This window comes from Thalassospira sp. CA1 (assembly GCF_059052855.1).
In genome coordinates, this window is sequence record NZ_JBZCIA010000011.1 from 1 (window position 1) to 57,671 (window position 57,671).

52 protein-coding genes and 1 pseudogene (1 of these 53 running past the window's edge) are annotated in these 57,671 nt (G+C 54.7%); 18 read left to right on the plus strand and 35 right to left on the minus strand.

The features are described from left to right. Positions 1-756 precede the first annotated feature (756 nt). Positions 757-1,929, plus strand: a complete 1,173-nt coding sequence (locus AC5Q5A_RS16605) for a M23 family metallopeptidase (RefSeq protein ID WP_210513914.1) — start codon at positions 757-759, stop codon at positions 1,927-1,929. A 179-nt stretch (positions 1,930-2,108) separates the two neighbouring features. Here AC5Q5A_RS16605 and AC5Q5A_RS16610 read toward each other — a convergent pair whose 3' ends face one another. Continuing rightward, positions 2,109-3,905 (minus strand): ABC transporter transmembrane domain-containing protein, encoded by a 1,797-nt coding sequence (locus AC5Q5A_RS16610; protein ID WP_120224613.1) that lies wholly within the window; start codon positions 3,903-3,905, stop codon positions 2,109-2,111. 49 nt (positions 3,906-3,954) lie between these two features. Next, entirely contained in the window at positions 3,955-4,293 is a 339-nt protein-coding gene (gene cyaY, locus AC5Q5A_RS16615) for an iron donor protein CyaY (protein WP_063088989.1), read from the minus strand. 267 nt (positions 4,294-4,560) lie between these two features. Here cyaY and rpmE point away from each other — a divergent pair, with 267 nt between their 5' ends. Continuing rightward, on the plus strand, positions 4,561-4,785 hold the full coding sequence (gene rpmE / locus AC5Q5A_RS16620; protein ID WP_008891651.1) for a 50S ribosomal protein L31: 225 nt from the start codon (positions 4,561-4,563) through the stop codon (positions 4,783-4,785). 256 nt (positions 4,786-5,041) lie between these two features. Next, entirely contained in the window at positions 5,042-6,865 is a 1,824-nt protein-coding gene (locus AC5Q5A_RS16625) for an adenylate/guanylate cyclase domain-containing protein (RefSeq protein WP_493895950.1), read from the plus strand. Positions 6,866-6,978: 113 nt separating this feature from the next. On the opposite strand, the gene AC5Q5A_RS16630 is transcribed toward AC5Q5A_RS16625, so the two are convergent. Together AC5Q5A_RS16630 and AC5Q5A_RS16635 are read right to left on the minus strand one after the other, a co-directional pair. After that, positions 6,979-7,425, minus strand: coding sequence for a DUF1465 family protein (locus AC5Q5A_RS16630; protein ID WP_475351029.1), 447 nt, complete (start codon positions 7,423-7,425; stop codon positions 6,979-6,981). A 490-nt stretch (positions 7,426-7,915) separates the two neighbouring features. Continuing rightward, complete coding sequence (locus AC5Q5A_RS16635; protein WP_493895951.1) at positions 7,916-8,110, minus strand: DUF1192 family protein; 195 nt, start codon at positions 8,108-8,110, stop codon at positions 7,916-7,918. 89 nt (positions 8,111-8,199) lie between these two features. On the opposite strand from AC5Q5A_RS16635, the gene AC5Q5A_RS16640 reads away from it, so the two are divergent. The 3 genes from AC5Q5A_RS16640 to AC5Q5A_RS16650 all read left to right on the plus strand — a co-directional run bounded on the left by AC5Q5A_RS16640 (position 8,200) and on the right by AC5Q5A_RS16650 (position 11,164). Next, positions 8,200-9,207, plus strand: coding sequence for an NAD(P)H-quinone oxidoreductase (locus AC5Q5A_RS16640; RefSeq protein ID WP_493895952.1), 1,008 nt, complete (start codon positions 8,200-8,202; stop codon positions 9,205-9,207). A 300-nt stretch (positions 9,208-9,507) separates the two neighbouring features. After that, positions 9,508-10,188 carry a DUF1013 domain-containing protein gene (locus AC5Q5A_RS16645; RefSeq protein WP_008891656.1) on the plus strand — a complete coding sequence of 227 codons (681 nt, stop codon included), beginning with the start codon at positions 9,508-9,510 and terminating at the stop codon, positions 10,186-10,188. Between the two features lie 166 nt (positions 10,189-10,354). Next, positions 10,355-11,164 (plus strand): DeoR/GlpR family DNA-binding transcription regulator, encoded by an 810-nt coding sequence (locus tag AC5Q5A_RS16650; protein WP_493895953.1) that lies wholly within the window; start codon positions 10,355-10,357, stop codon positions 11,162-11,164. Positions 11,165-11,169: 5 nt separating this feature from the next. Here the strand turns inward: AC5Q5A_RS16650 and AC5Q5A_RS16655 are convergent, their stop codons facing one another. Both AC5Q5A_RS16655 and AC5Q5A_RS16660 read right to left on the minus strand, forming a co-directional pair. After that, entirely contained in the window at positions 11,170-11,841 is a 672-nt protein-coding gene (locus AC5Q5A_RS16655) for a LysR family transcriptional regulator substrate-binding protein (protein ID WP_493896037.1), read from the minus strand. A 51-nt stretch (positions 11,842-11,892) separates the two neighbouring features. Further along, positions 11,893-12,072: pseudogene (locus AC5Q5A_RS16660) on the minus strand (helix-turn-helix domain-containing protein); the annotation flags it as partial. 100 nt (positions 12,073-12,172) lie between these two features. Here AC5Q5A_RS16660 and AC5Q5A_RS16665 point away from each other — a divergent pair. Next, a complete protein-coding gene (locus tag AC5Q5A_RS16665) occupies positions 12,173-12,745 on the plus strand; it encodes a GNAT family N-acetyltransferase (RefSeq protein WP_493895954.1) in 573 nt (190 codons plus the stop codon). A gap of 97 nt (positions 12,746-12,842) precedes the next feature. Here AC5Q5A_RS16665 and AC5Q5A_RS16670 read toward each other — a convergent pair whose 3' ends face one another. Then, a complete protein-coding gene (locus tag AC5Q5A_RS16670) occupies positions 12,843-14,738 on the minus strand; it encodes a propionyl-CoA synthetase (RefSeq protein WP_493895955.1) in 1,896 nt (631 codons plus the stop codon). A gap of 395 nt (positions 14,739-15,133) precedes the next feature. Then, complete coding sequence (locus tag AC5Q5A_RS16675; RefSeq protein ID WP_008891661.1) at positions 15,134-15,298, minus strand: YdcH family protein; 165 nt, start codon at positions 15,296-15,298, stop codon at positions 15,134-15,136. A gap of 115 nt (positions 15,299-15,413) precedes the next feature. Between AC5Q5A_RS16675 and AC5Q5A_RS16680 the strand changes: the two genes are divergently transcribed. Beyond that, positions 15,414-16,031, plus strand: a complete 618-nt coding sequence (locus tag AC5Q5A_RS16680) for a UbiX family flavin prenyltransferase (RefSeq protein ID WP_064779464.1) — start codon at positions 15,414-15,416, stop codon at positions 16,029-16,031. Between the two features lie 12 nt (positions 16,032-16,043). Here AC5Q5A_RS16680 and AC5Q5A_RS16685 read toward each other — a convergent pair whose 3' ends face one another. Together AC5Q5A_RS16685 and AC5Q5A_RS16690 are read right to left on the minus strand one after the other, a co-directional pair. Continuing rightward, positions 16,044-16,508 (minus strand): TIGR02444 family protein, encoded by a 465-nt coding sequence (locus AC5Q5A_RS16685; RefSeq protein WP_493895956.1) that lies wholly within the window; start codon positions 16,506-16,508, stop codon positions 16,044-16,046. A gap of 28 nt (positions 16,509-16,536) precedes the next feature. Beyond that, positions 16,537-17,643, minus strand: a complete 1,107-nt coding sequence (locus AC5Q5A_RS16690; protein WP_210513932.1) for an ATP-dependent 6-phosphofructokinase — start codon at positions 17,641-17,643, stop codon at positions 16,537-16,539. A 120-nt stretch (positions 17,644-17,763) separates the two neighbouring features. Here AC5Q5A_RS16690 and AC5Q5A_RS16695 point away from each other — a divergent pair, with 120 nt between their 5' ends. Further along, on the plus strand, positions 17,764-17,970 hold the full coding sequence (locus AC5Q5A_RS16695) for a YdcH family protein (protein ID WP_008891665.1): 207 nt from the start codon (positions 17,764-17,766) through the stop codon (positions 17,968-17,970). Positions 17,971-18,018: 48 nt separating this feature from the next. Here the strand turns inward: AC5Q5A_RS16695 and AC5Q5A_RS16700 are convergent, their stop codons facing one another. Next, positions 18,019-18,831, minus strand: a complete 813-nt coding sequence (locus AC5Q5A_RS16700; RefSeq protein WP_040824468.1) for a GGDEF domain-containing protein — start codon at positions 18,829-18,831, stop codon at positions 18,019-18,021. A gap of 283 nt (positions 18,832-19,114) precedes the next feature. Here AC5Q5A_RS16700 and purE point away from each other — a divergent pair, with 283 nt between their 5' ends. The 3 genes from purE (at position 19,115) to AC5Q5A_RS16715 (ending at position 21,664) form a co-directional block, all read left to right on the plus strand. Next, on the plus strand, positions 19,115-19,615 hold the full coding sequence (purE, locus tag AC5Q5A_RS16705) for a 5-(carboxyamino)imidazole ribonucleotide mutase (RefSeq protein ID WP_008891667.1): 501 nt from the start codon (positions 19,115-19,117) through the stop codon (positions 19,613-19,615). A 103-nt stretch (positions 19,616-19,718) separates the two neighbouring features. Beyond that, complete coding sequence (locus tag AC5Q5A_RS16710) at positions 19,719-20,804, plus strand: 5-(carboxyamino)imidazole ribonucleotide synthase (RefSeq protein ID WP_493895957.1); 1,086 nt, start codon at positions 19,719-19,721, stop codon at positions 20,802-20,804. A gap of 179 nt (positions 20,805-20,983) precedes the next feature. Beyond that, the gene (locus tag AC5Q5A_RS16715; RefSeq protein ID WP_210513936.1) at positions 20,984-21,664 is read left to right on the plus strand and encodes a thermonuclease family protein; all 681 of its coding nucleotides are present in this window, start codon (positions 20,984-20,986) and stop codon (positions 21,662-21,664) included. Positions 21,665-21,778: 114 nt separating this feature from the next. Here the strand turns inward: AC5Q5A_RS16715 and AC5Q5A_RS16720 are convergent, their stop codons facing one another. Genes AC5Q5A_RS16720 through AC5Q5A_RS16735 form a run of 4 tightly spaced genes read right to left on the minus strand, consistent with a single transcriptional unit; the run spans position 21,779 to position 24,746 of the window. After that, complete coding sequence (locus AC5Q5A_RS16720; protein WP_493895958.1) at positions 21,779-22,474, minus strand: COQ9 family protein; 696 nt, start codon at positions 22,472-22,474, stop codon at positions 21,779-21,781. After that, complete coding sequence (gene def / locus AC5Q5A_RS16725; protein ID WP_475351039.1) at positions 22,475-23,059, minus strand: peptide deformylase; 585 nt, start codon at positions 23,057-23,059, stop codon at positions 22,475-22,477. A 51-nt stretch (positions 23,060-23,110) separates the two neighbouring features. Then, on the minus strand, positions 23,111-24,343 hold the full coding sequence (locus tag AC5Q5A_RS16730) for an HlyD family secretion protein (RefSeq protein WP_493895959.1): 1,233 nt from the start codon (positions 24,341-24,343) through the stop codon (positions 23,111-23,113). Then, entirely contained in the window at positions 24,336-24,746 is a 411-nt protein-coding gene (locus AC5Q5A_RS16735) for a hypothetical protein (RefSeq protein ID WP_493895960.1), read from the minus strand. Before AC5Q5A_RS16735 ends, AC5Q5A_RS16730 begins: the two co-directional genes overlap by 8 nt. Positions 24,747-25,107: 361 nt before the next feature. On the opposite strand from AC5Q5A_RS16735, the gene rpsU reads away from it, so the two are divergent. After that, positions 25,108-25,311 carry a 30S ribosomal protein S21 gene (gene rpsU, locus AC5Q5A_RS16740; RefSeq protein WP_008891676.1) on the plus strand — a complete coding sequence of 68 codons (204 nt, stop codon included), beginning with the start codon at positions 25,108-25,110 and terminating at the stop codon, positions 25,309-25,311. Between the two features lie 121 nt (positions 25,312-25,432). On the opposite strand, the gene AC5Q5A_RS16745 is transcribed toward rpsU, so the two are convergent. Then, positions 25,433-26,020, minus strand: a complete 588-nt coding sequence (locus AC5Q5A_RS16745) for a hypothetical protein (protein WP_493895961.1) — start codon at positions 26,018-26,020, stop codon at positions 25,433-25,435. Between the two features lie 63 nt (positions 26,021-26,083). Between AC5Q5A_RS16745 and AC5Q5A_RS16750 the strand changes: the two genes are divergently transcribed. Next, the gene (locus AC5Q5A_RS16750) at positions 26,084-26,662 is read left to right on the plus strand and encodes a glycine-rich domain-containing protein (RefSeq protein WP_493895962.1); all 579 of its coding nucleotides are present in this window, start codon (positions 26,084-26,086) and stop codon (positions 26,660-26,662) included. A 75-nt stretch (positions 26,663-26,737) separates the two neighbouring features. On the opposite strand, the gene AC5Q5A_RS16755 is transcribed toward AC5Q5A_RS16750, so the two are convergent. The 5 genes from AC5Q5A_RS16755 to AC5Q5A_RS16775 all read right to left on the minus strand — a co-directional run bounded on the left by AC5Q5A_RS16755 (position 26,738) and on the right by AC5Q5A_RS16775 (position 33,667). After that, positions 26,738-28,135, minus strand: coding sequence for an NAD(P)(+) transhydrogenase (Re/Si-specific) subunit beta (locus tag AC5Q5A_RS16755; RefSeq protein WP_063088968.1), 1,398 nt, complete (start codon positions 28,133-28,135; stop codon positions 26,738-26,740). A gap of 12 nt (positions 28,136-28,147) precedes the next feature. Then, positions 28,148-28,579 carry an NAD(P) transhydrogenase subunit alpha part 2 gene (locus tag AC5Q5A_RS16760; protein ID WP_008891680.1) on the minus strand — a complete coding sequence of 144 codons (432 nt, stop codon included), beginning with the start codon at positions 28,577-28,579 and terminating at the stop codon, positions 28,148-28,150. Continuing rightward, positions 28,572-29,735 (minus strand): Re/Si-specific NAD(P)(+) transhydrogenase subunit alpha, encoded by a 1,164-nt coding sequence (locus tag AC5Q5A_RS16765; RefSeq protein WP_008891681.1) that lies wholly within the window; start codon positions 29,733-29,735, stop codon positions 28,572-28,574. Before AC5Q5A_RS16765 ends, AC5Q5A_RS16760 begins: the two co-directional genes overlap by 8 nt. A gap of 778 nt (positions 29,736-30,513) precedes the next feature. Further along, positions 30,514-31,890, minus strand: coding sequence for an ABC1 kinase family protein (locus AC5Q5A_RS16770; RefSeq protein WP_493895963.1), 1,377 nt, complete (start codon positions 31,888-31,890; stop codon positions 30,514-30,516). Then, positions 31,883-33,667 (minus strand): M3 family oligoendopeptidase, encoded by a 1,785-nt coding sequence (locus AC5Q5A_RS16775; RefSeq protein WP_493895964.1) that lies wholly within the window; start codon positions 33,665-33,667, stop codon positions 31,883-31,885. Before AC5Q5A_RS16775 ends, AC5Q5A_RS16770 begins: the two co-directional genes overlap by 8 nt. Positions 33,668-34,084: 417 nt before the next feature. Here AC5Q5A_RS16775 and AC5Q5A_RS16780 point away from each other — a divergent pair, with 417 nt between their 5' ends. Both AC5Q5A_RS16780 and AC5Q5A_RS16785 read left to right on the plus strand, forming a co-directional pair. Further along, positions 34,085-35,905 carry an AMP-dependent synthetase/ligase gene (locus tag AC5Q5A_RS16780; RefSeq protein WP_493895965.1) on the plus strand — a complete coding sequence of 607 codons (1,821 nt, stop codon included), beginning with the start codon at positions 34,085-34,087 and terminating at the stop codon, positions 35,903-35,905. Between the two features lie 26 nt (positions 35,906-35,931). Further along, positions 35,932-36,354: an ATP-binding protein gene (locus AC5Q5A_RS16785; protein WP_008891685.1), complete on the plus strand. Its 423-nt coding sequence runs from the start codon at positions 35,932-35,934 to the stop codon at positions 36,352-36,354. A gap of 9 nt (positions 36,355-36,363) precedes the next feature. Here AC5Q5A_RS16785 and AC5Q5A_RS16790 read toward each other — a convergent pair whose 3' ends face one another. Then, positions 36,364-37,167, minus strand: a complete 804-nt coding sequence (locus tag AC5Q5A_RS16790; protein WP_493895966.1) for a DUF4197 domain-containing protein — start codon at positions 37,165-37,167, stop codon at positions 36,364-36,366. Between the two features lie 125 nt (positions 37,168-37,292). Next, entirely contained in the window at positions 37,293-39,884 is a 2,592-nt protein-coding gene (gene clpB / locus AC5Q5A_RS16795) for an ATP-dependent chaperone ClpB (protein ID WP_008891687.1), read from the minus strand. Between the two features lie 374 nt (positions 39,885-40,258). On the opposite strand from clpB, the gene AC5Q5A_RS16800 reads away from it, so the two are divergent. Continuing rightward, on the plus strand, positions 40,259-41,029 hold the full coding sequence (locus AC5Q5A_RS16800; RefSeq protein WP_493895967.1) for an MOSC domain-containing protein: 771 nt from the start codon (positions 40,259-40,261) through the stop codon (positions 41,027-41,029). Between the two features lie 9 nt (positions 41,030-41,038). Here the strand turns inward: AC5Q5A_RS16800 and AC5Q5A_RS16805 are convergent, their stop codons facing one another. From AC5Q5A_RS16805 to AC5Q5A_RS16855, 11 genes are all read right to left on the minus strand, one after another. Next, the gene (locus AC5Q5A_RS16805; RefSeq protein ID WP_493895968.1) at positions 41,039-42,631 is read right to left on the minus strand and encodes a type IV secretory system conjugative DNA transfer family protein; all 1,593 of its coding nucleotides are present in this window, start codon (positions 42,629-42,631) and stop codon (positions 41,039-41,041) included. 282 nt (positions 42,632-42,913) lie between these two features. Then, positions 42,914-43,690 (minus strand): DUF4167 domain-containing protein, encoded by a 777-nt coding sequence (locus AC5Q5A_RS16810; protein WP_493895969.1) that lies wholly within the window; start codon positions 43,688-43,690, stop codon positions 42,914-42,916. A gap of 292 nt (positions 43,691-43,982) precedes the next feature. Further along, positions 43,983-44,885: a peptide chain release factor N(5)-glutamine methyltransferase gene (gene prmC, locus AC5Q5A_RS16815; protein ID WP_493895970.1), complete on the minus strand. Its 903-nt coding sequence runs from the start codon at positions 44,883-44,885 to the stop codon at positions 43,983-43,985. Positions 44,886-44,887: 2 nt separating this feature from the next. Further along, positions 44,888-45,970 carry a peptide chain release factor 1 gene (prfA, locus tag AC5Q5A_RS16820; RefSeq protein ID WP_296992251.1) on the minus strand — a complete coding sequence of 361 codons (1,083 nt, stop codon included), beginning with the start codon at positions 45,968-45,970 and terminating at the stop codon, positions 44,888-44,890. After that, the gene (gene hemA, locus AC5Q5A_RS16825) at positions 45,967-47,313 is read right to left on the minus strand and encodes a glutamyl-tRNA reductase (RefSeq protein WP_008891693.1); all 1,347 of its coding nucleotides are present in this window, start codon (positions 47,311-47,313) and stop codon (positions 45,967-45,969) included. The genes prfA and hemA overlap by 4 nt, the downstream gene beginning before the upstream one ends. A 7-nt stretch (positions 47,314-47,320) precedes the next feature. Further along, positions 47,321-48,562, minus strand: a complete 1,242-nt coding sequence (gene hisS / locus AC5Q5A_RS16830; RefSeq protein WP_493895971.1) for a histidine--tRNA ligase — start codon at positions 48,560-48,562, stop codon at positions 47,321-47,323. A 128-nt stretch (positions 48,563-48,690) separates the two neighbouring features. After that, positions 48,691-49,815, minus strand: coding sequence for a flavodoxin-dependent (E)-4-hydroxy-3-methylbut-2-enyl-diphosphate synthase (gene ispG, locus AC5Q5A_RS16835; protein WP_120224587.1), 1,125 nt, complete (start codon positions 49,813-49,815; stop codon positions 48,691-48,693). A 180-nt stretch (positions 49,816-49,995) separates the two neighbouring features. Next, positions 49,996-51,198, minus strand: coding sequence for a helix-turn-helix domain-containing protein (locus tag AC5Q5A_RS16840; RefSeq protein ID WP_493895972.1), 1,203 nt, complete (start codon positions 51,196-51,198; stop codon positions 49,996-49,998). A gap of 168 nt (positions 51,199-51,366) precedes the next feature. Beyond that, positions 51,367-53,649 (minus strand): phosphoenolpyruvate--protein phosphotransferase, encoded by a 2,283-nt coding sequence (gene ptsP / locus AC5Q5A_RS16845; RefSeq protein ID WP_008891697.1) that lies wholly within the window; start codon positions 53,647-53,649, stop codon positions 51,367-51,369. A gap of 5 nt (positions 53,650-53,654) precedes the next feature. Then, positions 53,655-54,683 (minus strand): NAD(P)H-dependent flavin oxidoreductase, encoded by a 1,029-nt coding sequence (locus AC5Q5A_RS16850; protein WP_197145498.1) that lies wholly within the window; start codon positions 54,681-54,683, stop codon positions 53,655-53,657. Positions 54,684-54,822: 139 nt separating this feature from the next. Beyond that, positions 54,823-56,043: an aspartate kinase gene (locus AC5Q5A_RS16855; protein ID WP_008891699.1), complete on the minus strand. Its 1,221-nt coding sequence runs from the start codon at positions 56,041-56,043 to the stop codon at positions 54,823-54,825. A gap of 423 nt (positions 56,044-56,466) precedes the next feature. Between AC5Q5A_RS16855 and ubiG the strand changes: the two genes are divergently transcribed. Continuing rightward, a complete protein-coding gene (ubiG, locus tag AC5Q5A_RS16860; protein ID WP_197145499.1) occupies positions 56,467-57,225 on the plus strand; it encodes a bifunctional 2-polyprenyl-6-hydroxyphenol methylase/3-demethylubiquinol 3-O-methyltransferase UbiG in 759 nt (252 codons plus the stop codon). Positions 57,226-57,240: 15 nt separating this feature from the next. On the opposite strand, the gene AC5Q5A_RS16865 is transcribed toward ubiG, so the two are convergent. Further along, positions 57,241-57,671, minus strand: the 3' portion of a protein-coding gene (locus AC5Q5A_RS16865; protein WP_063088954.1) for a DUF1178 family protein. Its footprint extends 4 nt past the window's final position; only the last 431 of its 435 coding nucleotides appear in the window; its start codon lies beyond the right edge, outside the window; its stop codon occupies positions 57,241-57,243.

Consider the following 57,671-nt stretch of genomic DNA (forward strand, 5'->3'; position numbering starts at 1 on the left):
GACCGAAGCCCCGAACCGCTCAGTCCGCGTCGCCGTCTCGTTGGCGCCGCACCCCGTCGGTGGAGGCGGGTTATAGGCCCCACTCCCAAAACTGTCAAACCCTTTTTTGAGAAAAAACGTCAGAAAAAGACATTTTTGTAAAAAGGGTCAAAACTGGCCGGAACCGGGGGAATTCACCCTTCATCCCGTGGTTGAAAAACCGTGGTTAAACATGGATCAGATCGGTCGACATGCCCGTCATTCCATATAGTCGATTTGCCACATCAGAAGCCGTCGTTTGCCCATATCAAGAACAGCCAGAGAGCGACACATATATATATGTCATATCGCGCACTTGATCGGCGGCCCTGTGAACTGGATTTCATTTTGTTTTCGGCTGCCATGTTCTTGCCACTGTGGGCTGGCACATGATCGCCGCCCATCGTGACCAAGGCAGCAGGATTCCCTCAACGGTTCGTAAAGGAAATCGCGCCATTATGTCGGGACGGGTTCCACTTTTACCTGCGGCAATTCGCATTTCACATCGCCAAATCTTTTATGTATAAGGTTCTTGGCGATGTTGCCAACAAGAGCGACGGCCCGGGTGAACTGACAAATGGCTTTTAGGGGAGTTCTGCGGCAATGGCCGGAAGAGACTTGGTTTCTATTGCGAGCGTGATGGTAATTCTGGGGGGAACAACCGGATATCTGCTATCTGATCATTATTCGAACGCCTCGGATACTGCCCTGTCTGCCAGCGCTGCAGAGAGCCATGTTATGGGGGGTGACGCCGACGTCACCGAAACCGCCAGTATCCCGGATCTTGAACCACGCCGCGAGACGGTTGTCCTTGAAAAGGGATCCAACCTGATGGCGACACTGACCGCCACAGGCCTTGAGCGGACATCTGCCTATAACGCGATAGAAGCCCTGCGCGATGTTTTTAATCCGCGCAAGCTGCGTGCCGGTCAGGAATTCGACCTTGTTTATGCTGCTGACGGGCAGGACGATATCGAACTTCTGGACCAGATGAGCTTCCAGCCGGACCCGGAAACCATTGTTTCGGTTTCGCGCACTGATGACGGCTATCAGGCATCCTCGGACAAAATCGAACTGACACCTTCGCGCAATGTTGCGTCGGGCACGATCGAGCAAAGCCTGTTTCTGGCAGCGGAACGCAACGGTGTTCCGATCCCGGTTCTGATGGAACTGATCGAACTTTATTCCTATGAAGTCGACTTCCAGCGTGACATTCAGCCGGGCGACAGTTTTGAGATCATGTATCAGGAACTGAAAAACGATGCCGGTGAACGCGTACGCTATGGCGATGTGCTTTATGCCAGCATGACACTGAGCGGTCATGAGGTTCGGCTTTATTCCTATACCGACAGCAACGGCGAAACCGACTTCTATAACCAGAAGGGTGAATCTTATCGCCGCGCGCTGATGCGCACACCGATCAACGGCGCACGTCTGTCATCGGGTTATGGCAAACGCAAGCACCCGATTCTTGGCTACACCAAGATGCATAAGGGGATCGACTTCGCAGCCCCGACCGGCACACCGATCTTTGCCGCCGGTAACGGGACGATTGCCAAGATTGGCCGCAATGGCGGTTATGGAAATTACATCCAGATCCGCCACAATGATTCCTATGCCACCGCCTATGCCCATATGAATGGCTTTGCCAAAGGCCTGAAGCAGGGATCACGGGTCAAGCAGGGCGATATCATCGGCTATGTTGGCACAACCGGCCGCTCCACCGGTCCGCACCTGCATTACGAGATCCTGCAAAACAACGCACAGGTCAACCCGATCCGCGTGAAGATGCCAAGCGGCAAGACGCTTAAGGGTGAAGAGCTTGATCGCTTCCTTGCGGATTCTGATGTGTTGCGCAAACAGTATGCTGAACTGTCAATCGGCAACCGCAAGATCGCCAGCGCCGAATAAGACCCCGATTGGTCCAAAATAAAAAACCCGCCCTTGTGGCGGGTTTTTTGTTTCTTCGACACCGAGACCAATGCCTGCACTGTTAAAGCTTAGGCCCAAAGTTTTGGGTCGGGAGAATGTGGCGATAAAGAAAGCCGATAGAGAACCACTATACAGCACGCTTTGGCTTTAACCTGAGATCAAGCTGCGTCGCGTTCAAACTGCAGCTTGGCCAAGCGCCCGTAAAGCGGGGAGCTTTCGAGCAGTTCCTGATGCGTCCCGACTGCTACCAGCTTGCCATCATCAATCACAGCAATCCGGTCTGCATGCAGAACCGTTGCCAAACGATGCGCAATCACAAGCGTGGTGCGTTCTTTCATGATGGTTTCAAGTGCCTTTTGAACAACCTGTTCACTTTCGGCATCCAGCGCACTGGTGGCTTCATCCAGAAGCAGGATGGCCGGATTGCGCAGGATCGCGCGCGCAATCGCAATGCGTTGACGCTGACCGCCCGACAGGCGAACCCCCTTTTCACCCAGGAAGGTATTAAAGCCATCCGGCAACCGGTCAAGGAACTCGCTGGCGTGCGCAGCGTCAGCAGCCGCACGCACATCGGCATCACTTGCCCCCGGACGGCCATAGCGGATGTTGTCCCACGCACTGGCGGCAAAGATCACCGGATCCTGTGCGACAAGACCAATGCGTTCGCGCACGGCGACCGGATCGGCCGTCTTGATATCAATCCCGTCAACCTTGATCACACCACTTGCCGGATCATAGAAACGTAGCAACAGCTGGAACACCGTGGTCTTGCCTGCCCCCGAAGGACCAACAAGTGCAACCGTTTCGCCCGGCTTGACCGACAGGCTAAGCCCCTCAAGGGCCGAGCGGTCCGGGCGTGCTGGGTAATGGAAGGTGACGTTTTCGAAACTGACATGCCCCTGATGGGGTACTGGCAACGCGACGGGGTTTTCCGGCGCCTTGATTTCAGGTTCAGTCGACAGCAACGCAACAAGGCGTTCCGCAGCACCAGCCGCGCGTTGCAAATCACCGATCACTTCACTGATGGCGCCAACGGAACCGGCAACCACCACGGCATAGAAGACAAAGGCCGAAAGCTCCCCCGCCGAGATCGTGCCATCAAGCACATCATGACCACCAATCCACAGGATGGTGCCAACCGCACCAAACACCATGACGATAACAATCGCGGTCAGAAGGGCGCGGGCAGAAATACGCGCGACCGCTGTTCTGAAGGCCCCTTCGACATGGCCGCTAAAACGTTGGCTTTCGATTTCTTCGTGTGTGTAGGCCTGCACGGTGCGCAGCGCATTGAGCGTTTCTTCGGAAAAGGCGCTGACGTCGGCGACCCGATCTTGGGACTCGCGCGACAAACGCCGCACGCGCCGACCATAGCCGACAATCGGAATGACAACCAACGGCACAACCAACAAGACAAGGGCTGTGAGCTTGGGACTGGTGATGGCCAACATCGTCAGACCACCGACAAACATCAAGGCATTGCGAAGGGCGATCGAGACGCTTGAGCCAATGACGGCCTGAAGCAATGTGGTGTCGGTCGTCAGACGCGAAAGAACTTCACCGGTTCTTGTGACTTCAAAGAAGGCTGAGTCCAGTCGGATGATATGGCGGTAGACGGCGGAGCGGATATCGGCAACCACGCGTTCCCCGATCCAGGAAACCAGGAAGAAACGCATATAGCTTGCGCCTGCCAGCAACAGGGTTACTGCAAACAGAACGAACAATGCCCGATCCAGCAGCGAGCCGTCACCTTCGGCAAAGCCTTCGTCAACCAGCATGCGCAGGCCATTGCCAAGCGCAAGTACGGTGCCAGATGCTGTCACCAGTGCGATCAGCGCGCCGAACAGCTGCAAACGGTATTTTGTGACGAACGGGACAATGGCACGGAGCGACGAGAGGTTCCGGCTGGTTTCACGATCGGTAAGTTTTGCAGAAGAAGTCGGTGTACGCGCCAAGGCACTTTATTCCGTATGCAGTGGTAACCACGCGGCCGATATGAAGAGATCAGCCAAGATCAAGCTTGTTCCCGGTTTTGACAGCGAGATCAGCCGAAAGCTGATCATGGAGCGTGGTCGAGCCGCGGGTCGAGGTCCAGGTTTCGTTGTCTTCATCAAAGTCATAGTGGCTTGCCCCACTGACTGGCGAAGAAAGCCAGACCTGCCGGTTCGGACCATGCTTGTTGATGATGAATTGCTCGCCCGAATCGAGTTCGATGGTCAGGATGCCGGACTGCAGATCAACATCAAGGTCATCGCCCAAGGCATCATCAATAACATCAGACAGCGTTTCGATGGTTTCGTCTGCAAGCTGATGGAAGCGGGTTTCCTCAAGGGCCACAGTCATATTCTCCGTCTATCATCGGGGTCCAATGCCCCGGCAAGGCGACAATCAATTGTTGGCGCACCATACTATATAAAGAGGCCTGTGCAAGTATGCATAAGCACGGGTGCGAGAAAAGCTTGAAACATGGGTCAACCACTGTTAAACGACCGCCTGATCGCTACTGCACTCCCCTCATTTGGCGTTAATCGGATAATTACCGGTTACAGGGGTTGCGCGAGCCGATTTTTTACACTATACACCGCGCTTCAAATTCCGGAGTGATAGGCGATGAAAAAAGATATCCATCCCGATTACCATGAGATCACCGTTCAGATGACTGACGGCAGCACCTTCACCACGCAGTCGACCTGGGGCAATCCGGGCGATGTGTTGAAGCTCGACATCGATCCGAAAAGCCACCCGGCTTGGACTGGTGTTCACCGTCTTCTGGACAGCGGCGGGCAGCTTGCTAAGTTCAAAAAGCGCTTCGCTGGTTTCAATATCGGCAACTAAGCAAAGAACACGCTTCTGTGTTCTGTGGGATCAGCGCCCGTCGCATCTTCTTGATGCCGCGGGCGTTTTTCTTTGTCTAAACCCTGAATTTGCATAGCTGCCGACGGTAAAAAGCTGTGGTTGGAACAACTCTTGGCTGTTATTGAGCATATCTGATGGTGATTTCGGCATTTTTTTGCCATAATCCCATTCGTTAGGATAAGGCGGCACCGATTCTGCTGCCCTGTTCTGCTTGCACGCATGATCAGGCTCTTAGATGAATCAAGTGACAGCACGTAACCAGGTTAGCTATGAGGTCTATGTTAAAGACCGTTCAGGCCGGTGGCAGATCCACGGTCACTTTACTGGTGCGCAAAGAAAGCAGGCAGAAGAAGAAGCCAAACAGATCGAGCGCGCAAATCACGTTTCGGGCGTGAAAGTCATTCGCGAGGTTTACGACCACGCAACCAACAGCTCTGACGAATATGTGATTTACGAAACGCGCGGTCAGGGCAGATTGGAAAACACCAACCCACAGGCAAAACCAAATCGATCAGCCCCGCCCAAGGCCGATGCGCAGCGTCCTGCCCCCGCACCAATGATACCAAAGGCAGATACATCTGCCGACAAGCCCAACGATGCGGCACCTGCGAGCGAAAAGAAACCCGCAGCTGTTCGCCCGTCTGCATCAGTTGCAGAAAGCCAGACCCTTATTGGTCTTGGCCTTAAGATGATGGTCGCCTTTTGTGTTGCAATTGCGGTTGGCCTTGCCACCATGTTGCTTGCGGCCAAGGGGCTTGAATTCCTGCCGGGAATGGGGCTCAAGATCAGTCAGGGCTTTTATGACAAAGCCAACTTCCTGTCCTTCACCGTTGGTTTTTTGGCCAGCGTCGTACCGATGCTGATGGCGCTGACCAAAAAGTTCAAGGGACGTGCCCGCAGATCTTCGATGGCGTCTTTTCGTTCGACAGGGTCGAAAACGGCCCGCGCTGGCAATCGCCCGGGCGTCGCACAGGGATCTGGTTCGGATGTGCGCCGCAAGTCAGCTGCGGAAATGGCGGCCGAAATGGCCCGTGAGGATGGTGACACGGACGTAGAGGTCGCAGAAGACGCGCAGGACGACACACCGGCAGAGGCCGCACCGGAGCCGATTGACGATACGCCGGAAAAACCATTGGTCGAAACACGCGAAATGCGGGCGACGCGCGAACAGATGCGCGACTTCATCACCGGATCGATCGAAGCCATTCAGCGTAAAGTGACGTCGCTTGATGCCTATCACAAGTTTGGCGTGAACCTTTATGTCGCCGGGGCCTGTGACGCATGCAGTGAAAAACACGCACTGGATCAAAAAGACGGGCGCGTCATTTTACAGGATTGCATTTCGGCAATGGGCGCGAACAAAAGCATGGCCGAGACATTCTGCAAGAATGTCGACGACTATATTCTTGAGCCGAAATACAAGGATATGTATGGCGCGGGCCGCCAGTCGATGGACGCCTATATCAAAGATGAAAAGAGCATCACGTCATCGGTTGCCAAAGCAATCAATGACTGGAGCGACAAGCCCGCAGCAGGCCCACAAGGTGCCGGTGGCAAGAAGCTTCATGCCCTGATGTTTACCGACATCGTCAATTCCACAGCCAAAACCCAGGAATTGGGGGATCATGGCGCGCAGCAGATGGTGCATATCCATAACCAGATCGTGCGCACGGCCCTGATCAACAATTATGGCAAGGAAGTAAAGCATATGGGCGACGGCATCATGGCCGTGTTCCCATCCTCGGCGAGTTCGGTAGAAGCCGCCATTGAAATCCAGAAAAACATGGCATCCCACAATGCCAGCCAGGATTTGAAATTCCAGATCCGCATCGGCATCAATGCCGGTGAAGCCATTGCCGAGGAAAACGACCTGTTTGGCAGTGTGGTGCAGCTTGCCGCACGTGTCTGTGCGCAAGCTGGCGGTGACGAAACGCTGGTTTCGGAAAACGTCAAGAATACCTATAGCGGCAGTCGCGCAAGCTTTGTCTCGCAAGGCACACGCCAGATGAAGGGCTTTACCGACCCGATTGAGGTCTTTCAGGTTCAAGCCCGCAGCTGAGCTGCCCCTCTTCTATATCCCGTGATCACCAGAATGCGCTATGCGCGGTTATCAACCAACCGCGCCGCAACCAGTCCTGGGCAAAAACGATGTTCGGGTAAGGCTGCAGTCTATTAGCCGTTGCAGCGCGCGGCGACCTGCAATTCCATACGGGCGGTACGCATATAAAGTGAATGGGCGCGCCCCATCAGGTCGAGAAGCCCGGGCGAGAGGAAACCATATTCCTCGTGCGGATTGACTGTACAGACCCGAAGATCGACCATCAGATCATCGATATCGACAGCCTCTTCCCAGGGGATTTCCCCCGCTTCAACAGCGCGCACGGCAAGAAGCCACGCCATTGCCCGTATCAATCGCGTGGTCATGCGCATCTCTTCGACGCATTGTGCAACGGCTTCGCGACTGCCCTGTTTCTTGCTTTGGCCTCGATGGGCGGAAAGGTAATTCCGTGCCTCTATCAGCAGTGTAAAGGCTTCATCGTAGGTACGCGAAAAATGAACAACCGAGAAATTGCTTTGATACGACGCCGCCTTTGACGTCGGGGGATGCTCGTGAGTCATCCTGAATATATTGGGAAGGTTTTGAGCGGCTTCAAGACGGGAATTGCGCAAATAGAAAGACCGCCCACTTTCGGGGCGGTCTCACCTCAACCTGCTAAACTTGCCGGACTTTTTTTGGTTTTGTTTTTGTTGTGTGCGAACTTTAGCCAGCGCTTAAGAGGCGGTCAAGGCTATTCATGGCACAAATGTGACAATACGTATTAACCCGTACCTTTTTGCAGATTAATACGCACACACAGATGCGCGCTGCCTTATTTGGCAGGCCGCTAAGTCGCTAAAAATCAATCACAAAGAAAAAGAACCGCCCAAAAAAGGGCGGCTCAGTTTAACAGGGAGGCATCGAAACATCACGTTCGACAAGAGAGCCATCAGATGACCCTCTATTCCACATATAAGACGGCAAGTTTAATTTTCAATTAACCGCAGGTTTAAAAAAACCATCCTCACGTCTAGTAATCGAACATGCCGCTCCGAAGCATCCAGATGGGGGTCAGCTCTTGAACAATGCTTCTGCACCCTCGGTCACACATTTGCGGTGTTCGAGCGTCTCATCCACATGTTTAATTTCACGCTCCAGCGCGGCGCGATAGTCTTTCAGACCGGTGACCGACATTCCTTCAAGATTGCGCGGCAAGCCAAATTCACCCGATTTGAGAACAGCAAACTCTTCTTCGTCCACAATCATCCTCCATTATTCCCTGTCAGGTCAGGGGCATTGAATTTCCTTCATGTCCTAGATAGGTATAAAACGCAGTTTTCGCCAACGAGGTCCCGATGTCCAATCCAGAATTTCCCGAAAAGATGAAAGCCGTCGAGATCACGAAAGACACCGACACCCCTGCCCTTGTGCTGGGTGATGTCGCGGTGCCGGACCATGGCCCGGATGATGTCTTGGTGCGGGTTGCGGCAAGTGGGGTGAATAGACCGGACCTGATGCAAGTTGCCGGCATGTATCCGCCCCCGCCCGGTGCGTCAGAAATCCCGGGCCTTGAATTGTCGGGCGAAATTGTTGCCGTTGGATCAAACGCCACTGACTGGAAATGCGGGGATAAGGTTTGCGCACTGGTTACCGGCGGCGGCTATGCCCAATATGCCGCAGTGCCCGCGGCGCAATGCCTGCCGGTGCCCAAAGGCATGTCGATGATAGCTGCCGCCGGGGTTCCGGAAACCTTTTTCACGGTCTGGCACAACGTCTTTGACAAAGCACAGCTGAAGGCGGGCGAGACATTTCTGGTGCATGGTGGCACATCGGGGATCGGCACCACCGCCATCCAGCTTGCCAAGGCATTTGGCGCCAAGGTGATTGCCACCGCAGGATCGGATGAAAAATGTCAGGCATGCCGTGACCTGGGGGCGGATGTCGCGATCAACTACAAAACCCAGGACTTTGTCGAAGAAGTCAAAGCCGCAACCGATGGCAAAGGCGCAGATGTTATTCTGGATATGGTCGCAGGCGACTATGTTAGCCGGAATTTCAAGGCTGCTGCCTTTGAAGCGCGCATTCTGATCATTGCCTTTTTGCGCGGACCAAAAGCGGAAACCAACTTTACCCCGCTGTTGCTCAAACGTCTGACGCTGATGGGATCAACCCTGCGTGCGCAGCCAGTTGCCAACAAAGGCGCAATTGCCAATTCGTTGCGCGAAAAAGCCTGGCCGCTTCTGGAATCCGGTCAAGTTGCGCCCGTAATTTACAAGACCTTCCCGCTTGAACAGGCATCGGAGGCACATGCCACATTGAAGGGTGGCGCGCACATCGGAAAAGTGATACTGGAAGTCGACTGATCGCGTATGGACGAAGGTCTGATAAGTTTTATCTGACCGATCCAAGGCAACATTGCTATGCTTGCGGTCCTGAAAGAAATATTCTTTTCAGAACGCCGCAACAGATTGTTGCATTTACCCGCACATTGATCGAAAAGAACGCAATGGCGGATCCGATGATGCGCAGCAACCCCCGCGGTTGACCTTGCTGCATTGCCGGACCACCTAAAGAGATTATATTCTGGGGCAGACATTCCCGCGCTTTTTGGGCCTTATACCCATCGCCGGTCTCCAGAGAGAAAGAAGGAAACAGGAGGAAATATGGCACAGCCCCTCATGCCCAAAGCAACCGCTGTATGGCTTATCGACAATACCGGCTTGTCGTTCCGGCAGATTGCTGCCTTTACCGAACTTCATGAGCTTGAAATTCAGGCCATCGCAGACGGCGACGTCGGCCAGGGTATCGTTGGCCTTGATCCGGTTGCCAATGGTCAGCTGACCAAAGAAGAAATCGCGCGTTGCGAGAAAGACCCGCGCGAATTCCTGAAAATGGCGAAATCCGACCTGCCGCGCCCGCGCGCGCAGTCGAAGGGTGCACGCTATACCCCGGTTTCCAAACGCCAGGACCGCCCGAATGCGATTGCATGGCTTCTCAAACACCATCCGGAACTTTCCGATGCGCAGGTTTGCAAGCTGATCGGCACCACCAAGGACACCATCGGCAAGATCCGTGATCGTTCGCACTGGAACTCGGCCAACCTGACGCCGCGCAACCCGGTCACCATGGGCCTTTGCACCGAGCTTGACCTTGAAAAACAGGTCGTGATTGCCCGTTCGAAGAACCCGGAAAAGATCGCCAAGGATGTCGAGCCGGATCCGCTGCCCGAAGAACTCCAGATCAATCCGGAACCGGATTATCCCGGCAAGAAAAAGGACGAGAAGAAAGACGAGCCGAAAACTTCCGATTACATGGAAGCGGCCGAAAACCTCTTCAAATCCTGATCGAATTTCAAAGGCCGCCCGTTGGGCGGCCTTTTTCGTTGGGGTTTACGCCCTGCTTGCGTAAGGTTTGTTTCATAGTATTGCCGTGAAACGGTAACGCAACCGACATGGTCCCGACATACCATTCGGCTGCTTTTCAAATGAACAACACCGAAGACACGTTTCCATGCAAAAACGCCCAACCGAACGCCAGGCAGGCATTGTCGAACTTGTCCGTGCAGATGGCTTTCGCACCATCGAACAACTTGCAGAACGCTTTGACGTTACCCCGCAAACCATTCGGCGCGACGTGAATGCGCTGTGTGATGAGGGCTTGCTCCGCCGTCGCCACGGCGGTGTTGAACCCGCCCTTGAGCATGAAAACATCGCCTATCGGGCGCGCAAGGTTCTGAATGTCAATGACAAGCGCAAGATCGCGGCCCTGGTGGCGCGCGAAATTCCCAACGGGGCGTCGCTGTTCTTTTCGATTGGTACCACCCCGGAACTTGTTGCCAATGCGCTGTTGCAACATCGCGATCTTCGGATTTTCACCAATAACCTCAATGTCGCCTATGTCGCGGCCACCAATGACAGCTTTGAGGTGACCCTGATTGGCGGGCGCCTGCGCAACCGTGACCGCGATGTTCTGGGTCCCGAGGTCGAGGCGTTCTTTAACAGCTACAAGGTTGATTTCGGCATCTTTGGCGTCGGCGGGATTGATCCGGATGGCAGCCTTCTTGATTTCGATGAACAGGAAGTCCGCGCCCGATCCGCCATCCTGAAAAATGCCCGGAAATCCTATCTGGTTGCCGATCACACAAAGTTTGGACGCAACGCCGTTGTGCGCGGCGGCTCCATCCGAGATGTCAGTGCGTTCTTCACCGATTGCCCGCCCCCGGATCATATCGCTGAAATGATCACGACGGCTGGTGTCGCGCTTCACGCGCCGGAGCCGGATGCGGATTTTCCAACCTTCTTCATTTCAGACGAAGACTGACCGGTTTACGGAACAGTTTTGCGCCCGTCAGCGGCTGCTTTAAGGCTGTTGCAGACAGCCTGCAGCCCCGGTGTCAGAGTTTTGTCGCGACGCATGATGAGAGCAAGTTCGCGCACGAGTGGCGGTGATAACGGGCGGGTCTTGATGGGAAATTGGGTTCGATCTGGTCTTGCACCCATTTCGGGCAGGATCGTCGCACCGATGCCTGCCCCGACAAGTTCCCTGATCGCCTCCACACTGCCGAGTTCCATGACCGAACGGCCATTAACCCCGGATTTGCGCAACCAATCATCGACCAATGTGCGCGTCAACCCGCCGCGTTCATAAAGCACCAGCGGCATCGCTTCCAGATCGACAGGGCGAATAACATCCCCGACATCGGCATCCGCGTGAAAGATTGCGACAAACGGATCTGTCATGATCGGCGTTACCGAAAGGCTGCGCCCACTGCATGGCATGGTCACAAGGCCGATATCGAGCTTGTTATCCTCAATCGCACGAACGATATCGCCAGCATTGCCAGTGCGAACCATGATTTCGAGTTTTGGGAAGCTGCGTTGAAGCTTTTCCAGAATTGCCGGCAGGAAATAGATACAGGCCGTCGCCCCGGTTCCGATCCGCACGCGACCGGCTGCACCACTTGAAAATCCGGCCACGGCGTCCTCGGCCGCGCGCACAGATGCATCAATGTCGCTGATATGGGCCAAAAGGGCCAATCCCGCCGGTGTGGCTTCGGCACGTTTGCCAACGCGTTCAATCAATTTGACACCCATGCGGGTTTCAAGCTGACGCACCTGTTGGCTGATGGCAGGCTGACTGAGATTAAGCTTATCGGCTGCGGCAGAAAAACTTCCCAGTGCCACAACATCGGCAAAGGCGTGAAGCTGATCAAGGTTAAGTGCACGCATACCAAACCTTTCCTTATGCTGTGCATAATTTATCAAAGCTAAACTTATGATGTATTTGGGCGTAATGTCAGCTCAAACATCATCATGCCGGATAAAAAACATGCCTTCGAACACCGCAGCCCAAGACGATGCCACAGCCCTGTTACCAAACATCACCATCCGCGACGCCACGCGTGACGACATCCCGGCCATCACGGCGATTTATCGCCACCATGTTCTGCATGGCACGGCATCGTTTGAGGAAACGGCACCTGACGAGGCCGAAATAGCCAATCGGTTCGCCGCCATTCGCGATAAAGGCCTGCCCTATCTTGTTGCGATCCGCAGCAATACTATTGTGGGTTATTGCTACGCTGGCCCCTATCGCCCACGCACGGCCTATCGCCATACGGTCGAAAATTCGATCTATGTGGCCCATGATTGTGTTGGCCAGGGGGTTGGCAGCCTTCTGATGGCGGCCCTGATTAAACGGTGTGAAGAAGGCCCGTGGCGCCAAATGGTTGCCGTGATCGGGGATAGTGCGAACCAGGCGTCGATCAGCCTGCATCAACGCCATGGCTTTGAAATGGTCGGTACCTTCAAAAAGGTCGGCTACAAGTTTGACCGCTGGCTTGACTCGGTCCTGATGCAACGGCCGCTTGGCGACAACAGCCCGATCATTCCCAAAACTTGATCCTAAAAAAAGCACCCGCTTTTGAAAGCAAAAGCGGGTGCAAGGATGCTCCGTTAAGTTGGGAGCGGGAGTTTGCATCTGTGATGGACGGGTCTATCTATTTTGCATAACCGATTTCTTTGAGGACCTCGGCGATTTCGGGAAGGATTGCCGGATCATCGATCGTTGCCGGGGTGTTGTAGCTTTCACCATCGGCGATGGAACGCATGGTCTTGCGCAGGATCTTGCCCGATCGGGTCTTGGGCAGGCGTTCGACCACAGTTGCCTTCTTGAATGCCGCCACCGGTCCAATCTGATCACGGACCATGGCAACGACTTCGGCCAAGATCGCGTCATGCGGGCGGGTGACCCCAGACTTCAACACGACAAAGCCCAGCGGCAATTGCCCCTTAAGATCATCATGCACACCAATGACCGCGCATTCGGCAACATCGGGATGGCTTGAAAGGACCTCTTCCATGCCCCCGGTCGACAGGCGGTGCCCGGCAACGTTGATGATGTCATCAGTGCGCGACATGACGTAGATGTAGCCGTCTTCGTCAATAAAGCCGGCATCCCCCGTGGCATAAAAGCCTGGGAACTCTTCAAGATAGGATGACTTGAACCGGTCATCATTCTGCCAAAGGGTCGGAAGCGTCCCCGGTGGCAGCGGCAATTTGGCGGCAAGCGCACCAATCTGACCGCGTTCAAGCGGCTTTCCGGCCTCGTCCAGAACCTGCACATCCCAACCGCAGGCCGCCACTGTCGGCGAACCGTACTTGATCGGAAGCAATTCAATCCCGCGCGGGTTGGCGCAGATAGACCAGCCGGTCTCGGTCTGCCACCAGTGGTCAATCACCGGAACGCCAAGGCTGTTTTCCGCCCATTGCAGGGTATCGGGATCAGAACGTTCACCCGCCAGATACAGCGCCTTAAGGCTGCCAAGGTCGTATTTTGCCATATGAGCGGCCTTGGGGTCATCGCGTTTGATCGCACGGAATGCCGTCGGTGCCGTAAACAGCACCTTGACCTTGTGTTGGGAAATGACCCGCCAGAACGCACCGGCATCCGGCGTTCCGACCGGTTTGCCTTCATACATCACCGTCGTGCAACCAGCCAGAAGCGGCGCGTAAACGATATAGGAATGGCCAACCACCCAGCCAACGTCAGACGCTGCCCAGTAGACATCACCGGCATCAACATCATAGATGTTCTTCATCGACCAGTTGAGGGCCACCATATGCCCGCCATTGTCGCGAACAACGCCCTTGGGCTGGCCGGTCGTGCCGGACGTGTAAAGGATGTAAAGCGGATCGGTGGCATCAACCGGGACACAGTCAGACGGTGCTGCCTTGGCACATTCGACTTCCCAGTCGTAATCACGGCCATCCATCAGCAACGCATCGCTTTGTGGCCGCTGGAACAGAATGACGCTTTCGGGCTTGTGATCCGCCATGGCAATGGCTTTATCGAGCAGCGGTTTATATTCAATGACGCGCGATCCTTCGATGCCGCAGCTTGCGGTCAGGATCAATTTTGGTTTGGCGTCATTGATACGGGTCGCCAGTTCGTTGGACGCAAAACCGCCAAATACAACAGAATGGATCGCGCCGATCCGCGCACAGGCCAGCATCGCCATCGCGGCCTGCGGGATCATCGGCATATAGATGATCACCCGATCGCCCTTGGTCACACCGCGCGCATGCAGTGCTCCTGCAAGGCGGGCAACATCGTCGCGCAGATGGGAATAGGTGAATGTCTGAACCGTGTTGGTGACGGGGCTGTCATAAATCAGGGCCGCCTGATCCCCACGGCCATTTTCGATGTGACGATCCAGTGCGTTATAGCAGGTATTGACCTTGCCACCGACAAACCAGCGGTAAAACGGCGCGTTACTGTCATCGAGAACGCGATCCCATTTCTTGTACCAGGAAATGTTTTCAGCAGCTTCTGCCCAAAAGCCTTCCTTGTCGGCGATCGAACGTTCGTAGATTTCCTGATAGCGACCGGTCATTGGTGAAATACCCTCCCGCGGCGTTTGGTCTGGCGTCGAATTCGGACGCATGCGGAGCTATATGCTCGTAAATCGGCATCATAATACCGATTTAATTTGCACATACCCCTTAGACATTGGTAGCGCCCTGTAATCCTTGGTTTCTGCGGATTACAATTACTCAAAACAGACACGCGATTGATCCCCTCAGTAAGGGCGTTCGTATCTGTTTGCAGCGATATGATGAATGTGGGAAGTTGCCCGTGATTTTGAAGTGCAGACATAAAGTTGCCGCCTCAAGCGTGGGCGTTAAGATGAGGCGGCAAAAGCAAGAGTTAGGAAATCTTTGAGGTCGTCAAACCGTTCGCATGGGGGATCGCGTGTTCTTGATCACGCGTTTGGCCATGCCACAACGGCTAATGGGTTATTCGGTTTATCTCGTCCTTGATTTCAAGCTTGCGGCGTTTAATGTCTGCAACAACGGAATCGTTGGGCGCCGGGCGGCGCGTCTCGAGGTGGAGTTCCTGCTCTAGTGCAGCATGTTTGGCAGTTAGAGCTTCGATATGGCTTTGAACGCTCATTCGCCTACTCCTTATATCTGACATTGCCCACAACAAGATGGTATTAATTTCGTAACATGATTTCCAGTGTTTCGATCAGAAACGTGAACAAGAACACAGCCCGGCAAGGATTGGCATGACGCAAAAAGATCGACTTATCATTGGCATAACCGGCGCATCGGGTGTGATTTACGGCATACGTTTTTTACAGTTGCTGAAAAATACGCCAATCGAGACTCATCTGGTTCTTTCCAAAGCAGCCGAGCGCACGATCGCCTATGAGACCGATTTTAAAATCCGCGAAATCAAGGAGATGGCTGACGTTGTCCATGACAATGCCGACATCGGTGCATCGATTGCGTCGGGTTCTTTTCGCGCCCGCGGTATGATCATTGCCCCCTGCTCGATGAAGTCTCTGGCCGAGGTCGCAAGCGGAGTCGCAGATAATCTGATCGCGCGTGCCGCCGATGTGATCCTTAAGGAGCGTAAGCGTCTTGTCCTGATGGCGCGCGAAACACCGCTTCATGCCGGCCATATTCGCAATATGGCGCTTGCCACAGAAAACGGCGCAATCATTGCCCCGCCGGTCCCGGCATTCTATGCCCGGCCACAATCCCTTGATGAAATGGTGACCCAAAGCTGCGGACGCATTCTTGATCTGTTTGAGATTGATCTGCCCGAAACCGCCCGCTGGGGCGATACCGAGGCCGCCAATCCAATCCCGGTCACCGGCAAACCCAAAACACGCGAATAGAATAACCCGCCGCTAGGCGATCCCCATTATCCGGGTCAGGTCGCCAAGCACCTTGTCACAAGCCTGCTGATCCAACGCAAACCGGTTGGGGGACAAATAGGCGTGGGCTGCGGCCATTGGATCGTCACTGGGCACGGTTTCAACCGCGTCGCACAGGATGTGCTGCTCAATCCGTTCGGCCTGCAATTCGTCTGATTTGACCTTCTGGCGCAATTCCTGTGCACTGGCACGCGGATCATCGCGCAGGTATCGCCTTGTCTGGCGCAGTGGCTTGATCACGTTTTCGCGCCAGTCACGCACAGATGCCTCAAGTGCTGAAATGCTCAGCGGTGCCACCCCCTTTTGGCCCAGAAAGAACATAAAAAGCAGCATGTTCACATCAAGGTCACAGCGTTCCTGAAGATCCAGACACATCTTGGCGACGCCATCGCGACCGTACATCGCGACCGTAAAGGCCCAGACTTCTTCCTGATCCATTCCCAACCTGCTGTGTTTTTATTGGATATCAAACGGTTTTGGCCGTTCTGGCGACTTTCGGCGGATGCCCCATATAGGCGCCAAGCCCCTTGGCAGTCGAAACCATCGTGCCTTGGGTATCAACAAGCCGAGGGCCGACAATAACATCTTCCATCGCAACATCGACGACTTTGCGTTGCTGCCAGGCGCAGACACGATCAAATTTCTTTTCTGCGATCAAATCCACCGCATGCACGCCAAAGGCCGATGCAATCACACGGTCACGCGGCGATGGTGTGCCGCCGCGCTGGACATGCCCCAAAACCGTCACACGGGTTTCCCAACCGGTGCGTGCGCCAAGCTCATCGGCAAGCCAATGACCGATGCCGCCATAACGGACCTTCTGGCCATCATCGCCAAGGGTTACCGCCGATCCGTCATCACGTTTGACCGCCTCGGCAACGATCACCAGCGCATGGTTGCGGCCGCTTTTGCGGATATTGAGGCAATGCTGGCTAAGCTCATCCAGGTCATAATCCATTTCCGGGATCAGGATGACATCCGCCCCGCCCGCAACCCCAGCAAACAGGGCAATATGCCCGGCATCACGGCCCATGACCTCAAGGATCATGATCCGTTCATGGGATGCCGCGGTTGGTTGCAAACGATCAAGGGCGTCGGTTGCGACATTCACCGCCGTGGTAAAGCCGATGGAATATTCCGTCTGGGCAAGGTCGTTATCAACCGTCTTGGGGATCCCCACCAGATTGATACCGCCCATCTTGGCCAAACGATGCAGGATCGCCATGCTGCCATCGCCGCCAATGCCAATCAGCGCATCAAGGCCAAGCTTGTGATAGCCTTCAATGACTTCGCTTGATCGGTCGGCAAAGCTGCCATCAGGCATCGGATAATGGAACGGATCGCCCTTGTTCACCGTGCCAAGGATCGTACCGCCAAGGCGCAGCAACCCGTCACTATTGACCTGATCATTAAGGTCAATGGCCTGGGGCGGGTCCTGCATCAGGCCATGGGTTCCCTGACGAATACCGACAACATCCCAGCCATAGCCAAGAACCGCACGGCGGACCACCGCAAGAATAACCGCGTTCAATCCGGCGCAATCACCGCCACTGGTCAAAACTCCGATGCGCATTTGTTTCCTTCCCGATCGTGGCAAATTTGTTTTACAGGGTGGTACAAATCATATGGGTTGCCAACATGATATCTGGTATTATCACTGTCCCCTCGCATTGGTTATTAAGCTGGATCAAAAATGGACGAAATCAATCAGATCGAGATTGAAAAGAGACTTCTTTCGCTCCGCGAGGAACACCGTGATCTGGACGTCGCCATCGAACAAATGGTTCAGGCCCCCCATCATGATCAACTGCGTCTTGGCCGGATGAAAAAGCGCAAATTGGCCCTGAAGGACGAAATCCTTTATATCGAGTCGCAGCTGGTCCCAGACATTATCGCCTGATTTACCGTCGGCCACGTCAAAATCTGCCTGATGTAAAATGGGAAGTAATCAGATGCCCTGCGGAATGCGATCCAGCCGGGCCAGATACATTTCCTTGTGCGCACGCAATGCCGCATCTGTCGCCTTCAGGGCCGAGGCCGGCGTATCGCCGCTTTGCGCGTGGTAAAGCCCGAATACCGGCACAACCGGGATCGGTTTGCCCTTGTGAGTATAGGGATGTTGATCAAGCCATCTGGTGATGGCGTCAACGCGTTGCCAGACATCTTCCTCGTCAACATTGTACATCAGGGCCGCAAAGTCATTGCAGCCGAGATATCCCAGATGATGCGGCGCCATGATGAAGTCGGCCATGATGCGCCGGACATAGTTAAACAGGCCGTCTTTGCAGTCCTGCCCGTGAAGTTGCAGGATGTCGTCAAGATTGGCCAGTTCGCACATCAAAACCATGCGGCTTGTCCGATCCGCACCAACCAGTGACATTTCGTTTTCAAGGATCTGCATGAAGGCCGGCCGACTGATCGCCCCGGTAAAGGGATCGCGGCCCTCATTGCGGGCCAGATGAGCCTGTCGTTGCTTCAGTTCATTGAGATTTTCGGTCAGGCCATTGATGCGCACCATCAGACGACCAATCGCCTGTTCTACCGCAGGTGTAACCTGCTGATCCGGAATACCTAGAACGTTTGCGATATCGGGGGTGTGATAGGGTGTCTTGTCGACCGGATCCGGTATGGCGTCGGTGTCGATATCAACCTGATGGTCCTGATTTGGCGCACGACGACGGCCCGCATCCTTGCCATATGCAAGAATCCCGTAAGGGCTTGATGGATATCGTCCATCCCCGCCCCCCATAGAGGGTGTCATTGATCCTGGTCTTGTGACTTTCATGTCTGACCTTCGCGTGCTACCTGCACAGTTATATAAGGCAATGGTAAATAATAGATCAAAAACGCAATTAATTCACCAAGATTTTCAATCCTGAGTGACATTGGCTGCGATTTGCCATTACTTCATGAATTTCTTAATAAGGTCAACATCATATACAAGGCTTTTCCCGATAAGACAATCCCGCAAGCAAGCTTGCATGATAGAACTTGCTGCATATAATGCGGGCCTTCATGAAACCGCCCGAAACGGAGCCGCCACTATGAGCGATCAAACCCCGGTCATCGGCATTATCATGGGAAGCCAGTCAGACTGGGAAACCATGAAAAATGCAGCAGATGTCCTTGATGCGTTGAACGTCGCGTACGAGACCAAGATCGTCTCCGCCCATCGCACGCCTGATCGCCTGTATGACTATGCCAAAACGGCAAAGTCGCGCGGCCTTAAGGTCATTATCGCCGGTGCCGGCGGGGCGGCTCACCTTCCGGGCATGGCAGCGGCCATGACCCCGCTTCCGGTTTTGGGTGTTCCGGTTCAAAGCCGTACCCTTAAGGGCCTTGATAGCCTGCTGTCCATTGTTCAGATGCCGGGCGGCGTTCCGGTTGGAACCCTTGCCATTGGTTCTGCCGGTGCCAAGAATGCCGGTCTTATGGCGGCCGAAATCATGGCGCTTATGGATGATGGCCTTGCAGCCCGCCTTGATGACTGGCGCGCAGCCCAGACCGCATCGGTCGCAGACGAGCCGGTCGACCCGGCACCCTGATCTCCTGATCTGAAAAAGGCGCCCCCGACGGGGCGCGTTTTTGTTTGATTGCACCAGATTTGACGATTGCCCGACAGATGGGCGAGTTTTGATCGAGGAATACATGACGGATTTCGACACGCGCATCATCGCCCCGGGCAGCACCATTGGCATTATGGGCAACGGTCAGCTTGGCCGTATGGCAGCCTTTTGTGCGGCGGAGCTTGGCTATAAGGTCCATGTATTTGGCCCCGGCGCCGATAGCCCGACCGAACAGGTCTGCGCCAAGGCAACTGTTGCCGATTACAGCGACCTTGATGCGCTGCGCGCCTTTGCCGAGGATGTCGATGTTGTGACGTTTGAATTTGAAAACGTCCCGCATGACAGCGTCAAACTGCTGGCCGATATTGTGCCGGTCCGTCCGGGCTGGAAATGCCTGCACATTTCGCAAAACCGCCTGCGCGAAAAAACCTTCTGCAATGATCATGGCATTGGTACTGCACCGTTTGAGGCGGTTCGATCCCTTGCTGATCTCGAGGCCGCCGTTGCCAAGCTTGGCCGTCCATCGGTTCTGAAAACCACCGAACTGGGTTATGACGGCAAGGGTCAGGTCAAGATTGCCGCTGATACCGACCTTGCCGAAGCTTGGTCTGAAATGGGCGGGGCCGAGGCGATCCTTGAAGGCTTCATCTCGTTCGAGCGCGAGATTTCCGTGATCGTTGCCCGTGGCGTAAAAGGCGACACCGCCTGTTTCTGCCCGGTTGAGAACGTGCATACCAATCACATCCTTGATGTCACCGTTGCCCCGGCAGAAATCGCAGACGACCTTTCGAAAAAGGCCGAAGACATCGCGATCAGGCTGGTCAGCGCGATGGAATTTGTCGGGCTTCTGGCGGTTGAAATGTTTGTCACGACCGATGGTGACATTTTGGTCAATGAAGTCGCCCCGCGTCCGCACAATTCAGGTCACTGGACGATTGATGCCTGCATCACCAGTCAGTTCGAACAGTTCATCCGGGCTGTTTGCGGCCTGCCGCTGGGCGACCCGGCCCATCATTCCAAGGCCCGCATGAAGAACCTTTTGGGTGATGACATCAATGACTGGCAGGCAATTTTGACCGAGCCGAATGCCAAACTGCACCTTTACGGCAAGGCCGAAGCAAAGCCCGGCCGCAAGATGGGCCATGTGACCTGGGTTCTGCCGAAATAAGGTAAACTTGACCACCGACCAAAACAAGAAGAAGCCCCGGATGCCAAGCGTGTCCGGGGCTTTTTCGTATGTGATTCATAACGTTACACAAAGCATTACCCGACTGGCATTTTATGCCCAGTTGATTGGCATCCGGTTTGCTGTTGAAGGGGCAGGAAACTCTTTACGGATGACATGTGATGAAAAAACTTCTGATCATTCTTTCACTGACCCTTGGCCTGATCGCTGTTGAAAGCCGCACGAACCAAGCCACGGCCACACCGGGGGCCGCAGGATTCCCGGATGTGATCGAAGGCGACAAGCTGCGCTTTGGCAATCTGATTGTCGAATTGTTTGGCATTCGCGCGCCAAAACCCGGCATGATCTGCCGGGCCGGTTCGGTCGAATTCCAGTGTGGTGCAGCGGCTGCCCAGGCACTTGATCGCATCATTGAAAACTATGCGATCAAATGTCAGCAGGTCTCGGACGTTCAACTGTTCCCGATGCTGACCGAATGCCAGATGGGTCAGGTCGATCTGAACCGCCTGATCCTGCGCGCCGGGTGGGCGATGGTCGATATGGTCAGCTGCGACACCCATCCGAGCTGCACCACCTATCTGCGTGATCAGCAGTTCGCCAAGGACAACAAAAAGGGCATCTGGATGGGCACCCCGCCGTCCGAACTGGTCGCCCTTGCTGCCAAGCCGGCAAAATATGACCTTCAGGAAGCCGATGACGCCAACGCGCTTAAGACCCTGATTGAGGATGAGCTTGAACCACAGCGCCCGGAAAACCCGATCGAGATTGATCTGGCGTCTGAAATGGAAGAAGCCAACAAACCTGACATGACGCTTCTAAGCTTCCTGACCAATACCTTCTGATCAGGCCGCATCACTGCGTTCGCAAAAGTTTCCTTCCCTCAAAACTCAAAACGCCACCGGCACAATGCGCGGTGGCGTTTTTGTTTTTCATCGGGCTTTTTGACGGCCTTTGTATCAGCCACCAAACTGGCGGCGCATCCGGCCCGGTGTCGGCATGCAGCGCGCAATCTTTGCCCCCATTTTGAAGGGTGCTGCGGCAAACTTGCCAGCCTTGCCAATCTTGGCGGTGATTTTCGGGATCTGCATGACATTGCCAATCCGGCGATCCAGGAATGCCCAGCTATCGGCATGGCCTTCGGACGTGTCATCCAGCCAATAGGCAAGGGTTGATCCATAGACACCAGCCAGCAACATGCGTTTGGTGTACCAGTTATGATCGGTCGAGGTATCACCGGCCGCCACCCACATCGCATCCACCGTCCCATGGGTCAGTTTCAGACCAAGGGCGGCATTTTGCGGCAGGGTCATGAAGGCAAGGGCCGCACGCACGGTGTCCTTTTGCCCCTCGAGCAGCTCAAGACGGGTCTTGACCGCCGTTGCGATGCGGTCACGAATTTTCAGGTTCTCAAGGCCCTTTTCATCAAGGGCGGCGATCATCTTGCGATCGGTCATCTCGACATAGGTAACGATGGCCTGACGAATGCCATTGGGAAGCAACCGATCCACCTCGCCCGGTGCAAGATCAAGGTCTTCTGCCCCCGCATGAAGTGCCTGTTTGGTCCAGCCATCAAACGGCACATGTTCAAGGGCTGCCTCGACCAGTGCTTCGCGCTGGGCTTGCAGACGGGTCATGCTTTCAGTAACAGACATTCAGGCCTCCTCGTCATCAGATGCTGCGTCAGTTGTCGCCGACTGTCTAAAGTTAGTCTCGGGCGGGTTTTCGCGCAATTCCTCGTTAAAACCAAGCAACGACATATCTTCCATACGTTCGGGATACATCACCCCGATCAAATGATCATATTCGTGCTGAACCACGCGGGCATGGAAACCACCGGCGGTGCGTTCAACACTTTCGCCCTTCTCATTTAACCCGCGGTAACGGATTTTGTTCCATCGCGGCACCACCCCCTGAAGGCCCGGGATCGACAAACACCCTTCCCAGCCATCAACGATTTCATCGCCAATCGGCTCGATTTCCGGGTTGATCAGGACACTTAAGGGCACCTCGCCATCGTCGGGATCATCGCTTTTGCGAAGTGCGGGCACGTAATAGACCATGATCGCCAAGGACTGAAATACCTGTGGTGCCGCAAGGCCAACGCCCCCGGCATCCTTCATGGTGTCCTTCATATCAGCGATCAGGCGCTGAATTTCTGGATCAAGCGGGTCTTCGACACGGTCTGCAACGCGGCGCAGTACCGGGTGGCCCATCCGGGCAATTTTAAGGATCGACATGGCCCTATATCCAACCAAAAACGACCGGCTGTAAAGTCCTAATGCCCGGCCCTAGTGTCCCGCAAAGACCAGAGTCTGGATCGGCCAGATCAATGCCTGCACGCGCAACAGGACCGCATGCACCGCACCGACTGTTTGCACCATGTGCAAAAACAGCCACCGCCCTGTTCCGATATCAGGATCTTCAAGCTGATCATGGGTGTTGGTATAGGCATTGGCGACACATTTACTGCCAAGTGGCACATCACGGATCGTTTCCGGATAAAGCGGCACCATCTTGGCAAGGAAGGTGCCCGGCCTTGCGCGATCAGTGATATCAAGCAACTGGTCCGTTGGCCGGAATTGGCCGGCGGCAATGACCGGCTGCACGTCGGTCACCACCATCGGGATGATTTCAAACGGCAATGACGCACAGGTGACCTCGGTAATCACACCAGGCTTGACCACCTGTGTTGCGATCTGGGCAAAGCCCGCCTGATAGATCGTCTCCCCGTCCTTTTCCGGGATCAGGATTCCCGCCGGACGCAGAACCGGGCTAACATAATCACCAACCTGCAGGGCAAATTGCTGGATCTTTCCGGCCACACCGGCACGCACCACAGTTTTGGAAAGCTCCGCCTCTGCCGACCTTAACGCTGCTTGCGCATTGGCAAGCTGCGCCGGAAGCAGGCTTTGAAGTTTGGTTTCAATCACCGTCATGCTTGCAAGGGCGGCGTTCAGCCCGCCTTGCCGGGTTGTCAGCGATACTTCCAGGCGTTCGACCTCGCGGCGTGATACCGCATTGTTCCCGCGCGACAAAAGATCGGCTTTGACTTCAAGCTCGTCACGCACCTGATTATAGGCCCCACGTGCCTGTTCAACATTGCCCTCGGCGACGGCAAGGTCGGCACGGGTGACATCCATCTGGGCGCGGATTTCGGCAATGCGTTGCTCGGCCATGGCGACGGCTTCGCGTTCAACCCGGTTATCAATGCGAAACAGCGGATCACCGCCCGCGACGACCTGATCGTTATCGACATAAATCTCGACCACGCGCCCGCCCTTTTCCGGCAGGATCGTCACGGTTCTGAAAAATGACGACACATTCATGGTCGATGGATGGAAATAGAAAATAGTCGCAATAAGCGTGATCGTCAGGATCGCACAGCCAACAATGCCGTAGCGCAGCTCATACCAGACGGAAAACAGGGTGATTTCCTTACCAATCCTCTTGCCTTGCTTAAATCTGCGGAACAGGTAATCGGGCAGAATGGTAAAGATCGAACACAGAAGAAGCTCAAACATCTTTTGAGGCCTCCTGCGCCATCAAATTGCTCGGCGGGTCCGAGTCGTCTATCGCCCCCTTTTTCCGCGCCATTGCCCGGACAGACTGGGCAATCGACTGGATCGGGGAATAGAAATCGGGCACCTGAACCACCGCAATCACAAGCGCAGCCAGCCAAAAAAGGTTATTGTGGGTAAACAGCGCCAACAGCGTCAGGATGCTGATCAGCTGGATTTGCGTGTGATTGGCGTGATGCGCCATCCGTTCAGGCAGTGCATGCAAACTGAGATACAGCGCGCCAAGCCCGAAGACGGCAAACACCACAAACCAGGCGATAATGGTAAACAAGACATCCGTCTCGCCGGGTGCGGTAACAAAAAACGGTGCATGGGCAATGGCCGTTTCGCGCAGACTGCTTTCCATCTTTGATTCTCCGAGTTGCTGGCAAATCTTGCCCGGAAAACCGGGAAAACCAGCCACCCAACCTGATTGCATTGAGGAAGTATCTGTTGTTTTCTCAATGCATTATATCAACTTTTGATAAAATTTTAGACAACTTTATAACCAAAGGTATAAATGATCTACAAATTGCAAGACGGCAGACCTACCCGGACGTTTTGCGATTGCCCGGCCAATAAACGCCAAAGGCGAACATCCCGTTACCTCTTTTCTTTTTGGCTGGTTTGCACTATATACAGGCCACGGTCAGTGTGACCGTAAATCCAACCGGGGGGCATTCCGCTACTCCGGGTGTTTTTGTTTTTTTGAAAGGAGCGTGGTTTCCGTGCAGGTAATCGTTCGCGACAACAATGTCGATCAGGCTCTGAAAGCGCTTAAGAAAAAGATGCAGCGCGAGGGCATTTTCCGTGAGATGAAACTCCGTCGCCACTTTGAAAAGCCGTCGGAGAAGAAAGCTCGCGAAGGGGCGGAAGCAATCCGTCGTGCCCGCAAGCTGGAGCGTAAGCGCATCGAGCGCGAAGGCTTCTAGTCTTTTTCACTTTCGGGGTATCTCGAACGTGACTGTACGATCGAATTTAGTTCTCTAAATTCGGACCCGTGCGCCAAGCCCGCCTCGGAGCAATCCGGGCGGGTTTGGTTTTTCAAGGGTCCTAATTCCCCGATACCCACGCACGGATGTCATCCATCACTGTGGGCTCATAGCCAATCGGATCTGGCATCGGCTCAGACCGCACAATGATGCCCGACTGGGTGCGATAAACGGTATAAAGCGTGTCTTGCTTGATATCGGTAAAGGTCGAACTGCCATATTCGGCATCGACCAGGAAATTCCATTCCGCCAGATAATTCATCAGATCAAGCGCATCGCCCTGCCCCAGATCGTAGGCCATCTTCGGCTTAGTATTTTCATCATTGATATCGCGATAGCGGCCCTCAAAACGCACCAGCTTATAGCGCGCATCCATGCCCATCACATTGGCCCAGGGTTTCAGCTTGATGAATTCGGCATCAATCCGCCACTGGTCACCATAAATCTCAAAGATGCCGACATCCCCGCCTTCGCCCGCTGCCAGATGGGCCTCGAACAGATTGTCTTCAAGCGGCTCGAAATACATCTTGGCAATCGGCTCCTCGGCCGTCAGCCGGACATAGGTCAGGATCGTCAGCCCCATGGACGCCACCAGCGCCACAGAAAGCACAACCACCAAAAGCAGAGAAACCCTTACCAACCGAAACATTAAACCAATCCCAAATCAACACAGACGACCATAAAAGAAAAAACTAAAACAACAATTCAACCCATGATAGAATTTTGCGACTCTACAAGCAGGGAGACTTCAATGGATCGCGAACTATCTGATGCCCTAAATAAGCACGTTCAAATTGTAGCAAAACTGGATTTCGATTTACAAAAAAGGAAAATGGTTGAGGTTCAAGGTTGGACACAAGAAGCTGTCGATATAATGGAAAATGAGTATCGGAAGTTTCTAGCACTGTCTGCGGCTTTAGAATTTGTGAAAAGCCAATTAGTTATCGTACCAAACCGAACGATCGACCTTTTCTGGCATGCTCACATCATGGATACAGAAAAGTATCACAAGGATTGTACATCCGTATTCGGCCATTATTTCCATCACTTTCCATACTTTGGGATGCAAGATGAAGCCGACACCCAACAATGGCTGCACGCATCTCATAGCACATCAGATTTGTGGAGAGAGGCTTTTGGAGAAGCCCTATACGGCGAAAACACCAATGAAGATGCTTATGAAACTGACAAGCAGTGGGCAGCAGATATTTCTGCCTCTATAGTCAGTTCAACACTCAGCGGCCCTAAACGCTGCAAAAGGACAAATTGCAAACCTCAAAAGTGTAAATGAGCAATACTTTGAGTAAAATCTAAAAAGGCGGCCCCATAGGAGCCGCCTTTTGTCGTTTCAAACCTTATGGTCTGATCAGTTATCCAGATGCATGACGATTTCTTCGCACATCTTTTTGGCATCGCCGAACAACATCATGGTGTTGTCCTTGAAGAACAGTTCGTTCTGGATGCCAGCGTAACCGGCTGACATGCCGCGTTTGACGAACAGGACCGTTTTGGCCTTTTCGACTTCAAGGATCGGCATGCCGAAGATCGGGCTTGCCGGGTCGGTTTTGGCGGCCGGGTTGGTGATGTCATTGGCACCAATCACGAAGGCAACGTCAGCCGATCCGAAATCACGGTTGATTTCTTCCATTTCCAAGACGTCGTCATAAGGCACGCTGGCCTCGGCCAGAAGCACGTTCATGTGACCCGGCATACGTCCGGCCACCGGATGGATGGCGTAGCGGACTTTGACACCCTCGGCTTTGAGGATATCAGCCATTTCACGCAGCGCATGCTGTGCCTGTGCCACGGCCATGCCATAGCCCGGCACGATGATGACGCTCGATGCATTCTTCATGATGAAGGATGCATCATCGGCCGATCCGGATTTGACCGAACGATCGCCATCGCCGCCTGCCCCGGCGGCTGCTTCGCCCTCTGCGCCAAAGCCGCCAAAGATGACATTGAAGATCGAGCGGTTCATGCCCTTGCACATGATGTAGGACAGGATCGCACCCGACGCGCCGACAAGCGCCCCGGTAATGATCAGCGCACTGTTCTGAAGCGTAAAGCCGATGCCGCATGCCGCCCAACCCGAATACGAGTTCAGCATGGAGACAACGACCGGCATGTCTGCCCCGCCAATCGGAATGATCAGCGTAACCCCCAGAACAAGGGCGAGTGCCACAAGGATCCAGAAGGCGGTATGGCTTTCGGTCACCACAAGGATGACGCCAAAGACAACAATGGCAATCCCGATGGCAAGGTTAAGCATATGCTGCCCCTTGAACCGGACAGGCGTGCCCGAAACGATGCCCTGCAATTTACCGAACGCAATCAAGGATCCCGTGAAGGTGATCGCACCAATCGCAACGCCAAGGCCCATTTCAATCAGGCTGGCCGCACCGATATTGCCCGCCGTTCCGATGCCATAGGCACCCGGCGAATAAAGTGCTGCACCGGCGACAAACACCGCCGCCAGACCGACAAGCGAGTGGAAGGCCGCAACAAGTTGTGGCAGGGCAGTCATCTGGATCTTGAGCGCGATGACGGTACCGATGGCACCACCGATCAGAATACCGACGATGATGGTTGTGTATGACAGCACAGCCGGGCTTGCCAGCGTGGTAAAGATGGCGATTGCCATACCCACCATGCCAAGGATGTTCCCGGTACGGGCCGATTCAGGTGACGAAAGTCCGCGCAACGAAAGAATGAAGCAGACCGAGGCCACCAGATACAGGAAAGCCGATAGGTTTTCCGACATTGTGTGTTCCCCCTACTTCTTTTTCTTGAACATATGCAGCATGCGCTGGGCGACGATAAAGCCACCGAAAATGTTGACCGAGGCCAACACCACCGCAATGAAGCCCATCATCTTGGAGAAGTTCATCTCCACCGGGCCTGCTGCAAGAAGCGCACCGACGATAATCACCGACGAAATGGCGTTGGTCACAGCCATCAGGGGTGAATGAAGGGCCGGGGTAACTTTCCACACGACGTAATAGCCAACAAAGCAGGCCAAGACGAAAACGGTCAGGCCAAGAACCGTCGGGCTGACGCCTGATCCCTGTACCGCGACCGCGGCCGTGCCTGCGGCATCGGACGCGCCACTTGCCAGACTGTCGGCAAGCTTTGCGGCCTTTTCCGCAAGGCCAAGGGCGGCATCGCGGAGTTCATTTGCATTCTGGGCTACGGATTGATCAGCCATTTGCGACCTCCTCCCCGCCGAATTTCGGATGAACGACCTTTCCATCATGGGTCAGGCGCGTCTCGGCGATGATCTGGTCCTCGCCATTAAACGACAGCGTGCCTTTGTCCTTATCGACGGAAAGGGTGATGAAGTTCAAAAGGTTCTTGGCATACATCGCCGTTGCATCAGTTGCGACGGAACTGGTGATGTTGGCAGGACCAATCAGCTTGACGCCATTATCGGTCATCACCGTTTCACCAAGTTTCACACCGGCAACGTTGCCACCGCGCTCAGCCGCCAGGTCAATAATGACCGAGCCCGGCTTCATGCCCGCCACCATATCGGCGGTGACGATTTCCGGTGCCGGACGGCCGGGAATAAGGGCCGTAGTAATGACGATGTCGGTCTTGGTCAGAACCTCTTTCAGCTTTTCAGCCTGTTTCTTTTTGTAGTCGTCCGACATTTCCTTGGCATAGCCACCGGAAGTTTCGGCATCAGACGCCGTGTCGTCTTCGACTTCAATAAAGGTCCCGCCAAGCGACTGAACCTGTTCTTTCACCGCCGGGCGCACATCAAATGCCGATACAACGGCACCAAGGCGCTTGGCAGTTGCGATCGCCTGAAGGCCGGCAACACCGGCCCCGACCACGACAACCCGTGCAGGTGCAAGTGTGCCCGCCGCCGTCATCATCATCGGATAGATGCGGCCAAATTCATGGGCGGCATCCAGAACGGCGCGATAGCCCGCAAGGTTGGATTGCGAGGACAGCACATCCATCGACTGTGCGCGTGAAATACGCGGCATCAGTTCCATCGAATAGCCATCAACACCGGCCTTTGCCATCGCCTCGATCAGGTCTTTGCGATCATAGGGCTCAAGCAGGGCCACAACTGCGGCCCCCTTTTTATAGGCGGTTAATTCGTTGGTTTTGCCGTCAATGACAGGTGGGCGCACCTTGAAGATGACATCAGCATCCTTCACGGTGGTTTTCATTGTTTTGGCAATGGTTGCACCAGCATCGACAAAGCGATCATCCGGTATGGCGGCGTCTATTCCGGCGCCAGCCTCGATTGCAACGTCAAACCCCAGAGCCTTAAGCTTTTTCACGGTCTCTGGCGTGACGGCAACGCGCTTTTCCCCGGGCCATATTTCCTTTGGAACGGCCAGTTTCATCGCGTTTGACCTCCTTCCCTAAATGATTGGTCAGTTTGACAATCCGTCTTCATTCAATGCAACCGGTTCCAGAACGTCATTTCGCGCTCCTTTTGGACCGATCACCGGGCAACCCTTGTCCAGTTCAAGTCATCCGGGCCAGCACACCTACACCTAAAGCGGCCCGAAAAAGAAAAAGGCGGTTCTTCAGCAATCGCAGAAGAAACCGCCCACTTTCCCACCACGCATTACAAGGCAAAAAACCTTGCTGACATATCAGGTCCCACCCGCCATTGGTGCTCAGGACAAACAATCAATGACGCCCTGCATGTCTGCGTTGAAAGCAAGATGCGATTTCTGATCGGCAACCACAATCCGAAAAACCGACAAAAAAGCACTTTAACTTTAAATCAGTTAATATATCGAAAAATCCATTATGTGCGGAAATTCGCACATTTCATTTCCATTATGGAACAGGTCCTGATCCGGATCGTCACACAATAGAACGTTGATTTTTGGCAGTTTCCCCTGTTTTCGCCTCACGTTGTAAGTGAATATTATCTTACAAATAAACGCCCAAGTCTTCATTTATTCCCAAATGGGCACGCAATAGGGAACGTTGCAAACGCAAAAAGGTTCGCAAAAATATTCTCAATTTTTGGGAAACCAAACCGGATCAGACATCAAAAATCGAATTTTCCGTCGCGCAATTTGCCCAAACGGGCGCTCGACTCTGCATTGAAAACCCGACTCGCTTGGGTCCGGATATGTTGGTGAATGCGACGACTTGCACGCCTTATCAGTCTGGGCGTTCCAGCCCGATCTGGGCCAGCGCATCTTTTTGACGGGCTTCAAGTTTTGCCACGTCAAAATCGCCGACAAGATCGTTAAACAGGCGATACCAATTCACCTCTGCATCAAGACGCAGGAACACCGCGCCAAGTCCGACCGCCGCGCGGTCAACCAGAACGAATTCGCGGGGTGGTTTGACGCCGCCGACACGGCGCAATTCCTGATGCACCTTGCCTGCGACCTCTGCGCCATAGGCGACAGAGTTGGTTTCGCCCATCTTGCGTTCGCGGTCATCCAGGATCGGGCCATACACAAAGCTGGCCCAGATATTAAGCACATCAATCAGTTCGCGTGATGGGTTTTCAAAGCCCCAGTTTTCGTAAGCTGACACGGCCTTTTCCTCGTCCTCGTCACGCAGTGCTTCATAAAGTGTAATCACCGCTCTTACGAAGTCGGGCTTGAAGATACGGATACAGCCGAAATCTAGAAGATTGACCGACCGATCATCCCGCAGGGTGTAATTGCCCAGATGCGGATCGCCATGGATCACCCCATAACGGTAAAACGGCACATACCAGGCACGAAACATATTAAGCGCCACCTGGTTGCGCGCATCCTGATCAGGATCGCTTTCAAGGAAGTGTTTGAATTTCTGCCCGGTTTGCCAGGTCATGGTCAAAAGCCGCTTAGTGGTCAGTTCATCGAACGGTTCGGGCACATGAACACACGCCTCATCGGCCAGCATATGGCGATAAAGGCGCATATGCTTGGCTTCACGCTCATAGTCGAGTTCTTCGCGCAGGCGGGCGGTCAGTTCTTCCTGAATGTTTTGCGCATCAATCGCACTGTCATAGCGCTTATAGATCGCAAAGGCTGCGCGCAGCTGCTTAAGGTCGGCCTCAACCGTTGCCGACATATCCGGGTATTGCAGCTTACACGCAACATCCCGCCCATCGGGCAGGGTCGCCTTGTGCACCTGCCCCAGTGACGCCGCCGCCACGGCATCGTGGCTGAAATCGGTGAAGTTCGACTGCCACCCGGCTCCCAGTTCGCTTCGCATGCGGCGTTTGACAAACAGCCAGCCCATGCTGGGCGCATCTGCCTGAAGTTCGGCGAGGGCCTGGGTATATTCCTTGGGCAGGGCATCGGGGATGGTCGACAGGATCTGCGCGACCTTCATCAACGGGCCCTTGAGCCCGCCAAGGGCCGAGGTCAGTTCGGCGGCATATTTGGCGTGATCAATCTCGCCGCCGAACATTTTTCCCGTGGCAAGGCGCGCGGCCAGTTTACTGGCCGATGCGCCCACCCGTGCATAACGACGAACCCGCCCGCCAAACCTGTTTTCCTCGTTTGCGGCGGTATAATCATCGTCGTTATCACTCATATAAGGAAAGCTCCTCCAGCTCGTCGATCATGCGTTTGATCATATTAAGGCCCCGCTGCCAGAAGGCCGGGTCCGATGCATCAAGTCCGAACGGTGCCAGAAGTTCCTTGTGCCGTTTGGTGCCCCCGGCTTTCAGCATATCGAGATACTTCTGCTGGAAGCCGTCTTCGGCACCCTGATAAACGTCATAAAGCGAGTTCACCAGGCAATCGCCAAAGGCATAGGCATAGACATAGAACGGCGAATGGATGAAGTGCGGAATATAAGACCAGTAGTACTTGTATTCATCTTCATAGCGGATGGCATCGCCCAGGCTTTCATGCTGTACGGCAATCCAGATCTCGCAGATCTCATCAACGGTCAATTCACCTTCGCGGCGCTTTTCATGCACGCGTTTTTCAAATTCAAAGAACGCGATCTGACGCACGACGGTGTTGAGCATATCCTCAACCTTGCCGGCCAGCATGATGCGCTTCATCTTCGGATCGCTTTCCGAACGCAGCATCGACTGGAAGGTCAGCATTTCACCAAACACCGATGCAGTCTCCGCAAGCGTCAGCGGCGTATCAGACAGGAAATAGCCCTGCTCTGCCGCCAGCACCTGATGCACACCATGGCCAAGCTCATGGGCAAGCGTCATCACATCGCGGGTTTTGCCGTGATAGTTCAGCAGCAAATACGGATGTGCTGACGGCACAGTCGGATGGGCAAAGGCGCCCGATGACTTGCCCGCACGCGGCGGCACATCGATCCACGGGTTATCAAAGAATTTCTGACCGACTTCTGCCAGTTCCGGGGAGAATTCACCATAGGCCTTAAGAACGGTCGAACGCGCGGTATCCCAGTCAATCTGACGATCATCATCATCGGGCAGCGGCGCGTTACGATCCCAGTAATCAAGCTGATCGACACCGAACCACTTCGCCTTCAGGCGGTAATAGCGATGCGACAGATCGGCGTGGCTGTTTTTAACGGCAGTGTTCAGCGCATCGACAACTTCGTCCTCGACCTGGTTGGACAGGTTGCGCGACGATACCGGGGTTGGGAATTTACGCAGGCGATCATCAATTTCCTTGTCCTTGGCAAGGGTATTGGTGATGTGCGCCAGAAGCTTGATGTTCTTGCCCAGAACGTCGCCGATGGATTTCGCGGCCTTCTTACGGTCGTCAACCTTGCTTGAAGACAGCATGTTGGCGGCATCTGACATGGTCAGCTCTTCGCCATCAATCGGGAAGCGGAGCTCTGCCATGGTCTGATCAAACAAACGCACCCATGCGGCTGATCCGGCAACGCGGCGTTCATGCAGGACCTGCTCGACCTCGTCCGACAGCTGATGCGGGCGGAAGGCACGGTTTTCATCAAGCCACGGGCGATAACGACGAAGCGCTTCGCTTTGTTCGTATTTCGCATCGAGCGATGCTTCTTCGATCCGGTTGATTTCAAGACCAAAGAACAGCGACAGGCTGGAAATGCCGGTCATTTCTTCCTGAACGAACTGATAGAACTGGCCAATGGCTGCGTCCGAGCTATCCCCGGCATATTTAAGCTGGGCAAACGAGCCGATCTTACCGCAAATCTCGCTGATGGCTTCGTATTCGACAATGGCGGCTGCCAGTTCATCGCCCGACAGGTCATTGAGTTTGCCCTGATAGCTTTTCTGGAACGCCTGAGAGCGGCTTTTGGCATCATCAAGATCGCGCCGAATGTTCGGGTCTTTCAGATCGTTATAGAGATCGGTCAGATCCCAGGTCGGCAAATTCTTGTTGATCGCGTTCATTTGTCCTCCAGACAGTCTCTTTGATCATCCTGACCCGATATATAGCCTGTCAAAGCCATAGCACCAGACCTGTTCACAAATACGGTTTCAAATTGCTGGGTCGATCATATCGTTCCTTGCACCATCGACAACCGCAAAGCCATATCCAGCCCAAACAAACTGCAATTTGCAGTACACTTGCGCCGGAACAAGGCATTGCAACGCACGTTGCTGTGATATCGGTGACAATTCGGACTTTAAAATGTCATTTTCAGGCTGCGCAATTGTGCAATCCCTGATAACAAATTCATCTTGGAACGTTCGTTTATTCCAATCTGCGCGACCGTTGTGCAGGTATAAGGTTTAGTGCAACGTCCCCATCAGGGCAGCACAAAGATTGCCCGTTCCCGGGATCAAAAAGTGAGGCAAGGAAACGTCATGACGAGTTTGCAGGATTATGCCGACTGGCAAAACTTGCCGACCATGTTTTTCGACAAGGCGAAGAAACATGGCGATAAGCCGTTTCTTTGGACCAAGGACCCCGAGGGCAAGGAATTTGTCCCCACCACCTGGCAAGAGGCTGCCGATCAGGTCCGGGCCCTTGCACGTGCCCTTTATGACATTGGCGTGCGTCCCGGTGACCGGGTCTTGCTGGTGTCGGAAAACCGCACCGAATGGGGCATAGCCGATCTTGCCATCATGTGCGTTGGCGCAATGACCGTTCCCGCCTACACCACCAATACCGAGCGCGACCATCTGCACGCGATCGAGGACAGTGGTGCGGCGATTGCCATTATCTCGACCAAGAAACTTGCCCAGCCCTTCCTGCACGCCGCCCTTGATAGCGGTCGCTGCCGCCATGCGATCATGATGGAAGAATGGGGACAAAGCTTTGTTGGTGACATCACTATTTCACGCTGGGACGATCTGATTGCCAAGGGGCGCGGCCTGACCCATGACGTTGATGCCTGGATTTCAACGATCAAGCGCGATGATCTTGCCTGTCTGATTTATACATCCGGCACGGGCGGATCGCCCAAGGGCGTGATGCTAAGCCATGGGGCGATCCTGTCGAACTGCATGGGCGCGTTTGACATCATCGAAACCCTTGGCATTGACGAGGAAATCTTCCTGTCCTTCCTACCGCTGTCGCATTCCTATGAACATACTGCGGGGCTTTATTTCCCGATCAGTATTGATGCCCAGATCTATTACGCCGAGGGGCTTGATAAACTGGCCGCCAACCTGGCCGAAGTCCGCCCGACCATCATGACGGCTGTGCCGCGCCTGTATGAAATGCTTTATCAGCGCATCAGCCGCATGGTCGAAAAGGAAGGCGGCATCAAGCAAAAGCTGTTTAACCTGACCCTGCGTCTGGGGCGCAAGAATTACGAAGGCGAACGGCTTAACCTGCTTGAAAAGCTTCAGAACTTTGCCTGCGAGCTGCTTCTGCGTCGCAAGCTGCGCCAGCGTTTTGGCGGCCGGATCAAGGCAATGGTATCGGGCGGCGGACCGCTGAATTATGAACTGGGTGTTCTGTTCGTGTCTTGCGGCATTCGCATTCTTCAGGGCTATGGCCAGACCGAATTTGCCCCGGTGGTTTCGTGCAACCGTGCTGAAAACAACAAACTGCGCACAGTCGGCCCGCCGATGGTCGGCGCGGAAGTCAAAATCGCCGAAGATGGTGAAATCCTGCTGCGCGGCGAAAGCATGATGAAGGGCTACTGGAACCTGCCCGACGTGACGGCTGCCGCCATCATTGATGGCTGGCTGCATACCGGTGACATCGGCAAGTTCGATGAACAGGGCAGCCTGATGATCACCGATCGCAAGAAGGATATCATCGTCAATTCCGGAGGCGACAACATCTCGCCGCAGCGGATCGAAGGCCTGATGACGCTCGAGACCGAGATTTCACAAGCCATGGTCTATGGCGATGACAAACCCTATCTGGTGGCGGTTGTCTGGCCGGACGAAGACTTCATGCGCGAATTTGCCCGCGATAACGGGCTATCGAATGATATTGAAGCCCTTGGCAAAAACGACGAATTCCGCAAAGTCATCCGCACTGCGATTGATCACGTCAATCAACGCCTGTCGACCATTGAAAAGGTACGCAGCTTCATGTTTGCCGAAGCAGCCTTTACCATCGACAACGAAATGCTGACGCCTTCGATGAAAATCCGTCGCCATAAAATCCGCGAAGCCTATGCCAAGCAGCTTGATGGCCTTTATCAGCGTAAGCGCAGCGGCCAATAAACGCCAAACGACAGACCAGATTGACGATGACCCGCCCCAAAGAAATCAAACAAACCCTTACCCTAGTCCGGGGTCTTCCCGGATCAGGCAAATCGACACTGGCCAAAAATCTGTGTCAGGCGACCGGTGCGGTCCATCTGGAAGCCGACATGTTCATGGTCGATCATGAAGGGTTTTACGAGTTTGACGGCACCCGCCTGTCGCAAACCCACGCCCGCTGCGAAGCCGAATGCCATAACGCCCTGTCGGAGGGATATGACGTTGTTGTGTCCAACACCTTCACCCGTTTCTGGGAAATGAAGGCCTATATCGACATGGCCGAAAAGCACGACATTCTGTTGCAGATTGTCGAATGCCATGGCCGTTTCGGCAGCATCCATATGGTACCCGACGAAACCCTTGCAGATATGCGCGATCGCTGGGAACCGTTGCCGGAAAAATACCGCTAGGGGTGCCCCCTAGTTTACGGTTGAGAAGACCTTTTTCAGGATATCGGTGGTCCATCGCGTCGGGTCGCTTCGAATATCGGCTTCCTGCACAGCGATATAATGGAACAAACCATCCATCGCCTTGGCAGTTGCGTGATCGGTTAGCGATGCTTTTAGATCCGGCACAAACGGCAGTTGGTCATATTGTCCAAGCATCTGATCATAAAGCGATAACGCCCCGGTGTCTGACAACGCATCCGTAATCATTGGCCGCAAACGTCCTTCGATATCAGTGCCCGATACACGGCGCAGATACTGGGTCGCGGCATCATCCGGGCCCTGCAATATGCCCTTAGCATCGGCGACCGTCATCTGGCGCACCGCATTAACCAGAATATCGCCGGCATCCTGCATGGTCTGTTCGGCCGCACGGTTCATGCGCAGTTCGATTTCATCGGCATAGCTGCCAAGCCCCGCCGCGCTTAACAATTTCTGCGCGGTCTGAACTTCGTCGGGCAATGGAATATGCGCAACCGGATCGGCGTTAAAACCATCAACCGCACCAAGTTGGTCGGTGACCAGTTCCACACCCATATCAAGCGCCTGTTTCAGGCCCTGCTCGACCGTGTCGGATGAAAGCGCGGAAACGCCAGAACCAGAACCACCAGACGTGCTTCCCGACCCCGATGAGTTCATCGCATCGCCAAGGGCCTCTTTGGCCTTGTCAAAGAACGACTGGGCATTTGCGGGAACGATTGCACCGGCAGCCATAACACCCATGACAAGTGCCACTGCACCGGTTTTAAAAAGGAAATTGGAATTGCGTTTGCGCATCTGCGGCCCTGCGGTTTTTGATAGTTGTGTATCAGCAAACGAGACAATGGCCAAAAAACATGGCCCGAAAAAGACAAAACCCCGGTTAACCAACCGGGGTTTTGCATGTGAGGTATCAGGCGACCTTATTCAACAACCTCGACCTTTTTACCATTAAGCAAAAGGTCGTTGGCTTCGGTCGAAACCGGAACAGTGTCGCCATCCTTGATCCCGCCTTCGAGGATCTGCATCGCCAACGGGTTCTGCAGATAACGCTGGATCACGCGTTTGAGCGGACGGGCCCCGTAAACCGGGTCATAGCCTTTTTCAGCCAACCAATCCTTCGCGGCATCATCAAGTTTCAAGGTGATCTTGCGATCAACCAGCAACTTATCAAGGCGACCAAGCTGGATATCGACAATCTTGCTCATCTGATCGCGATGCAAACGATGGAACAGGATGGTTTCATCCAGTCGGTTGAGGAATTCCGGACGGAACGATGCCCGAACGATTTCCATGACCTGGGCCCGGACTTCGCCGCTGTCATGACCCGGTTCCTGATTCGCAAGGATTTCCCCGCCCAGGTTCGAGGTCAGAATAATCAGCGTGTTGCGGAAATCCACAACCCGGCCCTGTCCATCGGTCAGGCGACCTTCATCAAGAACCTGCAGCAGGACGTTGAACACATCGGGATGTGCCTTTTCGACCTCGTCAAACAGGACAACCTGATATGGACGACGACGTACCGCCTCGGTCAGCGAACCGCCTTCCTCATAGCCGACATAGCCCGGAGGCGCACCGATCAGGCGGGCCACCGCATGCTTTTCCATGAATTCGGACATATCAATCCGCACCATGGCCTGTTCATCATCAAACAGGAACTGGGCAAGGGCCTTGGTCAGCTCGGTTTTACCGACACCCGTAGGACCAAGGAACAGGAACGAACCGATCGGTCGGTTTGGATCCTGCAGGCCTGCACGTGCACGGCGCACCGCGTTCGAGATTGATCGAACGGCATCATCCTGACCGACAACCCGTTTGCGCAGCGTGTCTTCCATTTCAAGAAGCTTTTCACGCTCACCCTCGAGCATCTTGTCGACCGGAATACCGGTCCAGCGCGAAACCACGGACGCGATGTGCTTTTCGGTGACCGCTTCTTCCTTGATGCCACGCGACGGATCGTTTTCCGCCTTTTCAAGCAGCGCCTGAAGGGCCGGGATTTCTTCGTATTGAAGCTGCCCGGCGCGATCAAGCTTGCCATCGCGCATCGCACGTTCAAGTTCACCACGCGCCTGATCAAGCTGTTCCTTGATGTGGGTCGAAGCGGCAAGTTCCTTCTTCTGGGCTTCCCACTTCGCGGTCAGCTCAGCCGATTTGCCTTCCAGCTCGGCCAGTTCCTTTTCCAGACGACCAAGACGATCCTTGGATGCGCTATCCTGCTCTTTCTTGAGCGCTTCACGCTCGATCTTGAGCTGGATGATCCGGCGATCCAGTTCGTCGATTTCCTCTGGCTTGGAGTCAAGCTCCATGCGCAGACGCGACGATGCTTCGTCCATCAAATCGATCGCCTTGTCAGGCAGGAACCGATCCGTGATGTAACGGTTCGAAAGCGTAGCGGCCGCGACCAGTGCGGCATCGGCAATACGAACCCCGTGATGAAGCTCGTACTTGTCCTTGATCCCGCGCAGGATCGATACCGTGTCGGAAACCGACGGCTCGCTAACAAATACCGGCTGGAAACGACGGGCAAGGGCCGCGTCCTTTTCAATATGCTTACGGTATTCATCCAAAGTCGTCGCACCCACACAGTGCAACTCACCTCGGGCCAAGGCCGGTTTCAAAAGGTTCGATGCATCCATCGATCCTTCGGCCTTACCAGCCCCGACAAGGGTGTGCAATTCGTCAATGAACAGGACGACCTGACCGGCCTCTGATTCAATCTCGCTCAGGACCGCTTTCAGGCGTTCTTCAAATTCACCACGGAATTTCGCACCGGCAATCAAAGCACCAAGGTCAAGCGACAGAAGTTTCTTGTCCTTAAGCGTTTCGGGAACGTCACCCTTGACGATACGCAGTGCCAGACCTTCGGCAATTGCGGTTTTACCAACCCCGGGCTCACCGATCAGAACCGGGTTGTTCTTGGTCCGGCGTGACAGAACCTGCACCGCACGACGGATTTCCTCATCACGGCCAATGACCGGATCAAGTTTACCTTCGCGCGCCGCCTCGGTCAGGTCACGGGCATATTTCTTAAGCGCGTCATACTGGTTTTCGGCACCCGCACTATCGGCCGTGCGGCCCTTGCGGATGTCATTGATCGCACCGTTCAGCGCCTGTGCAGTAACACCGGCATCGGCCAAGACCTTGCCCGCGGTTGATTTCGGATCAAGTGCAATGGTCAGAAGCAGCCGTTCAGCCGTGACAAAGCTGTCACCGGCTTTTTTGGCGACTTCCTGTGCCTGATCGATCAGGCGGGCAAATTCAGATGAAAGATAAATCTGACCATTGCCGCCGGAAACCTTTGGCAATTTCGCCAGTTCCTGCGCGCACCGTTCCTGGGCAAGCTTGGGCTTGCCGCCGGATGCCTTGATCAGATTGGCTGCCAGACCTTCTTCGTCGTCAAGCAGCACCTTAAGCAGATGAATCGGGACAAATTGCTGATGGTTTTCACGCAACGCAAGCGATTGCGCTGACTGCAGAAAGCCTTTTGACCGATCCGTAAAGTTTTCAAATTCCATTCCTGTCACTCCTTGAGTCAACAGTATTCAAACGATGTGGACCTTCTTGGAAGCGTCCACGGCATTGGTGTCATTACCGAATTCTAAAATTATAGATTATTTCGACAGCGACAACATTGATATGTCTCAGTCTAGCGTGTTTGCAACCATATACCCCTACAAAAGTTGCAAGAATTATTTGTGCACCGCAGCACAACTTTCTGTCATTATTCTAGATATCATATGAGGATACTGAACTAAGGACATTGCTTGCCAGTCCCTTCGGGGGTTGCCCTTGGCAAAACAACGTTCTAACGTCGCCCGAATAAACAAACCAGACATGCCATTCGTCCCGTTTTTCCGGCATGCCAAAGCGCCATACAGGAATAGTGATCATGACGATCGAACTCAAAGCCATCAAAAGATACCCGGTCAAGGGAATGCGCGGTGTTGACCTTAAACAGGCAAAAATCAGCGCACACCACATGATTACCGATGATCGTCGCTTTGTCATTGCAACCCAATCATCTGTCGGACAGGAAGGTGTTCACGAATGGGCCCGCAAAAGCAACTTCCTGCAATTGGTCAACACGCCCAAGCTGGCTGAAATCGGCACCGAATATGACGACGCCACCTGCACCCTGACCATCCTTCGAAATGGCCGCGCCATCTGCAAAGGCAAGCTGGACGATAGCATGGGCCGCACCGTGGTTGAGGATTTCCTCAAGGCGTTTCTGAAAAACGAGATCGCCGGCACGCCCAAGATCTATTCAGTTCCCGATACGAATTTCGGCGACATGAAAGAACCTTACATATCGCTGCTGAACCTGGCATCGATCCGTGATTTTGGTTCGCGCATCGTGCAAAGCGAAATCGATCCGATGCGTTTTCGCGGCAACCTGTTGATCGACGGGCTGGAGCCGTGGAAAGAGCTTGAATGGAACGAAGACAAAATCATCAAGATCAATGATTTGTCGTTCCGCGTCGTCCATCCGATCACGCGCTGCAAGGCAACAAGCGTTAATCCCGACACAGCGATTTCCGACATCAACGTGCCACTGATGCTGCGCAAAGGGGTAAACCACCTTTATATGGGGATTTACATCGAAGCGCTTGAAGACGGCATGATCACACCGGGTGACAAGCTGACCGTGACCGTCGCCTAAGGGCCGTTATCAGTTGCCAGAATTGAATGTCGGGGCGTGTACGGCGATGCCCTTGAACATCTCATCGTGATACCAATCAATGCGGTGCGCACGAATGGGCGGGCATCCCTTGCGGAACAATATCTGTTCTTCCTTGGGGAAGCGCGCCACTTCGGCGGATCGCAGGATGGGTTGATTATCCTGAGACCGTAAATGCACCGGGCGGCTGGTATCCTTGCCACCACCGGTGTCATCAAATTTCGACATTGCTGTCAGGCCCGAAACCCAGTCCAGGTTAAACGCCCCTTCCTGGCTCAGAACCGAAATAGCGTCCACCCGGCCGACGACATTTTCCCAGTTCAGGCAGACATCCATCAGGCCGCTGACACCAGAGAACCCCGGCCAGACGATCATCCCCTCGCCATATCCGCCGCCCAGAAGCCGCTCGAACAACGGCATCCGGCCAACATTTTCGATCCCATCCAACAAGACCAGGAATTCCGGATCGCCCGACTTCCAGCCACGCTGATTAAGCAGGTTCATCATGCCTGTCAGCATCACGCGGCTAAAGGATGGCTGAACTTCCGGGTTATCACCGCCAAGCTGACCAACGATAAAGATCGAAACCGGGCCACTGGTGATGTCTTCAAGTGTGAAGCTGCTTTTGCTGACCAGACGTGCGATTTGCGGATTGTCGAATTCTTCGGTGGCGGCACGGCAGGCTTCGATAATCTTCATCCGCTGATCTTCGGTCATATCAAGGATATTCAGCGCGACTTCGGATATGCGGCCATCCGCAGACTCAATCCCCATCAGTTCTTCAAGGGTTTTGTAGAACCGGTGCGATGGCATGATCAGGTTGCGACGTACCTCGGCAAGGTTGCGGTCTTCCTTGGCGCTGCGCTGGATCGTGTAAACGATAAAGCCCTGCAACAACGTCCGTGCAATACGGACTTCCTGTTCGTCGAGTTCCTTGACAAATACCGGCGCCAAAAGCGTATCGGCGATAAAGCCGGTATCGGTGATCATTCCTTCCCCCTGCTGGCGGATGAAATCGAACGGGTTGAACTGCTGGGTTTCGACGCCGGTTTGTTTGTGCGGATCAATGACAATCAGTCTTTGTCCAAGCTTGGTGCGGCGATCATGAATGGCGCGAAAGATGCTGCCATGGCGCTCATAAACAAACAGATTGCCGGTATGCAAAAGCGCGTTTGGCTCTGCCGAGGCGCGATAAAACTCTTCGGGTTTGGTTGAAAAGGTAATCACCCGCTTAAGGCCCTTGGCCCCGATCAGGCGCTTGTCATCCCCCCAACGCCCCAGAACGAAGGACGGATTGCTTTCAAGCAGCTTGCGACCATTAAGGTCTTCAACAGTGGCCCACGCACCCTCGCCACGACCACCAGACCCTTTTCCGCCCAGTTTCTTCTTTTGCGATTTGGACGATGATGATGGCTTCATTCGGTTCAGGATGATGACAACCAGCGGAATGAACATCGGGACGATGAAACAGACAGCCCCCAAAAGGGCCAACTCGTAATCACCATTAAACAGCCCAAGGGCGATAACCATACCGCCAAGAGCCCACAGCAAAACCATGACGACCCGAAATAAGCCAGTCCCCATCTATCACTCCCCACGAATGCGCCTGCACCGTGAAAAGATGCCGGTTCTTTTATCCCGATCTTGCTTCCACGGTTTTATTGATGATTTGTCCCTGCACCCGCGCGAAAAATAATCGAAGGTTGCACGGGATGTTCAATTATATGCTTATACAGTTTTACGCCCCTTAAAGCACTGAGTCTTTGGGGGAATGCGCGGTTTTACACATGGTACAAACGACAACACCCCTGCAAGCGATGTGCTTGCAGGGGTGTTTGTCATGTTGAAAGACCGCCTCGGGTCAGATCAGGCCGAAACCGGCTCGGATCCTTCATCAGAGGTGGCACCTTCTTCTTCATCGCGACCAGCTGCGCGGCTACGACCGCGGCGGGCGGTCGGATGGCGACCACGGGTACGTGCGGTACCGCTTGCGGCACGGCGCGGTTTTTTCTCACCGTCTTCGCCCTGCTCGGCAGTGTCGGTTCTATCGGCACTTGCCGGTGCATCATCACCAGATGCTTCTGCCGGTGCGCTTTCCTCTGCGCTGGCGTCATCATCTGATTTCCGCGGGCGACCACGGCCCGGACCACGTGCATCCGAACGACGCGCACGCGGGGCGCGTTTCGGACGGCCACCATCATCATCCGATGTTTCAGCAGAAGTATTTTCTGCCTCTACCGGGGTGTTGTCGTCGCCATTGTTTGACGCATTTTCTGCGTTTTCGTTGGCGTCACCCTGTTGATCATCGTTCTGATTTGACTGGCCATCATTGCGGTCGTCACGGCCACGATTGTTGCGCTGACGATTGTTGTCACCACCACGTTCCTCACGGCGCTGGTTTTCCCATTCCTGGGCAGCCTGAAGGATGCGGTGGTAATGTTCCGCGTGCTGATAGAAGTTTTCCGCAAGAACCGGATCGTCGGTGCAATCCTTCGCAAGGGAAATGTATTTTTCATAGACCTGTTGGGCGTTACCGCGTACGCGGCCGTCCGGTCCATTACTGTCAAAATTCTGAAATTTTGGATTTACTGGACGTTTATTCGACTGTTGCCGTCCGCGCGGACGTTTATTGTTATTTCTCATATCAACATGACTTTGGTGTTGAAGGACAATCCGGTAGCATCATCGGCTCCGGAACCACTCCGTCTGAAAAACATATTTCCCGCTAAACAGCGCCGATCACGGCATTATTTTTACAAACCTGCCGGGAACCTTGAAAGGAACGGAGATTGTCGACTGTTTACAGGGGAACACGGCGCTTTCATAAGCGCGTTGGGCACCCGGCCCGTTCGATTCAACCTATATGGCTTGACGGGTTATTCCAACTGTTTTTTTCACTCGCCTGCGCTTTTTTTACATCACAGGTGCGGAAATATCAGATTACGCAACGTCCGACGGAACAACGGGTTTTCTTTGCCGCAACGCAGCGGACAATTCCGCCAAGGTCTTCGCGATACTCCACCCCGACAAAACCGGCCTCAACCAGCATCTGTCCGACATCGTTTTCCTGCCCGCGACCGATTTCAAAGATGACGAAACCGCCGGGCTTTGCCAGATCAAACGCAACACGCGACAAAACACGATAGGCCGCCAAGCCATCCCCCTCATCTGTCAGGGCAAGACGGGGATCAAACTTTTGCACCTCCGGCGACAGGGTCGTCATCTCGTCGGAGGTGATGTAGGGCGGGTTTGACATCACAAGGTCAAATCCCTCTTCCCGGTCTTTGTCATCAAGGGCACTGTCCCAATCCGAGACGCGAAACTCGACGCTATCATCAAGCTCAAGCAGCTTGGCATTTTCACGTGCACAGGCCACGGCACCAGCGCTTAGATCAAGTCCGATACCCGTCGCGCCTGGCAGATCGCCAATCGCGGACAACAACAAACACCCCGTCCCGGTGCCGAAATCAACAATGCGCGGCGCATCTGCGTCCTCAAGGAAATCAATCGCCCATTCGACAAGTGTTTCACTGTCCGGGCGGGGCTCAAGCGTTTCGGATGACAGCTTGAAAGTATGGCGCCAGAAATCACGTTCGCCCAAGATACGACCAACCGGTTCATGCCCGACGCGGCGCGCAATCATCGCCCGAAAAGTTTCCACCTTGTCATCAGGTACAATGTCTTCGGGCCATGCACTGATCCGGCCCCCATCAACACCCGCGGCCCGTGCCAAAAGAATACGCGCATCCATCCGCGCGTTTTCAATACCGGCATCGGTTAAGGCCGCGACGGCCTCAGCCATCAGGCTGCCAAGGGTCGATGAGGTGTCAGAAGGCATGATCAACTTTCAATTTCGGCAAGCTTCTGGGCCTGCTCTTCGGCGATCAGGGCATCAATCATTTCATCAACTGCCGGGCCGCCGGCAATGAAATCATCCAGGCGATAAAGTGTGAGGTTAATGCGATGATCGGACACGCGCCCTTGCGGGAAGTTATAGGTACGAATGCGCTCCGAACGGTCGCCTGATCCGACCTGTGATTTACGGTCAGCCGCGCGTTCGCTGTCCTTACTTTCGCGTTCCTGATCATAAAGACGCGACATCAGCATCTTCATGGCTTTTTCTTTGTTCTTGTGCTGCGACTTTGCTTCCTGACTGGCGGCAACCACACCGGTCGGAATATGGGTAATGCGCACCGCACTATCGGTGGTGTTGACGTGCTGACCACCCGCACCCTGTGAACGATAGGTATCAATACGCAGATCCTTGGGATCAATCTTGATATCGACTTCTTCGGCCTCTGGCAGCACAGCCACGGTCGCGGCCGATGTATGAATACGCCCGCCACCTTCGGTCACCGGCACACGTTGAACACGATGCACGCCACTTTCAAATTTCAGGCGGGCAAACACATCCGTCCCCGATACGTTGACGATGACTTCCTTGAAACCGCCAAGGTCGTTTTCGCTGGCGTCCATCTGTTCGAATTTCCAGCCGCGGCCTTCGGCGTAACGCTGATACATGCGATACAAATCGGCGGCAAACAGGGCGGCTTCTTCCCCGCCAGTACCGGCGCGAATTTCAAGGATGGCGTTCTTGGTGTCAGCCGTATCTTTCGGGATCAGCATCAGTTTCATCTGACGCTCTGCCTCGGGCAGCTTATCCTGAATGTCGTATTTTTCGGCTTCGGCCATTTCGCGCATATCGCGATCGCTTGCCGGATCGGCCAGGATTTCCTCGGCTTCTTCCAGATCGTTCAGAAGCTTTTTATACGCTTCGATCGCTTCGACCACCGGGGCCAATTCTGCATGTTCGCGCGACAGCTTTGAAAAGCCATCCCCATCAAGCTCTCCGCTTGAGAGAAGCGAATTGAGTTCGTCGAACCGGCGTGTAACGCCTTCGAGTTTCCCAAGGTCCAAACTCACTCTTTATTCTCCTGTTCAGGGTCGCTTGGCACGTCATCGCGGCCAAGCGGCTTGTCTTCAAGTTCAAACAGGCGCGACAACAGTTTCTGGGCCTTGACCCATTCCACGGTGCCCGCACCGTCTGTTGTCGTCGCCAAATCTTTCAATGCCTGTGTCGGCGTATGCAAAAGGCGATTGATCAAAAGCCTTGTCGCCTTTTCCGCATCCCCATGACTTTCGGCCAGCGCATCTGCGCGTACCGCTTCAAACCGTTTGCGCAGATCGGCGATTGCTGGCACGGCTGCGCGCTGGGCACGGTCACGGACAAAATTATCAATTTCCGCTTCGATCAATGCCCAGGCTTGATCCGCCTTTTCTTCACGGCCGCCGCGCCCTTCGGCGGCGATCTTTTCCAGATCCTCGATCCGGTAAAAGAAAACCTCGTCAATCTCGTCGACCTGCGGATCAATATCCCCCGGCACGGCCGTATCAATCATCAGAACCGGGCGGAACCGGCGACGTTTGACCGCCGCCATCGCACGATCCTTGTCGATCATGTAACGCCGCGATCCGCCTGCGGTCAGAACGAGGTCCGCCTCGGCCAAAAGCCGATCCAGATCATCGATTTCCGACCAGTGGCAATCCAGCCTGCGCGCCACCAGACGCGCACGGGCTGCCAGCCGATCCGTCACCAGAATGCGTCCGATACCCCGTTCGGCCAGCGATGCGGCGATCAGTTCCCCCATGTCGCCGGCCCCCGCCAGAAGCAAGGTACAGTCGCCAAGGTCACCATGCAGGTCGCGCGCAACCGATTGCGCGGCGGCAGCAATTGATACAGCCCCCTGCCCGATCCCGGTCTGATTGCGGACCTTTTTGGCAATGGCGTAGGCCGTCTGATAAACCAGCTCCAACTCGCGCCCGACCAGATCATGCTTGCGCGCGATCCGGTGTGCGTCCTTGACCTGACCAAATACTTCGGGTTCGCCGATCACCAGACTGTCGAGTGACGCCGCAACGGCAAACATATGGCGAAGCGCATCCCGGCCAGACCGGATGTAAAGCTCGGTCGCAAGCTGATCACGATCCAGATCCGCCCACAGCGACATCAGATCAATCAGGCGTTCACGCCCGCGTTCGGCCTCGGACGCCAAAAGATGAACTTCGGTACGATTGCAGGTCGAAACTACAACCGCCTGACCCAAACGGGCCTGTTCAATGGCGGCCAAGAACTGAGGGAGACGGGCTTCTTCAATGAAAAGACGGTCGCGGGTATCCTCGCTTGAGCGCCGATGATTGGTGCCGATCACCATCAGGCGATCCAGCGGCCAATCCCCGGCATCCTCATGCGAAATCGCGTCCGTCACACCATTCTCACTTTTTGCCGATCACATCAGCCAGTTGATCAAGCGCCACTTCCTGCTGCTCGCCACTGTCAAGGTCGCGCAACTGGGCCACACCCTTGGCAAGTTCTTCATCCCCGAGGATAACAGCCTTGCAGGCATTGGCCTTGTCCGCGCGCTTCATGCGCTTTTTCATGTTGCCGGAATAGCCAAGCTCGACCGCAACACCCGCTTCGCGCAAGGTCTGGGCAAGGGTGCGACATTTGGCCTCGGCCGCGTCCCCCATCGGGATCAGCGCCACGGGGCGTGCACCCGCCGGGGCTTCGCCCACCATCAATGCCAGGCGCTCAACACCAGCGGCCCAGCCAACCCCGGCCGTCTGCGGACCACCCATGGTCGAAATCAGCCCGTCATAACGGCCACCGGCCATGACAGTACCCTGCGCACCAAGGGTGTTGGTGGTGAACTCGAAACAGGTGTGGCAGTAATAATCAAGACCACGCACCAAACGCGGGTTCAGCTCGTAATTGATGCCGATATCGCCAAGCCCCTCGGTCAGGCCCTTGAAGAATTCCTTGGAATGCTCGTTAAGGTATTCGGCAAACAGCGGCGCATTGGCCACCAGTTCGCGATCGCCTTCGTCCTTGGAATCAAGGATACGCAACGGGTTCTTTTCAAGGCGCGAACGGCTGTCTTCCGACAGCTTGTCAAAATGGCCCTTGAAGTAATCAACCAGCACATCGCGATAAGCCGCACGGCTTTCCGGGTCACCAAGGGTGTTAAGCTCAAGCGTGATGCTGTCCCAAAGACCAAGGGCCTTTAGGATATGCGCGCCATAGCCGATCATTTCGATATCGCCCGCGACCTGTTCGACGCCAAGCAGTTCGGCACCGATCTGGTGGAACTGGCGCTGACGGCCTTTCTGCGGGCGTTCATACCGGAACATCGGGCCATAATAGCTGACCTTGACCGGTGACATCTGCTGCATGCCATTGGAAATATAGGCACGCGCAATACCCGCGGTTCCTTCGGGACGCAGCGTGATCTGTTCGCCGCCGCGATCCTCAAAGGTGTACATTTCCTTGGTCACGACGTCGGACGTGTCGCCAAGGGTGCGTGCAAACACCTCGGTAAATTCGAAGATCGGCGTGGTCATGCGATGGTAGCCATACAACTCGCCGATTTCGCGTGCGGTATTCGCGATGTAATCCTGCAGACGGTTCTGTTCCGGCAGAAGGTCGTGCGTGCCACGGACGGGTTGAAGCGATGCCACTTTGGGTCTCCGATCTAACTTGAATTCCAGATATTTGCGCGAAACATCAATCTGCGCAAACACATGCGAACATGAAAATAGCTTTCCGCCGGTGTGGCGGAAAGCCAAAAGTACTCAATAAAGCTTTGCTACTCCGCCGCGGTTTTCTTGGCGGCTTCTTCGGCTTCGATCTTGGCGGCACGTTCTTCGACCAGTTCGACGATATGGTCGACCATCTTTTCCGTACTGATATTGTGATCCGGGCGGCCGGAAATATACATCTTGTGGTTCCCACCACCGCCACCGGTAAGCCCGATATCGGTTTCACGCGCTTCGCCGGGACCATTGACGATACAGCCAATGATCGACAGCGAAATCGGGGTGGAAATATGGGCAAGGCGCTTTTCAAGCTCTGCCACGGTTTCAACCACGTTAAAGCCCTGACGCGCGCAGGACGGGCAGGAAATGATCTGAACGCCACGGGTCCGCAGACCAAGCGATTTCAGAATATCAAAACCAACATGGATTTCCTCAACCGGGTCGGCAGATAGCGACACGCGCAAGGTATCACCAATACCGGCCCACAGCAGGTTGCCCATGCCAATCGATGATTTCACCGTACCACCGCGCAGACCGCCGGCCTCGGTAATGCCAAGATGCAGCGGATAGTCACATGCCTCGGCCAGGCCGTAATAGGCGGCAACAGCAAGGAATACGTCCGATGCCTTGACCGAGATTTTGAATTCGCGGAAATCCTGATCTTCAAGGATTTTGGCGTGGTTCAACGCACTTTCGACCATCGCCTCTGGGCACGGTTCGCCGTAACGTTCCAGCAGTTCCTTTTCAAGCGACCCGGCATTCACACCGATACGCATCGAACAGCCATGATCCTTGGCGGCCTTGACAACTTCACGCACACGCTCGGTCGACCCGATATTGCCCGGGTTGATCCGAAGGCATGCGGCGCCAGCTTCGGCGGCCTCGATCGCGCGTTTGTAATGGAAATGGATGTCCGCCACGATCGGGACATGCACCTGTTTGATGATGTCTTTCAGAGCTGCGGTTGATTCCTGATCCGGGCAGGACACACGAACGATATCCGCACCTGCTTCTTCCAGTCGATGGATCTGCGCAACGGTCGCGTTCACATCGGTGGTCAGGGTATTGGTCATCGACTGCACCGAGATCGGTGCATCCCCGCCAACTTCCACGTCACCGACACGGATTTTGCGGCTTTGACGGCGTTCAATATCGCGATATGGGCGGACGCTCATTTCCGGTTCCAAAATGTTTTAGATGTCTTGGGGGTGTATATAGCTTATCAAACGCGGTTTAGAAACCGTTGGCTAACAGATTTTCCGCCAGATTTCGCATAGCTGTCACGAAAAAGGCGACCCGTTCGGATCGCCTTTCGCATTTTGTCTGTTTTCATCGCCCGCAGGCGTTGGCCAAACCTATTGAACGGTTGGTTCTTCTGCCTGGGTCAGATCACCGACATCAAGCGAGAAGTCCGAAATCACCGCGCCGTATTCCCCGACCGGCTGGGCTTCGGAACCATCGATGCTATAGGTCAGGGCACCGGCATTGCCGACTTCAAGTTTCAAACCGTCACGATTCGGAACCATATAGGTATCACCGGCTGTCAGCATCCGGGTCAGCAGAACATTGCCATCTGCCTCGCGAATACGAACCCAGCTGGTTTCCACCGCCGAAATGGTGACACGGCTATCAACATTGACCGCGCCAAATACGCGTGCGCCACCGGCCTCGTCAACTTCGGGTGCCGCGGGAACCGATGCAACTTCCGCTGCCGGTGCAGCCGGCGTTTCTGCGGCTGGTGCCTCTGCGACTTCGGCTTCAACCGGTGCCTGTTCGGTGGTGGTTACCACTTCGTTGGCAACGGGTGCAGCTTCCTGCGCCGGGGCTTCTGCGACTTCCTCGGTAACAACTGGCGCTTCTGCCGGTTCTTCGGTTGCTTCTGCGACTTCGGCTACGGGTTCAGATGCGGGTTCTGCGACCGGGGCCTCGGAAACGGTGGTTTCTTCAACCGGTGCTTCCATGTTGCCGGCACTTTCCGGTGCAGAGGCAACTGGTACCTCCTGATCGGCAATGACCGGTGCAGGCGTTGTGATTTCTGCCTCGGCGGCCTGTGCATCTGCGGCGTTTTCAAGATTACGCGGCGCTGAATCCTGGCTTGCCGTTGTCGAGTAGCTTGCAAGTCGCTCTGGCAATGGATCAACCAGATCGGCAATGGTTTTGCCCTGGCTCGACAGGTAGTACCATCCGCCATAAGCACCAAGACCAAGCATAACCGCGATCAGCAATACCGCCCCACCGGGTACACGGCTTTCCTGTACGGGTTTTGGGAAGGACAGTTCACTACGCACGGCCGGCGCATTGCTTTCTGCGCGGAAGCGACGTGCGATCTCTGCACCGTCCAGTCCAAGATGTTCGGCGTATGCCTTTACGAAGCCAAGGCCATACGGACCATTCGGCAATGCCGCATAGTCGCTGCTTTCAATGGCTTCGATGTAAATTTTGCGAATACGAAGCATGCGGCAAACGTCTTCGACTGTTTGCCCCAAACCAACGCGGGCCGCCTTCAAAAGGCTCCCGACCTCGGTATAACCACCGATCTGGTCTTTATGTTCGTCCATCACACTGTCATTTGCAGACGAATCCCCGGACAAAGGCCTGAAACGAAGGCGTTCTCGGGTTTCGTCATCCAAATGATCTTCCTTTCGCTTTTTGATCGCCAACTGCGCACCCCCACGTTACGATCTAGCAATAAAACTAGCAGATATCCCCACCAAAAGCGATTGTTTTTAAAGTTTTACACCGTGATCTATTGCGAAAGCCTTAAGACGCGAACGCAATGATCTGGTCGGATTATCCATTATCGTCAGAATATAACTCTCGACTTCAGACTTACACATGCTTCTGACCATTTCCTTGACCGGACCAACAGAGGCAGGCGCCATCGACAAGCGTTTAATTCCCAAACCGATAAGGGCCATCGCCTCAAGCGGACGTCCCGCCATTTCACCACAGATGGTCAGGCGAACGTCCTTTTGATCGCACAATGTCACCAACTGGCGCATGAACGCGAACACACTTGGCGACAGCGTGTCATACCGACCCTCGATCCTCGGATTGCCGCGGTCAGCAGCAAACATGAACTGCAACAGATCATTCGTCCCAACCGAGAGGAAATCAACCCGTTGCAGCAAGGCCGGAGCCTGCCAGATCAGGGCGGGAACTTCAAGCATGGCTCCGACTTCGACCTTGCGCGGGATAAATCCGCGTACGGCTTCACGTTTGAGCTGCTCGTCAAGAACCGCCTTTGCCTGATCAAATTCAGCAACTTCGGCGATCATCGGGAACATGACATAAAGGTCGCGGTCATGCCCGGCCCGGATCAGTGCGCGCAACTGATGCACAAGCACCGCCGGACGATCCAGTGTGATCCGGATCGATCGCCAACCCATCGCCGGATTCTCTTCTGTCATATCCTCCCAATAGGGCAGCAATTTGTCACCGCCCACATCAAGAGTCCTGAAAACCACTGGCCGGCCTTCAGCCTGTTCGAAAATACGATCATAAAGCCGGGTCTGATCGGTAATGTCGGGCATGGCGGATCGCACCATGAACGGAATTTCCGTCCGATAGAGGCCAATCCCGTCCGCCCCGCTTTCAATCACATGCGGGACATCAATCAGAAGCCCGGCATTGACGTTAAGTGAAATCTCCGCCCCGTCGGTCGTTTCGGCCGGAAGATCACGCATCTGGGCGTAAAGCGCTTTTCGTTCTGCCCGGGCGCGCAACGCGCCGTCAATCACCGCACGGACGTCTTCGCTTGGCCGAACGAAAAGCTGGCTGTTGTCTGAATCGACAATCAGCGGATCACCGGCCTCGACCTTATCAAGCACACCCTTAACGCCGCCCAGCACCGGGATATCAAGTGCGCGCGCAACGATTGCAACGTGCGAGGTGTGCGAGCCTTCTTCAAGGGCAAGACCACGCAGACGGGTATGATCATAATCAAGAAGTTCTGCCGGGCCGATATTGCGCGCCACCAGAATGATATCATCGGGCAGATCGCCAAAGGCCGGGGATTGATACTGCCCCGAAAGATGTTGCAACAGCCGGTTGGCCAGATCTTCAAGATCGTGCAACCGTTCGCGCAAATAGGGGTCGGTGACCTGCGCCATGCGCGCACGGGTATCGTCATGCACCTTCTGAACCGCGGCCTCGGCCGTCAGGCCGGTATGGACGGCTTCGGTGATACGGTTCAGCCAGCCGGTATCCTGGGCAATCATCCGATAGGCTTCAAGGATATCGCCCGGGTCATCGCCTTCATCCATGCCGTTGATGCCCGAAACAGCTTCCAGCATCTTATCAAGATGGTTCTGAAGACCATGCATGGCTTCGCGCAGGCGCGTTAGTTCTTCTTCCGGGTCATCAGAAACCATGCGGTCAATGACGATGCGCGGTTCGTGCAAAACGGCAATGCCCTTGCCAATCCCCGGTGCCAGACGCGCCCCGCCCAGACGCAGCGGCAACAACGCAATACCGTCCGCCGGGATCAATTCCTCACGGCTGACAAGTTCGCCACCGGCGACCATTTCGGCCAGCACCATGGCGACGTTTTCAAGGGCTTCCTGTTCGTCCTCGGAATAAAGCCGCTCTGTCCGGTTCTGCACGGCAAGCACGCCGATGATGCGGCCACCCCGCAGGATCGGCACACCGATCATCGAATGATAGATTTCCTCGCCGGTTTCCGGACGATAGGCAAAGTTCGGATGGCCTTGCGCGTCCTTGAGGTTAAGCGGACGCGCATGTGCGGCGACAAAACCGACAATCCCCTCGCCCACGCGAAGGCGGGTCAAGTGAACCGCTTCCTTGGACAGACCACAGGTCGCAAACAATTCCAGCACTTCGCCCGCACGCATCACATAGACCGAGCACACCTCTGCCACCATATCAGCAGCAATGATGGTCACGATCTGTCCGAGGCGTTCTTCAGCAGTCCCCGGTCCAGCCATGACGTCGCGCACACGCTTTAGAAGGCGTCGCGGACCTGTGACTGCGGCGGACGGAATGCTCATTTGACTTAGCTGTCTCTCTTAACCAGGGATTGAACGGCCTGTTCGACCAACTCTTCGAGGATTTCGGAAACCGGTTGTTCTTTCTTTACCATACCAACCGACTGTCCTGCCATAACCGATCCGCTTTCGACGTCACCATCGATCACGGCACGGCGCAGGGCACCCGCCCAGAAATGTTCAATTTCAAGCTGTGCAGCGCCTTGGTCAAGTTCGCCTGCGCGGAACTTTTCAATCACGGCACGCTGGGTATTGCGGAATTCTTCGGTGCCCTTGTTGGCCAGCGCGCGTACCGGAATGACCGGGAAACGGTCATCAAGCTGCACGGTGGTTACCGCGTCGCGCGCACTTGCACGGATAAAGGCCTTTTTGAAGTCAGGGTGCGCAATGCATTCCTCTGCACATACAAGGCGCGTGCCGATCTGAACACCCGATGCCCCTTGCTCAAGCAAACCGGTAATCGCTTCACCGCGACCAATCCCCCCGGCGCAGAAAACCGGAATGTCGGAAACTTCCGGCAGGATTTCCTGTGCCAGAACCGTCAGCGATACCGGGCCGACATGGCCACCCGCTTCGCTGCCCTCGATCACCAGCGCATCAGCACCCGAGCGGATCAGTTTCTTGGCCAGAACCAGTGCCGGGGCAAAGCAGATGACCTTGGCAAATTCCTTGGCCTGCTTGATCGAGTTTGATGACGGCAGGCCGCCGGCCAGAACCACATGACCAACACTGTGTTCACGGCACACTTCGATCAGTTCATTGAGCTGCGGGTGCATGGTGATCAGGTTAACGCCAAACGGCTTATTGGTCATTTCCTTGGTGGCGGCGATTTCAGCCGACAACAGATCCGGGGTCATCGACCCGCAGGCAATCACACCAAAACCACCCGCATTGGAGACCGCCGAAACAAGGTGACGCTCTGAAACCCAGGACATGGCGCCGGCCATAATGGCGTAGTCGGTGCCAAGGAATTCCTTGCCCGATGCCCACAGGTTTTCCAGGCGCGCCCGTGCGGCGTCAATTTTCGGATCACTCATATTCTCTGTACCCCAAAGCAGAAACGCAGGAGACCAGTGGTCTCCTGCCATTTCATTACAAAGGCTGAAACACACTGCTCCAGCTAGTATGTATTATTACAGGTAATTTAACAGCGGCTTAATCGCCAAACTGTTGAACTTACTCGGCATCCAGACCGTATGCCGTGTGCAACGCACGAACGGCAAGTTCGGTATATTCCTCGGCGATCAGAACACTGACCTTGATTTCCGAGGTCGAGATGACCTGAATGTTGATGCCTTTTTCCGCAAGGGTTTCAAACATCTTGCGCGCGACACCGACATGGGAACGCATACCCACACCAATGATCGACACCTTGGTCACATCAGAGGTGCTGAGCAGTTCCTGATAGGCGATCTTGTCTTTGTTCTTTTCGATCACCTGAAGCGCACGCTGGAATTCACCACGCGGAACGGTAAAGGTCATGTCCGTGCTTTTGCCGTCTTCTGAGACGTTCTGCACGATCATGTCGACATTGATATTGGCATCAGCCAGCGGGCTGAAGATTGAAGCGGCAATACCCGGCTTGTCCGCAACTTTCACCAAGGTGATCTTGGCTTCATCACGGCTATAGGCAATTCCGCTGACGACTTCCTGTTCCACGATCTCGTCCTCGTCTACAACAAGTGTTCCTTCTGCATCACTAAAGGTAGAACGGACCTGCACCCGGACGCGATGGTTCATTGCCATCTCGACAGAACGGGTTTGCAGAACCTTTGCACCAAGGGATGCGAGTTCCAGCATTTCTTCGTAAGTAATCTTTTCGATCTTGCGCGCCTTGGGCACAATGCGCGGATCGGTGGTGTAAACACCGTCGACATCGGTATAGATGTCGCAACGATCTGCGTTAAGTGCCGCGGCAAGGGCGACCGCCGACGTATCCGATCCACCACGCCCAAGGGTGGTGATGCGGTTATCGGGTGCGATCCCCTGGAAACCGGCCACGCAAACGACTTCGCCGCCATTCATGCGCTTATCAAGCTCGGTGGTGTCGATTTCCTTGATGCGGGCCTTGGCATGTGCACCGTCGGTCTTGATCGGGATCTGCCAGCCAAGCCAGGAACGAGCAGGCACATCCATGCTTTGCAGCGCCATCGCCAGCAAACCGACAGTCACCTGTTCGCCCGACGATACGATCACGTCATATTCACGTGCATCATACATCGGCGAAACTTCCTGCGCCCAGCCAACCAGTTCGTTGGTCTTGCCCGACATCGCGGACACGACAACAGCAACCTGATTGCCGGCATCGACCTCGGATTTCACCCGGCGCGCGACATTCTTGATTTTCTCAACATCGGCGACCGAAGTGCCGCCAAATTTCATGACAATACGGGCCATGAAGTATCCCCGCTATGCTCGCCGTCCATCGGCTGTCCGAACGTGACGGCATGTGATCCGGTCCCGGCCCAGGTGAGCATGCCGAATTTGCGGCGCTTCCCCTGATCCAAGCGGCGTAATCAATACTGCCATAATCCCCGCGAAACAAGCGTCAAGGATGCCGATAAATTGCGTGAGAGCAATTTTTTTGACCTGAAAATGTCCCAAACCGTCCGAATGCGGCAAATTGCATCGCATATCATGCGAAAATTACCCAATAACCCTGATGATATGCATCATCTGAACATGGCTGCCTTGCTTTGAATTTCTGCCAGATCGCCGCCATCGCACCGTCATTTGACAGGTGAGTATTGCCTTGCCGTGCGCGCACGCGTAAACAGGGCGTCATACAGCAACGTTGTTTTACGCCTTCGGAGCCACACCATGTCGGACGCATCCGCCCCCACCAGCCGCACTGCCAATGCCGATGAAATCGCACGTTTTTCTGCGATGTCTGAAAAATGGTGGGATCCAAATGGTGTGATGAAGCCGCTGCACAAATTCAATCCGGTGCGCCTGCAGATCCTGCGCGATAATATCTGTGCGCATCTTGGCCGCGATCCGGAAACAATTGAGCCGCTTAAAGGCATCGAAATCATCGATATCGGCTGCGGGGCTGGTTTGCTGTCCGAGCCGCTTGCGCGCATGGGCGCAAAGATGACCTCGATCGACGCGTCTGAAAGCAATATCGAAGTCGCCAAAATCCATGCGGCGCAATCCGGCCTTGAAATCGACTATCGCTGCGCAACGCCGGAAATGCTGGCCGATGAGGGCAAGCAGTTTGATATCGTGCTGAACATGGAAGTCATCGAACATGTCGATGACCCGCAATTCTTCATGCAGGCCTGTGCATCGGTGCTCAAACCGGGTGGCTTGATGTTTGTCGCGACACTGAACCGCACGATCAAGTCACTGGCACTGGCCAAGATCGGCGCGGAATACGTTCTGCGCTGGCTGCCTGCGGGTACCCATGACTGGCGCAAATTTGTCAAACCATCTGAAATGTCGGGCTATCTGCGTGGTGCCGGTCTGGACCTTCAAGATATCACCGGGGTGGCTTACAACCCGTTCAACGACACATGGTCGCCCGCCCCGCGTGATCTTGATGTGAATTACATGGTGATTGCCCGAAAGCCTGACTGATCTTCTTTGATCGCGTCAGTTCTTTTTGGTTCCGTCATCCCACGGCAACGCCATGACATCGATGCCTTCATCGACCAGTTCGGCTGTTTCCTTAAGTGATGCCTGACCATAGATGCCACGCTTTTCGGTTTCGCCGTAATGGATTTTGCGGGCTTCTTCGGCAAACTTGTTGCCGACATTTTCGCAGTTGCTTTCGACCTGTTTGCGAATTTCGGCAATTGCGGCCTGGGTCGCTTCGGCGATTGCCTTTTGCTGTTGTTTTTCAGCAGCGACTTCTTTTTGGCGTGACGTGCGCAAACGCGGTGCCATCAGGGCCTTGCCAACATTTGACGTCCCACACACCGGGCAGGACAAATCCCCGCTGGCGGCCTGCGCGTCATATGTTGCGCCGTCCTTGAACCAACCTTCGAATTCGTGATCATGTTCGCATTTAAGCTGAAATAGAA

Bases quoted from the DNA above. Each gene is read 5' to 3' on its own strand.
- AC5Q5A_RS16605 (WP_210513914.1), top strand. From the start codon at position 757: ATGGGGGGTGACGCCGACGTCACCGAAACCGCCAGTATCCCGGATCTT.
- cyaY (WP_063088989.1), bottom strand. From the start codon at position 4,293: ATGACTGTGGCCCTTGAGGAAACCCGCTTCCATCAGCTTGCAGACGAA.
- rpmE (WP_008891651.1), top strand. From the start codon at position 4,561: ATGAAAAAAGATATCCATCCCGATTACCATGAGATCACCGTTCAGATG.
- AC5Q5A_RS16625 (WP_493895950.1), top strand. From the start codon at position 5,042: ATGAATCAAGTGACAGCACGTAACCAGGTTAGCTATGAGGTCTATGTT.
- AC5Q5A_RS16630 (WP_475351029.1), bottom strand. From the start codon at position 7,425: ATGACTCACGAGCATCCCCCGACGTCAAAGGCGGCGTCGTATCAAAGC.
- AC5Q5A_RS16635 (WP_493895951.1), bottom strand. From the start codon at position 8,110: ATGATTGTGGACGAAGAAGAGTTTGCTGTTCTCAAATCGGGTGAATTT.
- AC5Q5A_RS16640 (WP_493895952.1), top strand. From the start codon at position 8,200: ATGTCCAATCCAGAATTTCCCGAAAAGATGAAAGCCGTCGAGATCACG.
- AC5Q5A_RS16645 (WP_008891656.1), top strand. From the start codon at position 9,508: ATGGCACAGCCCCTCATGCCCAAAGCAACCGCTGTATGGCTTATCGAC.
- AC5Q5A_RS16650 (WP_493895953.1), top strand. From the start codon at position 10,355: ATGCAAAAACGCCCAACCGAACGCCAGGCAGGCATTGTCGAACTTGTC.
- AC5Q5A_RS16665 (WP_493895954.1), top strand. From the start codon at position 12,173: ATGCCTTCGAACACCGCAGCCCAAGACGATGCCACAGCCCTGTTACCA.
- AC5Q5A_RS16670 (WP_493895955.1), bottom strand. From the start codon at position 14,738: ATGACCGGTCGCTATCAGGAAATCTACGAACGTTCGATCGCCGACAAG.
- AC5Q5A_RS16675 (WP_008891661.1), bottom strand. From the start codon at position 15,298: ATGAGCGTTCAAAGCCATATCGAAGCTCTAACTGCCAAACATGCTGCA.
- AC5Q5A_RS16680 (WP_064779464.1), top strand. From the start codon at position 15,414: ATGACGCAAAAAGATCGACTTATCATTGGCATAACCGGCGCATCGGGT.
- AC5Q5A_RS16685 (WP_493895956.1), bottom strand. From the start codon at position 16,508: ATGGATCAGGAAGAAGTCTGGGCCTTTACGGTCGCGATGTACGGTCGC.
- AC5Q5A_RS16690 (WP_210513932.1), bottom strand. From the start codon at position 17,643: ATGCGCATCGGAGTTTTGACCAGTGGCGGTGATTGCGCCGGATTGAAC.
- AC5Q5A_RS16695 (WP_008891665.1), top strand. From the start codon at position 17,764: ATGGACGAAATCAATCAGATCGAGATTGAAAAGAGACTTCTTTCGCTC.
- AC5Q5A_RS16700 (WP_040824468.1), bottom strand. From the start codon at position 18,831: ATGACACCCTCTATGGGGGGCGGGGATGGACGATATCCATCAAGCCCT.
- purE (WP_008891667.1), top strand. From the start codon at position 19,115: ATGAGCGATCAAACCCCGGTCATCGGCATTATCATGGGAAGCCAGTCA.
- AC5Q5A_RS16710 (WP_493895957.1), top strand. From the start codon at position 19,719: ATGACGGATTTCGACACGCGCATCATCGCCCCGGGCAGCACCATTGGC.
- AC5Q5A_RS16715 (WP_210513936.1), top strand. From the start codon at position 20,984: ATGAAAAAACTTCTGATCATTCTTTCACTGACCCTTGGCCTGATCGCT.
- AC5Q5A_RS16720 (WP_493895958.1), bottom strand. From the start codon at position 22,474: ATGTCTGTTACTGAAAGCATGACCCGTCTGCAAGCCCAGCGCGAAGCA.
- def (WP_475351039.1), bottom strand. From the start codon at position 23,059: ATGTCGATCCTTAAAATTGCCCGGATGGGCCACCCGGTACTGCGCCGC.
- AC5Q5A_RS16730 (WP_493895959.1), bottom strand. From the start codon at position 24,343: ATGTTTGAGCTTCTTCTGTGTTCGATCTTTACCATTCTGCCCGATTAC.
- AC5Q5A_RS16735 (WP_493895960.1), bottom strand. From the start codon at position 24,746: ATGGAAAGCAGTCTGCGCGAAACGGCCATTGCCCATGCACCGTTTTTT.
- AC5Q5A_RS16745 (WP_493895961.1), bottom strand. From the start codon at position 26,020: ATGTTTCGGTTGGTAAGGGTTTCTCTGCTTTTGGTGGTTGTGCTTTCT.
- AC5Q5A_RS16750 (WP_493895962.1), top strand. From the start codon at position 26,084: ATGATAGAATTTTGCGACTCTACAAGCAGGGAGACTTCAATGGATCGC.
- AC5Q5A_RS16755 (WP_063088968.1), bottom strand. From the start codon at position 28,135: ATGTCGGAAAACCTATCGGCTTTCCTGTATCTGGTGGCCTCGGTCTGC.
- AC5Q5A_RS16760 (WP_008891680.1), bottom strand. From the start codon at position 28,579: ATGGCTGATCAATCCGTAGCCCAGAATGCAAATGAACTCCGCGATGCC.
- AC5Q5A_RS16765 (WP_008891681.1), bottom strand. From the start codon at position 29,735: ATGAAACTGGCCGTTCCAAAGGAAATATGGCCCGGGGAAAAGCGCGTT.
- AC5Q5A_RS16770 (WP_493895963.1), bottom strand. From the start codon at position 31,890: ATGAGTGATAACGACGATGATTATACCGCCGCAAACGAGGAAAACAGG.
- AC5Q5A_RS16775 (WP_493895964.1), bottom strand. From the start codon at position 33,667: ATGAACGCGATCAACAAGAATTTGCCGACCTGGGATCTGACCGATCTC.
- AC5Q5A_RS16780 (WP_493895965.1), top strand. From the start codon at position 34,085: ATGACGAGTTTGCAGGATTATGCCGACTGGCAAAACTTGCCGACCATG.
- AC5Q5A_RS16785 (WP_008891685.1), top strand. From the start codon at position 35,932: ATGACCCGCCCCAAAGAAATCAAACAAACCCTTACCCTAGTCCGGGGT.
- AC5Q5A_RS16790 (WP_493895966.1), bottom strand. From the start codon at position 37,167: ATGCGCAAACGCAATTCCAATTTCCTTTTTAAAACCGGTGCAGTGGCA.
- clpB (WP_008891687.1), bottom strand. From the start codon at position 39,884: ATGGAATTTGAAAACTTTACGGATCGGTCAAAAGGCTTTCTGCAGTCA.
- AC5Q5A_RS16800 (WP_493895967.1), top strand. From the start codon at position 40,259: ATGACGATCGAACTCAAAGCCATCAAAAGATACCCGGTCAAGGGAATG.
- AC5Q5A_RS16805 (WP_493895968.1), bottom strand. From the start codon at position 42,631: ATGGGGACTGGCTTATTTCGGGTCGTCATGGTTTTGCTGTGGGCTCTT.
- AC5Q5A_RS16810 (WP_493895969.1), bottom strand. From the start codon at position 43,690: ATGAGAAATAACAATAAACGTCCGCGCGGACGGCAACAGTCGAATAAA.
- prmC (WP_493895970.1), bottom strand. From the start codon at position 44,885: ATGCCTTCTGACACCTCATCGACCCTTGGCAGCCTGATGGCTGAGGCC.
- ispG (WP_120224587.1), bottom strand. From the start codon at position 49,815: ATGAGCGTCCGCCCATATCGCGATATTGAACGCCGTCAAAGCCGCAAA.
- AC5Q5A_RS16840 (WP_493895972.1), bottom strand. From the start codon at position 51,198: ATGGACGAACATAAAGACCAGATCGGTGGTTATACCGAGGTCGGGAGC.
- ptsP (WP_008891697.1), bottom strand. From the start codon at position 53,649: ATGAGCATTCCGTCCGCCGCAGTCACAGGTCCGCGACGCCTTCTAAAG.
- AC5Q5A_RS16850 (WP_197145498.1), bottom strand. From the start codon at position 54,683: ATGAGTGATCCGAAAATTGACGCCGCACGGGCGCGCCTGGAAAACCTG.
- AC5Q5A_RS16855 (WP_008891699.1), bottom strand. From the start codon at position 56,043: ATGGCCCGTATTGTCATGAAATTTGGCGGCACTTCGGTCGCCGATGTT.
- ubiG (WP_197145499.1), top strand. From the start codon at position 56,467: ATGTCGGACGCATCCGCCCCCACCAGCCGCACTGCCAATGCCGATGAA.